This is a genomic window from Kiritimatiellia bacterium (genome assembly GCA_018001225.1).
In the GTDB taxonomy this organism is placed as follows: domain Bacteria; phylum Verrucomicrobiota; class Kiritimatiellia; order CAIQIC01; family JAGNIJ01; genus JAGNIJ01.
On record JAGNIJ010000018.1, the window covers coordinates 1 to 57,671 of the forward strand.

The following is a 57,671-nucleotide window of genomic DNA, read 5'->3' on the forward strand; positions in this document are numbered from 1 at the left end:
GCCCAGGCCGGAACCCCCGCCCCCGCCCCCGGATCGATTGTCCGTGCCGGGCGGCAGACCGCGCGGGCCCTTGGCGACGTTCGCGCTGAACGTGGCGTCGCGAACCGTGGTGACGCCACCCGTGGCATAGATCGCTCCTCCCCATCCCCCCGCGGCGCCGTCGGCGCCGAGGGAGCGGTTGTTTACGAAAACGCAGTTGGAAAACGTGATGTCCCCGCCCGCCTGGTACAAGGCGCCTCCGTTCGAGCCGCTCGCCAGGCCGTTGCTGAACGTCAGCCCGCTGACGCTCGCCGTGACGCCGTTGGCCGTGAAGATCCGGTTTGCGCCGTTTCCACTAATCGTGATCGAGGCTGGCCCGGGCCCCTCGAGGGCTATGCCGTCTGGGATCGTGAGCGGGCCGTTGGTGAGAACAAGGGTGCCTTCCAATCCCTCGTTGAACTGAATCGTGTCGCCCGGAACGGCCAGTTGAAGCCGTCCGCGGAGCGAATCCGGACCCCCGTCGTCCAGGTTCATCACCGTGCCGCGGGGCACTACCGGCTCGTAACAGAGAAAAGTGCTGCCGGCCTTCTGGCTCATGTAGCATGCCCAGACCCAGTTGGAAGACCGAGCCGTGCCGCTCAAGTTCAATTCGTCGATACCCCCCAAATACCACTCGGCCTCCGGCTCGGTGCATCCGATGTAGGCCTTGGCGGTCCCCGCCGTGTCGAGGGCCCCCACGTTGTTCGAAATGCCGATCTGCACGCCGTCGCTGTACAACCGTTTCGCCGTCCCGTCGTATACCCCGGTCACCAGATGCCACCCATCCGTGTAGTTCGCCGCCGAGATGGACACGTCCAATTCGTTGTAAACACCCGCGATATGAAGGCCGAAAGAAACGATGGTCCCAAACTCCTGAAACGCCAGGATGTGCCGCGCCGACAAATCCTCCTTGCGGTAAATGTTCCTGTAGCGCTGCGTCGTCAGGCCGCCGGATTTCACCCATGCGCTGATCGTGATGGTGGAAGACGGTTTCAGCGCCGTGCTGTGATTCTTCGCGATCCGGGAATTGGTCCCGTTGAACCAGCCGACGTTTCCGATGTTGTCCGCCGCAAACACGACATTGGAAACGTTCCCCCCCAACCGGTTGGTGGAAGAATCGGCGCCGCTCCCCATATGCAACACCAGGCGATAATCCGCGTTCCAAACGGCGCCGTTGGTCGTGTAGGCGGGTGCGTTGGTCTCCGCGGGATCTCCCCAGCAGGCCCTGATGTAATCGTTACTGCCCGACAACAGCGGCATCCTGACCCAGATCATCGAATCGCCGTTCGTATTCCACGTCTCGATCTCGTACGCCAGCTCATTGGTCTCTGCGGCGTCGTACACGCGCAGGTCCGCGCCGTTGGTGGTGATGAACTGCGAATACAGGAAGTTCGTCCGGCCCTCGTTGAACACGACCAGCAGCGGGAAGTTGGTCAGGACTGCCGGCTTGTCGTACCCGGCGACACGGATCGCCATGGACTGCTTCACGGCCTGTGCCGGAGGCCCCGCCGTGCCGACGATCAACAGCATCGTGAGGAGGCGCGGCGAAGTGAAACGGAGAGCCCGATGAGGTGTCTTCATGGAACGGAGCCTCCTTGCTCCGCGCATTCCGCGATGAACTGCCGTGCGAAATGGCATGCGGCCTGTGCGGCTTCCTATGGGAGAAGTATGAGGGCCAGCGAAGGAGTGATCAAGAAGGAAAAGGGCGATCCCGAGTCGCGCTACTCCACGACGATGCGCACCCGGTCGCTCTGGCCCAGGGCGTTGCAGCAGACGAGCTGGTGGGCGCCGCGTTCGATCGGCCAGAACAGCCCGCCGCCCTGCCCGTAATAGCGGTTGTCGATGAACCAGTGCAGGTCGCCTGACGCCGTTCCCCCGCCCGCCCGCAGGGCGATCTGCTGGCGGTCGCCCGACCAGTGATCGAGCATCCGGAACACCGTTCCGGCCGCGGGCGAGGTGATCCGCAACGCGTCCGGCGCGTCGCGCGTGCGCCCGGCGGCCGCCATGGCGGGAGCGGCTGCCGACCGGCCGTGCATGGGACATGGCGTGAACAGCGAGGCGCCGGCAATATACCAGTCTTCGACGGCCTGTTCGCACTGCGAACCCGACGGGCAGCCGGAGACCGCGCACACGCTACGCTTCTTCAACCCCTCCGGCCGCGCGAACCAGGGGCCGTCGCCCTGGGGGTACAGGCCCCGGAAGATCTCCCACGCCACGGGCGCGGCGGCCTCGACGCCCACCAGGGCCTCGTCGGACTCGCCGTCCGGATGACCGATCCACACCCCGACGACGTATTCCGGGTTGAAGGCGATGGTCCACGCGTCGCGGCAGGCGGAACTCGTGCCCGTCTTCCAGGCCATCCGCGGCATCCGGACATCCGCCTGGTGGCCGGAGAGTTCCCCCATCCGCTCGTCGCCGCCCAGGATGTCCGCGATGAGCCAGCAGGCTTCGGGGGAGAACAACCGGGCGCCCTTCGGCGCGGCCGGGGGCATGTCGTCCATGACCTTCCACGGCATGAAGTGCCCGCCCCTGGCCAGCGCCGCGTAGGCGTTAACCAGGTCGAGCAGGCGGACCTCGCCCTGGCCCAGGACCAGGCCCAGGCCATAGTGGTCCGTCGCGCGCGACAGGGACCGGAGCCCGGCGCGTCGGAACAGCCCCAGCAGCCGCTCCCCGCCGATCCGTTCCGCCAGGGCCAGCACGGGAAGGTTCAGCGACAGGACCAGGGCCTCGCGCGCGGTCACGTCCCCGCGAAACTCCTTCCCGAAGTTTTGCGGACGGTAGTCCCGGTACAGCGCGGGCTCGTCGCGAAGCACGGTCAGGGGCGTCGCCAGCCCGCGGTCGAACGCCGCGGCGTAGACGAACGGCTTGAGCGTGGACCCCGCGCCCCGCGGCGCGAGCGCGCCGTTGACCTGGCCGCGCCGCGCCGCGTCGAAATAATCCGGCGACCCGACCATCGCCCGGAGGGCCCCGGTCTTCACCTCCAGGATCACCACCGCCCCGCCCATGATGCCTAGAGGGTCTAGGTATCCACGCCGGCGGGTCAACGCGGATTCTGCCAGCGACTGCAGGGCCGGGTCCAGGGTCGTGTGCAGCGTCCGTCCTTCCTGGCCCGGCGGCAATCGGTCCAGCACGAATTGGGCGAAATGCGGAGCGGCGAAGACATACCGGCCCGGCTTGATCTCGCAGGGACGCTCCGCCGCCCGGGCGCGCTGGGCCTCCGTGATCATCCCCAACGCCGCCATGCGGTCCAGCACGTAGGCCTGCCTCTTGCTCGCGCGCGCGGGATGCCGGTCCGGCCGGAACCGCGCGGGGGCCTGCGGCAACCCGGCCAGCAGCGCCGCCTCGGCCAGGCTCAAGTCGTGGGCCGACTTGCTGAAGTAGCGGCGCGCGGCCGATTCGATGCCGACGATGTTCGACCCGAACGGCGCCCGGTTGAGATACTGCTCGAGGATTTCCCGCTTGGTCAGCGCGCGCTCCATTTGCAGCGCCCGGAACGCCTCGATCAGTTTCGTGCGCAGCGTGCGTGGACGGGGCTGCACGAGGCGGATCACCTGCGTGGAAAGCGTCGAGGCCCCCGACACCCGCCGGAAGTGCAGGAGGTTCTGCCCGACCGCCCGGGCCAAGGCCAGCGGGTCGACGCCGGCATGCCGGTAGAAGCGCTGATCCTCCGCCGCAATCACCGCCTTCGCAATCCAGTCGTCCGGCCGCCACCGGTAGCGAGGCACATTGTCCGTGTCGCCCGGCCCCAACTTCAGGCGCAGCGGATTCCCTTCCCGGTCCGCCAGGACGGTGGCGGCGGGAAACTCGCCGAGCGCCGCGCGGGGGAAGGGAAACAAGAAATGCATGAGAAGAGCGCCGCAGACCATCAAGCCAAGCAACACAACCAATGTGACACGGGCGTTCCGCCCGCGCCGCTCATGCCCTTCACGGCCGGCACGGCCGTGCCACGTCCCCGGACCCGTTTTCCTTTGCACTTCCTCTACTCCTCGATCCTAACCCGACTACTTCCGTTCACGCTGCGGATCGCCGGGTCGTACATGCATTCGACCATCGCGGGCGGGACAACATACTCGCCGGGTGTGACGGCCCGCATGGAATAGTAAAAGGCCTGGCGGCCGCCGATCGAACCGGTAAAGAACAGCATCCGGTCATCCCGCGCCTGCCGGCTGGCCACGCCGGTCTCCCGGTCCCGTATCCACGACACGACCTGGGCGGTCGCCAGGGCGGGATTCTCGATCTCGAAGCCGGCCGGCAGCAGGTCCTCGATCACCAGGTTGTCCATCGGCTCCCCCAGCGTGTCGAGGGTCAGCTTGACGATGACCAACTGACCCTGCGGCACGGCTTCAGGATCGATAGGATTGCCGTCGAGGTCCAGCCACTCGCGCCGTATCTGCAATCCATCGTCTCGTTCCGCCGCCGGACGATCCGCCGCCGGCACGCCCTCCAGCCGCACGGTGTAGAAGAATTCGCCCGGCCCGCGGTTGGCCAAAGTTCCGGACACCGGCCATGCGATGTTTTCATTGGCCCAGTCGAACCGATTGGTCGGGCCGACGGATGCGGAGGGCAGGCCGGCGGGTAACCATTCGGCTTTCCAGGGCTTGGGATCGCGCGGCCGCGTCCGGGCGTACTTGCCGAGCGCCATCAGCGCGAAGGCGTTGTCCTGGGTCGTCAGCCAACGGCCGTCCTGCTGCACGTCGTCGAGCCAGCGCGCCAGTTGGGGCACCAGCGGATGTGCGGGATCGCGCTCCAGCCAGGCGGACAGCAGCAGCGCGGCGTCACGCACGTCGCTGTTGAGCGTGCGGCCGCGGTCGCGCGGCAGGCCGGGCGGCGGGAGACCCAGCCGCTCCAGCACGCCGCCCGCCAGGCCGGGCTCTCCGCCATGCATCAGCGCCAGCGCGAGGTTGATCCGCGTGCTGGGCCGCAGCAGCGACGCCTGTTCCTCCAACCGGGACATCCAACTGTCCGACGGGGTTCCGGCCAGGGCGAGGAGCAGGCAGGCGTAGGCGCGCTCTTCCATGTCGGTCTGCCAATCGTCGCTGTCCGGCGACGCGTCGGCCGGCGCGCGCGCGTCCAGCCGCCCGCGGACCCAGGCGAGCGCCGATTCCAGCCGGTCCTCCGGCACCGGGACGCCCGCCTTGCGCGCCTCGACCAGGAAATGCGTGGCGTAGAGGCTGCCCCAGGAATAGATCTTCGTTCCGCCGGGCCACAGGCTGAACCCGCCACTGCCCTGCTGCATCGAGAGCACGCGGTACACACCCGACAGGATGGTCTCGCGGTCGGCCTCCGGCCCGGCCAGGTCGGGCCACAGGCTCTTGCGCATATCCTCCAGGTACAGGAGCGGGAACACCGTCGAGGTCACCTGCTCGATGCACCCGTACGGGTACGCGGTCAGCCAGTCCATCGCCCCCTTCCAGCGGCCTTCCGGCCCCGACAGGCAGAGCAACTCTCCCCAGACCGAGCCCGCGATCCAGTCGTCCGGCGCCTCGATCTTGAATTCCGCGCCGGCCTTCAGTTCCCCGTGCATGAACCGGACTTCCCTCGGCGAGGCGGGCCGCACGGGCAGTTCGATGCTCTCGCGGTAGGCGTCCGCCCCGGATTCGACTTCCACCTGGCAGAGCGCCGCGCCCGGCGATTCACCCGCGCGCAGCGGGACTCGCAGCGACACCGAGCCCTGGGCGGCCAGGTCCTGTGTCCACTCCGACTTCTCCACGGAAAGCGGACCCCCGCAGGTCACGCGGATCTTCGCGGCGCGATGATCGTCGGTTTCGTTGAAGAGCGAAATCGCCGCCTCGCCCGTGTCGCCCGGCGCGAGGAACCGCGGCAGGCTGGTCTGCACGACCAGCGAACGCTTGACCAGCGCCGCGCGCGCGGCCGAACCGGCCTGGTCGCGGGTAAAGGCCACCGCCATGAGCCGGAGCTGCCCCGTAAATTCCGGAATATCGAGCGTCACATCCGCCTCGCCGGCCGCATCGGTCCGGATCCCGGACTTCCACAGGGCCAGGGGCTTGAAGCGGCGGGTCCGGATGGGGTTCAGGCGCTTTCCGAGCCCCTCCTCCCCGTCGCCCGGCGGGCTGACCGCGGCGGCTGCCTCGTCGTCGAGCAGCGGCATGAGGAGGCTGTAGAGGTCGTACAGCGACGTCGCCAACCAGCGCGGGGCCAGGAACCAATCCAGCGGGTCGGGCGTCTTGAAGTCGGTCAGCATGCAGATGCCCTCGTCCACCGCCATCAGCGTCACGTCGGCGTCCGCCACGGGGTCCTGCCCCGCGGAGACCCGTACTTTCACCGGCGCGGGCTGCTGCGGCGGCAGGATCTCGGGCGCTTCAACGGCCACGTTCAGCCGGCGCCCCGCCGGCTTGACCGGCAGGTACGCGATGCCGGCGGCGCGGTGCGCGGTCCAGACCGACTCGGCCACGGCCGGCCGGATCATCGTCACGGCCGCATACACACCCGGCGCATACTCATCGCGCAGCGGGATCTCGACCAACTCCGACGAGTTGGTCATCCGCACGACGCGCCGGTCCAGGATGCGGTCGTTCTCCACGGTCAGCAGGGCCGTCCCGGCGAAGGGCGCCTGGAGCATCACGCGCGCCGAATCGCCGGGCGCGTAGGCGTCGCGATCCGCGGTCAGCTCGACCTGGTCCGGCCGGTCCCCGCCCCAGGCCACGCCGGCCCCGCCCGGCTCCGTGGCGTAGAAGCGCAGGCTCGACGAGGCCCCGCTGGCCGGGTCGGTCACCTGCAGCAGGTACGACCCGGCCCGGTCCGCCTTGAAAGAATGCGCGGCGCGCCCGTCGGCGAGTTGAACCAATTCCTCGCTCACCGGGATGAGCTGCTGCTCCGACTGGTACGTGAAGCGATTCTGCGCGTTGCGTTTCAGCACCGTGCTCCACACCGCCCGGTACAGGTTCACGCGGAGGGCGATGTTGGCGGCCGCCGCCTGTTCATCCGGCCGGACCAGCGCCAGGTCGAGGGATTGGGCGGCGCCGGCCGCCGCCATGCGCGCGGCGTCGGTCTTCAGGCCGATATAAAAAGGATAGGGATCGAACGGGCACGCGGCCGAGGCGGTCACGGCCCGCCCGCCGGACTCCATCACCGTGCCGCTGATCACCGCCTGCAGGCGCGCGGGCGGCCGCCAGCCCGCCGACGGCTCGAGCAGAAACCGGAGTTCCCCTTTTTCGTCCAGCCGGCCCTGCCCGGCCGACGAATAGATGGCTGTGAACTCCTTCTCGCCGTCGCCGAAGACGAAGTCCGCCCAGCCCTTCGGCTTGAAATCAAGAGCTTTCCACACCACGAACCCGCTCACCGGCAGCCCGGCCGCCGGCTTGCCGAACAGGTGGTCGGCGTGAACCGCGAAGCCGCTGTCCACCCCGGCCTGCAGGGGCGCCTCCGGCGGTTTCACGTCCACGCGGACCTGCGGCGGGAAGAAATCTTCCAAGGCAACCGTCGCGCCGCCCAGCGTTTTCAGCGTCCCGGGCAGATCGAGTTCCACGGTGTACTGGCCCGTGGACAGGTAATCCGGCATCTCGACTTTCATTTCGGCGGAGCCCAAGGCATCGAGCATCACGGGCACGTCGCGGAAGACGCGGCCGTCGGGCCGCACGATGCGGAACAGGGCCGGGAACGGCTCGGGGCATTTCAGGGCGCGGTCGCGCACGACCGCCTTGGCCTCGATCGTCTCGCCCGGCCGGAACACGCCCCGCGCGGTGAAGACATAGGCCTCGTATCCCTCGCCAAGGAAGGCCCGCTCCCCCTCGCCGGCGGGCAGGGACATGCCGCCCTGGTCGAGGTTCAAACAGGACACGTCGTTCGACAGCGAGGCGACGACGAGCAGCGGCGACTGTTCCCAGTCCTTGTCGTCGAGGGGGAGGAACGACAGGCCGTCGCCGTCCGTGGTCCCGCTCGCCAGTTCCACGTTGTTCTCGGCGTAGAGGCTGACCCGGACGCCGCTCACCGGCCGCGCCGCCGACAGCGAGTTCACCCACACCAGCATGCCGTCGTCCGCGGACTTCACGGAGAGGCCCAGATCGGTCACCATGACCAGTTGCCGCGAGCCCTGTCCCTTTTCCGGCTCGGCGGTCAGCCAGTACGCGCCGCGCGGCGGGCCGTCGGTCAGCCGCGCCAGGTCCACGGCGGTGCGCGTGATCGCCTCGGGCTTCGAATCAAGGACGTTCGTGGGGTACGCCCAGGCCGGGGCCGTGAGCTTCTCCATCAGCCCGTCGCCGCCCCAGGCCCAGAAATGCTCCATGCGGCCGGCCTCGCGCAGGGCCAGTTGGATGAGGTTCTGCGGCGGCACGGGATAGGCCGCGAGCCGGCACTCGCGGGCATTGACGTGCATCAAGGGGATGCGCAGCGAGCCGGACGGCGACAGGTATCGCCCCTCGGCGGAAAAGCAGAGCGCCGGATCGCGTGAAGGAAAGTTCACCCGGCGCGAGACCGGCTGCGCCAGCGAAAGCCCGCTCTCCGAGCGCAGGCCGGGCTTCAGCGTAACGGTATAGACGCGGCCCGGCTCGAACCCGCCGGTCAGCCGCAGGCCGCTGGACCACCAGCTGTTCAGCGGCTCGACCGAGAACGAGGCCGCCGGCCGGACCTCGATGAACTCCCGCGCGCCCTGCGCGTCGGGCGCCGTGCTGAAGGAGAGAGTCACCGAGGGCGACTCGAACGACGGGCTGGCCGCCTCGACTCCCGTCAGCCGGAAGGAAGAGGAGAGCGGCACCTGGCGCACGACCTTCTTTTCGACGCCCAGCGGCCCGGCCGCGGCCGGCACGCCCGCCTCCAGCGTCACGTCCAGGGCGTCCTGCTCCACCAGTTCCGTCTGCACGAGCACCACGGCCGAGGACGGTGCGGGGGCCGAAATTTCGTACGACAGGTTCGACTGCGAACTCGTGCGAAGCGACAGGAACTTGCCGAGCCGCCGCGTGTCCGTGGGCGCGTTGAACTGGAGCCGGAGCGTGGCCCGGCGGTCGGGCGTAAAGTCCACCTGCGAGACCGAGGTCAGCTCGAGGGCCGGCGTTCGGATGCGCAGCGGGCCGGGATTCCGGAACGTCAGGCCCAGCGAGCCGAAAAAGTCCGCGTCCAGCGCCGCCTCGAATTCCGAACAGAGCGGCCACGGCCCTTCGGGCGTGAAAACCAGGACACGCGGCGACTTCCAGAGATAGTTTCCCGGGACCGCCGGCCGGAGCGAGACGGGGCCCTCCGCCTCCGGCGTCCCGACCGCGTCCGGCTCGACCACGTCGGCGCTGAACGCCCACGAGACCGGCTCGCGACCCTGGAGCGGCTGATCGGGCCGCGCCGAGAACTGTACGCGAAGAATTCGCGCGTTGTTCTGCCGCGCGGCCTGGCTCCAGTTCCACACGGCCCAGCCGTTCAGCGCGAGGAATCCGCAGCCCAGGAGGAACCAGGGCCAGCGCAGCACCCGACCCGGCGCCGCGGCGGGAGCGCGCGGCGCGCCCTCCCCTTCTTCCGCGAACGTCTCGGGCGGATCCATCTCCGCCAGTACGGCTTCCACGTCCGTCTCGGACGGCGTACTCGATCGCGCCGCGAGGGCCTCGTGGATATGGCGGCGCAGCGAGTCCAGGACTTCGCGGCGCACGGCCGCAGGTTTGGCGCGCAGGTTATTCTCGACCTGGTTCAGGTACTCCTCGACGCAACGGGCCAGTTCAGGTTCCAGCTTCATCCGGGCGATCCTCCTTGGCGTCCTCGCGCAACCGGTCGAGGGCGCGGTCCAGCGATTTCCAGTAAGCGTTCATCTCGGCCAGGCGAAGCCGGCCGAGCGCGGTCAGCGAAAAATAGCGGCGGGCGGGCCCCTCCGGCGAAGGGACGTCGCGGGTCTTCACCAGCTTCTCCGAGCGCAGGCGCCCGAGGATCGGGTAGACCGTGCTCTCCGACACGGCGAGTTCCTCGAGGCGCTTGAGCTCCTGCACGATCTCGTAGCCGTAACTCTCCCCGCGGCGCAGCAGCAACAGCACGCAGTAATCCAGCAGCCCCTTCCGCAGTTGTGTGATCCAGCCGTCCATAGCTACTCTGTATTAAGTATTATTTAATACATAGTAGCTCTCTGGTTGTATCGCGCAAGACTTTTTTTCTGTGTTTTCGGGCCGGGGGCGGCCCGCCTCCAAATTTGATGAAAGATATACTGGAGGCGCCGCGCCCACGCGGCGCACGGTATGCGAAGACCCTACATTCCCTGGTTCGCCAGCAGCCGCGCGATCCCCTCCTCCATCGGGGTGAACCGCAGGTTCGGCAGGACGGTGCGGAGGCGGTCGTTGACGAAGACGTTATCCACCTTGTTCTTGCTGCGCGGGCGCGACTTGATTTCCAGCGGCCGACCCAGCCGTTTCGAGATGAGGTCCAGCATCTGCCGGAACGTGACACTCTGGCCCGTGACGAGATTCAGCACGCCGGCAAACGAATTCGCGGCCAGCGCGAGGACGGCCTCGACGAGATCGTCAAGCCACAGGAAATCCCGGAGTTCCTCGCCGTCGCCCCACAACGTGATCGACTCGCCCTTGATCGCGGCCTGCACAAAGCCGGAGGGCCCGTAGGTTTTTCCGGGATCGCCGGGTCCGTACACGGTCGGCGGCCGGAGGATCGCCAGCGAGCCGCGCCCGGCGTCGGTCATCGTCTTCCAGAGCATCCGCTCGGAAACAAACTTCGCCATGCCGTAAAAGGACGTCGGGCAGATAGGCGCGTCCTCGGTGATCGCCGTGTTGTGGATGTCCTCGCCGTAGACCGCCGCCGAACTGAAGAAGATCAGCCGGGCCACCGGCCGCGCCTTGAGGGCGCGGCAGACGGCGAGCGCCATCTGCACGTTCTTGTTGAACGTGTCCAGGTCGTCGCCGAACTGGCGCTTGATGCCGGAGAGGAAAACGACCAACGCCCGCTCGTCGAAGAGGGGTTCCAGTTCGGCATGGGCGCCGGTCGCCGCGAGATCGAACGCCGGGAACGACCGCCCCTCGATCGGCACATCGGGATACGCCCGGCGGAACCGATCCGCCAACCGGGATCCGATGAACCCCGTGTGCCCGAGGAGGACGATTTTCGACCAATTGGTCATGCCTTCATCTGCACGATGCACCGGCCGGGCACGTTCCCGGCGCGGATGTCGGCGATCGCGTCGTTGATCTTCTCGAAGGTGTAATGGTTCGTGATGAGGGGCTTCAGGTCGAGCTTGCCGGCCTGGCACAGCTTGACGTAGTTCGGGATGTCCCGTTCCGGCCGGGTCTGGCCGCCCTCGGAGCCGCGCAGGATCTTATCGTGGTGCAGCGGCAGCGTGTAGATCGTCGCCTTCTCCCGCGGTACGCCGACGAGGATCGTCCGGCCCTGGGCCTGGGTGACCTCGTAGGCCGTCTCGATCACCCGCGCGTTGCCGGTGACCTCGACCACGACATCCGCGCCGTTCTTGCCGACGATCTTCAGGATCTCGGCGGCCGCGTCCTGCTTCTTCGAGTTGATCAGGTGCGTCGCGCCCAGCTTGCCCGCCAGCTCGAGCTTCGAGTCGAACAGGTCGATCGCGATGATCGGGTGCGCGGAGACCATCGCGGCCGCCTGGACGACGTTCAGCCCGACGCCGCCCGCCCCGAACACGACCACCGACTCGCCCACGCGGACGCCGGCGTCGTTATTGATCACGCCGAACGCCGTCGTGACGGCGCAACCCATCAGGGCGCCGGCCTCGGGATCGAAGTCGGCCGGGACCGTCGTGACGCGGTTCTCGGAGACGATGGCCATCTCGTTGAACGTCGTGACCCAGCCCGAGTTCACCGTGCCGACGCGCGACGCGTACTTCGGCGTCGGGGCGTGGATGCCGGAGCCCTTGCGCCAGTGCATGACGACGCGATCGCCGGGCCTGACCGTCGTCACGCCCTCGCCCACCTCGATGACCGTGGCGGTCGCCTCGTGGCCGAGGAGGTGCGGCAGGAATTTATCCACGCCCTTCACAGCGTCGATCTCGTTGATCTGCGCCCCGCAGATGCCGGTGCAGATCACCTTGACCAGCACTTGGCCGAAGCGCAGGGCCGGAATCTCGATTTCCTCGAGGACGAGGGGCTTCTTGCTTTCGACGAGGATGGCGGCGAGGGCTTTCATGCGTTTCCTTTTTTCAACGTCCAACGCTCAACATCCAACTCCCAACGTCCAACCATTGGAAGTTGAGAGTTGAACGTTGTTTGTTGGACGTTGAGTTCTGGGTATCACTCGAAATAAATAAACCCGTAGTCCCCCTGGTAGCCGCAGTGGTCGAACCACCAGCGCCAGCCGTCGGGGGAGAAGAAGGCCTCGCAGGTCAGCTGCCAGTAGAGCAGGTTGGCCTTCTCCTTCTCGTTGCGGTAGGACTCGACGCCGATCCAGGCCTCGCCCTTGCGGACGCGCTCGATCTCCTTGATCGCGGGATACAGGTCCTGCGGCTGGAGGTTGTGCAGGGTCGTGTTGGAGTAGACGAAGTCAAAGTGCTTGTCCGGATACGGCAACTGGCGGCAGTGGCCGACGGTCAGGAACGGCTTGACCTCTTCCTTGGCATTGTCGATGCCGTACTGCGAAATATCCAGGCCGGCGACCTCGACGCCCGGCACCGCGCGCGTGAACTCGTGCAGGAGGAAGCCCTTGCCGCAGCCAACGTCCAAAATCTTGTGGCCCGGCTTGATGCCGTAGTGCTTGGCCAGCTTCTGCGCGAACGGCAGCCAGCGGCCGTCGTACTTGTACCCGCCGAACCCGTACTGCCGCGGGCCGTCCCAGTATTCCTGGCCCCACTTCTTCGCGATGGCCGCGCACTCGCCCTTGTCGAACGCGGTCACGCGGCCGACGTAGTCGCGCTTGCTCGACATGTTGTATTCCTGGAGCCAGTCGATCTGCTTTTTCATGCCTCTCCTTTGGGTTCTGTTTCTGAAATCGGGTTACCGGGCCCCCAGCAACCGGCGCGCCGTCGCGCAGAGCCCGTCCACCGAAATCCCGTACTTGCCCATGATGTCGTTCTGCGAGCCAAGCTCCTCCGTGAAGACATCGGGAAATCCTATCCGCTTGAACGGCTTCGCCACGCCGGCCTCGAGCAGGGTCTCCGCCACGGCGCTGCCCAGGCCCCCGATGATCGTGTGCTCCTCGGCCGTCACCACGGCGCGGGCCCGGCCCGCGAGGGCGACGAGTTGCTCCGCGTCGAGCGGCTTGACCGTGTGCATGTGCAGGACGGCCGCGCCGATCCCCTCGCCTGCCAGTTTCGCGGCCGCTTCGAGGGCAAGCTGCGTCGTGACGCCGGTGGTGACGAGCAGCACGTCCGAGCCGTCCGTCATCCGGATGGCCTTCCCGATCTCGAACGGCAGGTCGGGGCGCGACACGACCTTGTCGCCGCCCTTGGCGAAGCGGATGTACATCGGGCCGGGCCACTTCAGCGTGGCCGGCATCAGTCGGCCCATCTCGTCCGCGTCGCAGGGCGCGACGATGCTCATGTTCGGGATCGCGCGCAGGATCGCGATGTCCTCGTTGGCGAGGTGCGTCGGGCCGAGCGGCGCGTAGACCACGCCGCCCCCGCTGCCCAGCAGGCGCACCGGCAGCTTGTGCAGGCCGACGTCCAGCAGCACCTGCTCGTAACACCGGCGAGTCAGGAACGTGGCGATGGTGTTGATGTACGGCATTTTCCCGCACAGCGCCATGCCCGCGGCCATGCCGACGATGTGCGCCTCGTACACGCCTTCAAGGAAGAAGCGGTCGGGATAATGATCGGAAAAATCCTCAAGGTCGCGCTTGGTGATGTCCGAACCGATGAAGACCACGCGCTCGTCCATCGCGGCCAGCTTCGCCATGCTCTTGAGGCAGACTTTTCTCATTTTCTCGGGAACCCCAGGTCGGCGTAGAGCTGGTCGAACTCGGCGTCGGTGATCTTGGTCTTGTGGTGCCACGAGGGATTACCCTCGATGCACGGCATGCCCTTGCCCTTCACCGTGTGGGCAATGATGGCGGTCGGCTTGCCCGGGTCCAGCGGGAGGCTCTTGAACAGGGCGCGGAGGGCCTGCACGTCGTGGCCGTCCACCTCCGTCGCGGCGAATCCGAACGCGCGCCACTTGTCGGCGAAGGGCTCGAGGGGCTGAATGTCAAGCACCGGGCCGTACGACTGCATCTTGTTATAGTCCACGATCGCGGTCAGGCGGCTCAACTTGTGCTTGCCTGCGCTCATCGCAGCTTCCCAGACGCTGCCCTCGTCGCACTCGCCGTCGCCCAGCAGGGCGAAGACCTTGAAGTCCTTGCGGTCCATTCGCGCGGAAAGCGCCATGCCCACGGCGATGGAAAGCCCGTGGCCGAGCGCGCCCGTGCTCGCCTCGACGCCGGGGATCACACCGTACTCCGGGTGCCCGCCGAGAATGCCGTTGAACTTGCAGAAACGGAACAACTCCTCCTTCGGGAAGAAGCCCTTCTCGGCCAGGTTCAGGTAGAGGGAGAGGCAGCCGTGCCCCTTGCTTAACACGAACCGGTCACGGTCCGGCCACCGGGGATTCGTCGGGTCCACCCGCAGGATGTCGTCGTAGAGGACGCGCACGATCTCCAGCAGCGAGAAGGTCGAGCCGATGTGCCCGCGCCGGGCCTTCTCGAGAATCCCGAGAATGTCCCGCCGCTGCTCGATGGCTTTCCGGTCCAGGGCTGCGCTCATTCTTCTCCCGTGTCAGGCCGAGACACTATAGCCGGATCAGGCCGCAGTTCCATCAAAAAGCGACGGCGCGGCCAGGAAATCCTCGATCTCCGTCAGGCGCCGCCGGGATTTCTCCAACTGCTCCCGGCGCCGGTCCTCCGGCCGCGCGCCCGCGAAACGCCGCCGCGCCTCGGACACCGGCAGGAACTCGTTCAGCATGATGCAGGCCCACTTGAAGCCCAGGATCGGGTAGACCAGCCGCGACCGCGCGGCCAGGACGGGGTCGCCTTCCAAGCCTTTGAAGACCTGTTTCAGGAACGGCTTTTGCTGCCGGGCCGGCAGGGGGACCGCGGGCTGCCACAGGGCGTTGCAGATCATCTGCGCCGGGTCGTCCCACCCGGCATACTCGAAATCGAGGAACCGCAGCCGCCCGCTCGCCTCGCGCAGGGTGTTATGGAAGCCGTGGTCCGCCGGGTTCAGCGTCTGCTCCGCGCGCTCCAGCGGCCGGTCGGCGTCCAGGCCCGCTTTCTGCGCGTCCCGCTCCATGAAGGCCAGGATGCGCTCCCAGGTCCGCGTCATGTCGCCGCGAATGTACGATTCGGCCTCGAGGATCGCCCCGCCCTGCTCCAGCGCGTTCCGGATGCGCTGGAACCGGCCGCCGACGTTTTCCATGTAGCCCCGCAGGGAGAAGCAGGCGTCCGACGCGGGAGCCATGTCCTGCGCGTCCGGCTCCCCGCGCAGCCGCCACATCGCGGCCAGCAGGCCCACCAGTTGCCGGACGTCCGGCGCGGTGACTTCGCCCGGCGCCAGCCGCACCCCGTCCACGTACTCGAAGATCCCGATCTTCCGGGCCGGGTCGGACTGCAGCGGCTCGGGCACATCCCGGACGCCGTGCCGCCAGAGGAAGGTCAGCATGCCGAACTCCGCGCCCAGCCGGTCGCGGGGATCGTTCTTGTGCTGGAAATAGGCCTTGGCCAGGTAGCGGGAATGGCCCAGCACGACCTCCAGGACCAGGTTGTTGGCGCCGCCCGGCAGGCGCGTGATGCGCTCCGGCGCGCGGCCCAGCATCCGCTCGAGGGCGGCCACGGTTTCCTGCGGGATGTCCAGGGTCATGGCGCGATCGCCTCCAGGCAGGCCCGGATCTCCGCCCACGAACCGAACCGCCGGGCGCCCGCGGGCGCCTCGGCGTGGCCGGCCGGGTCGAAATACCACTTCTCCGCGCCGGCCGGAAAACCGGGATCCGCCAGCACCTCGGGCAGGTCGTCCACGAAATGCGTGCAGCGCTCCCCCGCGATGCGGGCCAGCTTTTCCTCTCGCGACGACTCGAAGAACACCGCGTCTCGCGCGAGCCCGATGCCGGCCGGATCGAAAAAGCCCTGGGCCTCCATCCACTCCAGCGAGGCCTTTCGCAGGCTCACGCGGGGCCCCAGCGCCGGGAACTCCAGCTTGTGGCTGACGATGGAGACCCGGATGCCGCGCTCCCGGCACAGCGCCAGCGCCTCGCGCGCGCCGGGGAAAAAGGCCGCCTCCGCCATGCGCGTCCCGTAGACGATCCCCTGTAACTCGGTCCACGGCGTGTTGCCGTCCGGTCTTTTCCAGAGGTGGGCGCGCACGGCCGACTTGGTTCGCGGCAGGCCGGCGGGGACCAGGCCGCGCTCCAGCGCGCAGCGGTAAAACAGCTCGTCGTAGCTGACCAGCGTATTGTCGAAATCCACGCCGAGGTGCACGCGCCGTTTCCTTATACCTGGATTGGTTAGCGATCCTTTTCCGCCGACGGAGCGGCGGAACTACAGATTTCCGTTTCCAGCCTGTAGCTCCGGCGCTCCGCCGCCGGAGTTGCCCGCCCTAACCCAAGGACAACTGGTGCATCCGCTTGATGTTGTGGTACATCGGGTTCGTCATCGGGTCCGGGATCTTCCCGGCGCGGTAGGCCTCCACGAGGCTTCGCACCGCGTCCTCGATGTTGTACTTCGGCTCGAAGCCCAGGACCCGGCGCACGCGGTCCGAGTTGACGTGGTAGGACCGGTTGTCGTCGGTCGGCACGTACTCCAGCGCGATGCCTTCGTCGCCGATGGTGCGCTTGACGATCCGGGCAATGTCCTCCACGGTTTCGTTCCGAAAGCCGACGTTGAACGGCACGCCGTCGATCTTCTCCGCGGGGGCCGCGAGGAACATCTCGTACGCGCGGACCATGTCCAGCACGTGGAGGTTCGGCCGCATCTGCTTGCCGCCGAAGATCCGGATCTTGCGGTTCACGAGGGCGTGGATGGTCAGGATGTTCACCGTCAGGTCCAGGCGCAGGCGCGGCGCGTAGCCGCAGACGGTCGCCGGCCGGACGATCACGCGGGTCAAGCCGCCGCCGAGATCCATCAACAGCTTCTCGCACTCGAGCTTGAACTTGGAGTAGTCCGTCAGCGGGTCGGGCGGATCGTCCTCGCGGACGTCGGGCTGCTCCTTGACGCCGTACACGCTGGACGAACTGGCGTAGATGAACCGCTTCACGCCGCCGGCCTTCGCGGCCTCGACGAGGCCGGGGAAGGCGTCCAGGTTGATGCCCTTACCGAGCTTGGGGTCGAGCTCGAAGCTGGGGTCGTTGGAGATGCAGGCCAGGTGGATGACCGCGTCCACGCCGCGCAGGGCCTCCTTCATGGCGGCCGTATCGCGGATGTCTTTCGCGATGCGCGTCAGGGCCGGGTGGCTGTTGCAGTCGGCGAACACGTTCTCGCCGTACCAGAACGTATCAACGACTTTCACCTTGTGCCCCTGCTTCAGGAGGGCCGGCACGAGGGCGCTGCCCACGTACCCGCCGCCGCCCGTGACCAGGATGGTCGGAAATGTCTGCGCGTTGCTCATGGTCGCTCCCGTCTTTTTTTATGTGTCGGCAGGGAGAAAGTGCCTGTCCGCGGCCGGAAAATCAAGCCGTGTCATCAGGATTCTCCCGCCGCCGGAATGTGCTATACTGGCGGCCGGAGAATCGGGAGACCATGCCCTTACAGGTTTGCGTGCTGGCCAGCGGAAGCTCGGGGAACTGCATCTTCGTGGGATCCGAGCGGACGGGGATCCTCATCGACGCCGGGTTGAGCGGCAAGGAAACGCTCCGCCGGCTCGACTTGCTGCGGATTGCCCCCGACCGCATCCGGGCGGTGTGCGTCAGCCATGAGCACAACGACCACACGGCCGGCCTGCGCGCGCTGCAGCGGCGGCACGGCCTGGACCTGTACGCCAACGCCGGGACGATCGAGGCGCTGCGCCGCAACCCGGACCTGAACGACCTGGCCTGGAAGGTGTTCAGCACGGGCTTCGCGTTCGCGATCGGCGACCTGACCGTCGAGCCGTTTGCGGTGTCCCACGACGCGTACGAGCCCGTGGGCTTCGTCATCGCCGCGGGCCGCGAGCGGGTGGGCATCGCCACCGACATCGGCATCGCCACGGGCCTCGTCCGGGAACGGTTGAAGGGCTGCCGGGTGCTGGTGATCGAATCCAACCACGACGAGCGGATGCTCAAGGAGGCCGAGCGCCCCTGGCACTTGAAACAGCGGATCGCAGGCCGGCAGGGGCACCTGTCCAACGCGTCGGCGGCGCGGCTGGTCTGCGAACTGACCGGCCCCGAACTCGAACATGTGTTCCTCGTTCACTTGAGCGAGGAATGCAACCGCCAGGACCTGGCCCTGAACACGGCCCGGCAGATGCTCGACCAGGCCGGCCATGCCCGCATCCGCGTCAGCCTGACCTTCCCCGACCGGATCAGCGACATCTGGTGCGGATCGTGACCCCCGCGGCGAATCCATACCGCGACGCGCTCCGGGGCCTCGAACTGGCCGATCCCGTGCGAGCCTTTTTCGACTGGTGCCGGGAACGGGAGCGCATCCGCGAAAGGCGCGAGCGCGGAGACCCGCCGCCGTGGAGCGCCGATCCGATCTTCCAGCACGGCCGGTTCCTGAATGTTTTCCGCGAGGACGACCGGGGCTCGCAGGCCGTCATCCGTTTCGTGCGGCGGGCGGGATCGTCTTTGCCGGAACTCCTGCATGCCCTGTTCTTCGCCCGCTGGTGCAACCGGCACTCGACGCTCGACGCGCTGGATCCCCGGCTCCTCCGGCAGCCGGAACGGTTGCGGCAATTTCTCCTGCATGAAGCGGCCCAACCGTGGTTCTCGGAAGCCTATCCCGTGGTCGAAGCGCGCTGGGAAAACCGGACGTACGATCGCCTCGAAGGCTGCATCGAACTGATCCCGCGGGCGCTCGGGTTCCTGGAGTCCTGCGTGCGCGGCGCGGAGGGGCACGTCGTCACGGCCGTGCGGCGGATCAACGGGGAATTCCGCATGAGCAACGACTTCCCCATCTTCATGGCCGTCGCGGATATCGCCTGGTTCGAGCCGTCGCTCATCCGGCCGGACAGCCCGGTCCCGACCGGCATCGGGTCCGCGCCGTTCATGGACATCCTCCAGCGACACCTCGGGCTGCCGGACCACGAAGCGACCATGGCGAAGATGATTGAACTCCAGGCCGAATGCTGGCCCGAGGCGCGCCGGAAATTCACGCCCATCGACGTCGAGTACCTGTGCTGCGAGTGCCGAAAGTACTACAGCTATGTCAACGGCACCAAGCGGTTCGAGGGGCGGAACCTGTTTGTGCCGTCCTGATGCGCCGCGGGGGCGCGGCGCCTCCGACTTCCAGGCTATGGAGACGGGACAGGCAATTCGGCGCGCACGCCGAGGCACAACCCCTGCCCCAGCACCTGCCGCGCAACGTCCTCCCAGATTTCGCGGGCGGCCGCCGCGGTTGGCATCGGATTCAGCCGCTGGCCCTGGGTCAGGTTGTCGGTAATGATGCCCGGCCGGCGGAGGATCGGCCGCGCGAATCCCGCTTCGGCTTCAGCCTGATGCGGGCGGCAGGGAAAGAAACTGTACATCCCCTCGTACGGCCGGTCGAACGTCGCGCCGATGTAGAGCCGGAAGGTCTGCGAAGGCGTCAGGTCCCGCACTTTCATCTCGTAGGCGATGGGCTCGAGGGTCGAGTGGAAGTATTCCGGCGGCACGACGTCCTTCAGCCGCTCGCGGTAGTTGGAGAGGCTCCAATCCACGTAGTCGGCGACGACGAAGACCGTGTCGACCACGAACCGGTCGCGCCCGCGGCCGGAGCCGAAGAGGATGACCGAACCGCGGGCCAGCCGCTGGAGCGCGGTCGGGCCGCGCCGGTTGTTCTGCTTGCAGATGCTGTAGAAGAACCGGTCGCCGAAGATGAAGGGATCGGTATTCATCAGCGGCGGGTCGTGCGGATAGAAGGCGACCGGCGCGGGGGCGAACAGGAAGCGCGGCTCGTCGCGGCCCGCGGGCTCAAACCGCTTCACGAGCCGTGTCGGCGGCTCGTATTCGCCCCAGAATACAAGGTCCGCGGATTCCGGCTGGCCCCCCAGCGACGCCAGGCAACGGCCGGGCTGGAGCAGGAACTTGCGGCGGTGCGGCTCCGTGTTCCAGGAGCGGCCTTCCGCCGAATCCGGCTCGTGCTCCGCGCCGGGGTGGATGAACTGGACCACGAAAAGTCGATCTCCCTGCGCGCGCGCCGCGAAGGGCTGAAGGAGGAGGAGGGCCAGCCATGTCGCCCTATTCACTGGCCCGGAAATCCTCCAGCTTCAGTTGCAGCGTCTCCCGCCCCATCCAGGAATTCATGTCCAGCGTGAAGGCGATGTCCATCGGCCCGTCCGGCAGAGGCTGGCCGGCCAGGTTAAACCCGATCGCCTCGCGCTGGGCGCTGCCGGACACCACCCGCAGCTTCAGGTGCTTGTCCTTCAGGATCCGCGGTTGGCCCAGTACGCGGACACGCGACGCGGCCCAGACCGGGCGCGGGTTGCCGCAGCCAAAGGGACGCAGCGCCTGCAGGTTCTCAAACAGCCGCTCGTCGGCGTCCGCCAGGTCGATCCAGGAGTCGACTCTCTGCACGGGGCGAAGCCGATCGGGCGGCACGGCATCGGCCACGCGCCGGCTGAACGCCTCGCGGAGCGCCGCCAGGTTCTTCTCCTCCAGTTCGAGCCCGGCGGCCATGGCGTGACCGCCGAACCGCGCGAGGTGATCCCGGCAGGCCGCCAGGTTCTCCACCAGGTTGAAGCCCTCGATGCTGCGGCCCGACCCGCGGCCCGTTCCGTCCTCGTTCAGGGTGATCATGAGTACCGGCCGGCCGTAGCGTCCCACTATTCGCGAGGCGACAATGCCGATGACGCCCGGGTGCCAGCCGCGCCGGGCCAGGACCAGTCCGGCGTGCTTCTCCAGATCCAGCGCGGCCACGTCCTGCAGCGCCTCTTCGAGAATATCCGCCTCTATCTTCTGCCGTTCGCGGTTGCCGCGATCCAATTGCCTGGCGAGCGGCTCCGCGGCGCCCGCGTCCTCCGTCAGCAGCAGTTCCAGCGCGGCCTGCGCGTCGCCGAGCCGGCCGGCGGCATTCAGGCGGGGCCCGATGACAAAACCCAGGTGGTATTCGCCGATCGCATCCCGTATTTCCGCGGCCTCGATCAGGGCCCGCAGGCCGGTCCACGGGTTGTTGTTCAACTGGCGCAGCCCGTAGTGCACCAGGATCCGGTTCTCTCCCTGCAGGGGAACCACGTCCGCCACGGTGCCGACCGCCACGAGATCCAGATAGCGAAAGACGAGGCGGGCGTCCGCGCCGGCCCGCGCCGCGAGTGCCCAGGCCAGCTTGAAGGCCACGCCGACGCCCGCCAACTGCCGCGCCTGTTCGTCGGAGCCCAACTTGGGATTCACGACGGCGGCCGCGGGCGCTACGTCACCGGAGGGTTCGTGGTGATCCGTCACCACCACGTCCACGCCGCTCTCTGCGGCGGCGCGCACGGCGTCCACGGAGCCGGTGCCGCAATCGACGGTGATCACGAGCTCGGGATGGTGGGCCTCGAGGCAGCGCCGGAGCGCGTCCACGCCCAGGCCGTACCCCTCCTCCAGGCGCAGCGGCAGGAACGGGACGGCCTCGCCGCCGAGGCCGCGAAGGAACCGGGTCAGCAAGGCGGCCGCCGTCACGCCATCGGCGTCGTAATCGCCGAAGATGACGATCCGCTCGCGGGCCTTGACGGCCCGCAGCACCCGCTCCACGGCCCGGCCCATGTCGGGCAAAACGGTCGGGTCGGCCAGATTATCCAACCGGGGATTGAGGAACCGGCGGGCCTCCGCGGGTTCGGCGAGTCCGCGGGCGGCCAGGACCTCGGCCAGCGGCCGGGGGATGCCCAGAGACGCCGCGAGCGAATCAGCCCGCGGGCCGATCCGCTCGACGGTTTGCCACAGCTTGGGCATGCCGGCCCGATGCCGGATCAACCGGCTTTTTTCTCGTCTTCGCGCGGTTTCTCGCGGTGCCAGAGGAGCGCGACCGGCGTGGCGATGAACACGGACGAGTAGGTGCCCACCGAGATGCCAATGAACAACACCAGGGCGAAGTCGTTGATCGCGCCGCCGCCGAAGAGCAGCAGGGCCGCCACGCTGATCAGCGTGGTGCCCGCCGTCAGCATCGTGCGGCTCAAGGTCTGGTTGATGGCCAGGTTCGCGACATCCTTGTACTTCATGCCGCGGTTGAGCCGCAGTTGTTCGCGGATCCGGTCGAACACCACGATCGTGTCGTTGACCGAGTAGCCGACGATCGTCAGCAGCGCGGCCAGCACCGGCAGGCTCAACTGCCGGCCCAGGATCGAGTAGAGGCCCATGGTGATCAGCACGTCGTGGATCAGCGCGACCAGCGCGCCGATGGCGAAGCCGAACTCAAACCGCCAGGAGATGTAGATGATCATCCCGAGGAAGGACCAGAGCAGGGCCTTGATCCCCTTCTTCTTCAGTTCCAGCCCGATCTGCGGCCCCACGTTATCCTGCTCGAGGACCGAGTACTTGCTGTCCGCGAAAGCCGTCGTGATCGCGGCGGCGGCCTTTTCGCCGTCCTCGAACGCGACCTTGATGTCCAGGTATTCCGCGCCCATCTCGCCGGTTTCCGCCGTGATCAGCCGCTGGTACTGGATGAACGGATCCTTGATCCCCGCGTCCGCCAGGACCTTGCGGAGGGCGTCCTCGGGCTGCTTCTGCTCGAACTGGAACGTGATCGCGGAACCGCCGGTGAAATCCACGCCGAAGTTGTCCTTACCGCGCCGGACCAAGCCGAACCAAGTGGCAAGGATGACGGCCAGCGAAAGGACGACCGCGAAGTACCGCTTGCCGACGAAGTCGATCTTCGTGGACTTGAAGAACTGGAGCATCTTCATGGTCCCGATGTCGAACTTCGCGGCGAGCGTGTTGAAGATCATGCGGGTGACCACGATGGCCGTGTACATGCTGACCACGATGCCGGCGCTCAAGGTGACCGCGTACCCGCGAACCGGGCCGGAGCCCTGCCAGAACAGGATCACGGCGACCAGCAGGGTCGTGATATTCGAGTCCAGGATCGTCCAGAGGGCCTTGTCGTAGCCCGCCGGGATGGCGGCGGCGAAGCGCTTGCCGGCCGCCTGCTCTTCGCGGATGCGCTCGAAGATCAGCACGTTCGCGTCCACGGCCATGCCCGCGGTCAGGGCGAGGCCGGCGATGCCGGGCAGGGTCAGGGTCGGCAGGCTGATCGCCCCGCCCCCGCCGAGGCCGCGGCTCTCCAGGATGCTGAAGAATCCTGCCACCAGCCACATGCCGAAGGGCAGGAGGAGCAGGTCGAGCACCAGGGCCAGGTCGGCGACGACGCCGAGGCCGAGGTAGTAGATCAGCATGAAGCCGACGACGGCCAGCGAGCCGTAGATCGCCGCGCGCTTGCCGCTGTCGACCGATTCCCTGCCCAGCGACGGGTCCACGCGGCGCTCCTCCATCACCTTCACGGGGGCCGGCAGCGCGCCCGCGCGCAGCACGATAGACAAGTCCTGGGCTTCCTTGACGGAGAAAGAGCCCTCGATGACGGCCTCGCCGCCCTGGATGGCGGTTTTGATCCACGGGGCCGAACGCAGCTGGCCGTCGAACACGATCGCTAGGTAGCGCTTGTTGTCCATGCCCGGATTGCGGGCGCCGCCCGGGGCGTAATCGCCGGTCAGGTTGGCGAATTTCCGCGCACCCTTGGAATCAAACTTCAACGTCACAATCGGCTGGTTCAGCGGCGGACGGTAGTCCACGCCGGCGCTGCGGAGGTTCTCGCCGGTCAGTTCGACCAGGCGGCTGACGTAGTAGGGCTGGAACAGCTCCTGGCCCTGGCGGATTTCCTTCATCAGCATGAACTCGTAGTTCGGCTGGGGTTTGAACGCGCGGAGGCGGCTCCGGACGTCGGCCGCCGTGGTGCCCGGCGCGTCCAGGGAGGTGTCGCGCTTGTAATACTCAACGGATCGCCATTGGCCGTTGGGCATCTGCTCGTCGATGGAGACGATCTTGTATCCCTCGGGCGCCAGTTCCTGGTCGAAGAGATCCTCGACCAAGTCGTCGTTCTTCGGGTGCACCATGCGGAACTCGAGGAAGGCGGCGCTCTGGATGTTGCGCACCGCCCGTTCGCGGTCCTCGGGGCCGAGGCCGGGCATCTGGACAACGATGCGGTTGTTGCCGGGCTCGGGATAGATGATCGGCTCCGCGACGCCCATCGCGTCCACGCGGCCGCGGATGACTTCGAGGGCGCGGGCCTGCGCGTCCGAGATGGCGTCCGGCGCCAGGGTGGTCGTGTCCACCTCGAGCACGAAACTCATGCCGCCGCGCAGGTCAAGGCCCAACTTGACCTTATCGCGGAGGGGGGTGACCAGCACCATTGACCAGGCCACGAGCCCGATGAGCACCAACCATTTCCAGAGCGAATGCTTTTCCATGTTTCCGAATCCTCTTTCGCGCCAACGCGTTGCAACTTACGTCATTTCCGGGCGGGACCGTCCTCGGGCACTTCGCCTTTTTCCAGCACCTGCGTGACCGCCCCGCGGACGACCTCGAGCTTCACGCCCTCGTCGACCTTGATCGTGAAGGTCTTCTCCTTGGCGTTCGTGACGATGCCCAGGAGGCCGCCGCAGAACACGACGCGGTCGCCGCTCTTGATCTGCGACAGGAGGGCGCGGCGCTCCTTCTCGCGCCGCTGCTGGGGGCGGATGAGCATGAAGTAGAAGATCACCAGCATCAGGCCCAGCCACCCGATCATGAACACCGGCGACTGCTGCTGCTGTCCCCCGGCCCCGCCGGGCGCCGGCGCCATGGCCAGCCACGTCATCATAAAGTCCATTTTTTTCGCTCCTTACTCGTCGCGACCGGGTTGATCCCGGTCTTTCCCATACTGTTCCACAAATTCCTTCGCGTACTCCGCGAACCCGCCGGCCCGGATGGCCATCCGCATCTCCTGCACGAACGCCTCGTACCGGAACAGGTTGTGTATCGACAGCAGGCGGATCCCCAGGATTTCGCCCACGTTCATCAGGTGCCGCACGTACGCCCGCGAGAAATGACGGCAGGCATAGCAGCCGCAGCCTTCCTCGATGGGCCGGGGATCTCGGGCGTACAGGGCCGCCTTGACGGGATACTTCCCCGCGCGCGTGAACGCCGTGCCGTGCCGCGCCAGCCGCGTCGGCATGACGCAATCGAACATGTCCACGCCCCGGGCGACGGCCTCCACCATGTGCTGGTGCGAGCCGACGCCCATCAGGTAGCGGGGCCGGTCCGCCGGCAGGTGCCGCACGCTATCCTCGATCCCCTGCAGGATCAGCGCGTGCGGCTCCCCCACGCTCACGCCGCCGATCGCGTAGCCGTCGAAGCCCATTTCGATCAGCCCGCGGGCGCACCGCTCGCGGAGGTCCGCATACACGCTGCCCTGCACAATGCCAAAGACCAATTGCCCGGCTGCCCTCGGCTGCCGCGCACATAAGGCCGCCCATGCTAGGGTCCGTTCCACGGCTTGGCAAGCGTATTTCCTGTCGCACGGGTACGGCGCGCATTCGTCGAAAACCATCGCAATATCCGAGCCCAGCCGCCGTTGGATCGCCATGGCCGACTCGGGGCCGAGCACGTGGGTGGCGCCGTCGACGTGGGACTGGAACGTGACCCCGTCGTCCGTGATTTTATTGAGCTTCGCGAGGCTGAAGACCTGGTAGCCGCCGCTGTCGGTCAGGATCGCCCGGTCCCACCCCATGAACCGGTGCAGGCCGCCCAGTTCCTCGATGATATCCACTCCCGGGCGGATATTGAGGTGGTAGGTATTGCCGAGGACGATCTGGAAGCCCAGGTCCTCCATCTCCGCCGGCGTCATGGCCTTGACGGTGGCCTGCGTACCCACGGGCATGAAGACGGGCGTATCCACCGGCCCGTGCGCGGTCCAGAGCCGGCCCAGCCGCGCACCGCAGCCGGGGTCCTGATGCAGAATCTCGAAGGTGCCGGGGGTCATGGAGGTGGACAAAGGGTTCAGGGTTCAGGGTTCAGGACCAGCCACCATTCACTATTCACCATTCACTATTCACTTCCGAAACGGATCCGGCACCGCCGCCAAAAGCGTCCGGGTATACTCATGCGACGGGCTTTCGTAAAGCCGATCCGTCGGGGCGGACTCGACGATCCGGCCCTCGCGCATCACCAAGACCCGGTCGGCGATGCTGCGGACGACGGCCAGATCGTGAGATATAAAGAGGTACGCCAGCCCCAGTTTCTCCTTCAACTCGATCAGCAAACGCAGGATTTGCGCCTGCACGGACACGTCGAGCGCCGAGAGCGCCTCGTCCGCCACCAGGAAACCCGGTTCGACGGCCAGGGCCCGGGCGATGGCCACGCGCTGACGCTGGCCCCCGCTGAACTCATGCGGGTATCGGCCCGCCGAGGAGGCCGGCAACCCGACCAGGTCCAGCAACTCGGCCACCCGCGCGGCCCGGTCGCCCGCCCACCGGTGGACGATCAGCACTTCTTCGATCGCCCGGCCCACCGTGATCCTCGGGTTAAGCGAGCCATACGGGTCCTGAAATAGAATCTGCGCCCGCTTCCGGAATGATTTCAGCGCGGGCCCTTCGAGCCCAGCGACATCGACGCCCTCAAAAATGACGCGGCCGGAATATATGGGTTCCAAGCGGAGCAGGGCCCGGCCCAGCGAACTCTTGCCGCTTCCGCTCTCGCCCACCAGCCCCACCGTCTCGCCGCGCCCGATGGCGAAGCTGACCTCATCGACCGCGCGGACGATCTCCTTTCCGCGCCGGTACTGCACGCGCAGTTCGCTCACCTCGCACAGCGGGACCGGCTTCATGCGTCCCTCCAGAAATGGCAGGCCACCGCGCGTCCCGCGCCGGCCTCCTCGTCCGCGGGCATCCGCTCGCGGCACACGGCCTGCGCGCGCGGACAGCGGGGATGGAACCGGCAGCCCGTGGGCCAGTCCGACGGGTCCGGCACGGAGCCCGCGATGCCCGACACCCGCGCCCGGCTCCCGGTCAGCCTGGGCACGGCGTCCAGCAGCGCCCGCGTGTACGGATGCGCCGGATGATCCAGCACCTCGCGCACCGGGCCGGACTCCACGAGGCGGCCGGCGTACATGACGTAGACCCGCCGGGCGATCCGGGCGACGATGCCCAGGTTGTGCGTGATCAGCAGGACCGCCATGCCCAGTTCCGCCTGGAGCCGCGCGAGCAAGTCCATGAGCTCCGCCTGGATGGTCACGTCCAGCGCGGTCGTCGGCTCGTCGGCCACGAGAAGCTTCGGCCGACAGGCCAACGCCATGGCGATCATCACGCGCTGCTGCATGCCGCCGCTCAACTGGTGGGGATAGGCCTTGATCAGCGCCGCCGGATCGGGCAGCCCGACTTTGCCCAGGAGCGCCACGGCCGCGGCTGGCGCATCCTCGTGGTGCCGATGCAGCCGGATAGCCTCCATCACCTGCGCGCCCACCGTGAACAGGGGATTGAGCGCGTCGGCCGGCTCCTGGAAGACGTAGGCGATCTCGCGCCCGCGCACCCCGCGCAGGCCGGCGGAGGGCTGCTGCAGCAGGTCCTCCCCCGCGTACCGGATCTGGCCGCCCGCGTACCAGCCCGGCGGCTCGGGCACGAGCCGGGCCAGCGACAGCGCCGTGACGGATTTTCCGCAGCCGCTTTCGCCGACCAGCGCGACCGTTTCGCCGGCGCCGACCTGGAACGAGACGCCGTCCACGGCGCGGGCCGGCCGCGCGGCCGGCCCGAAGCAGACGCGCAGGTCGCGCACTTCCAACAATGGTTCTAACGTGGTCATGCCGGTATTTCGACAGGCGGGTAATCTAGGCGCTCGCCCGCGCTTCAACCAGTTTTTTCAGAGCGCGACAGCATCGTTGACACGCTCCTACGGCTCCCGTATGAAGGAGCGACCATTCCATGAATCGTCCCGCCAAAACGGTATTCCTCTCCGGTGCCGGAGGCATGGGGAATCTCGGCGCCGAGGCGATCACGCTCGCCGTCATCCCGTTTTTCCAGGAGCGATGGGGCATGGATTCCCGCTTCATCCTGGCGGCCTGGGACCCGGCGCGCATGCGGGACCTGCTGCGCGGCCTGCCCGGTGACTTCGAGGTGGTCAAGCAAACCGTCCCGTTCGACCGGCCGTCCCTGGTCCGGCGCTCGGACCTGTTCGTGGTCTGCGGCGACGTGGCCCTGACGGAAACGGTGATCCCCATCCTGCCCTGCTACTGGACGTTCAAATCGCTCTGGGCCCGGCTGTTCGGCGCGCGCGTGCTGTTCCTGGGCGTGGACGCCGAGCCCCTGCGCCGTCGCCTGAACCGCTGGGCCCTCCGTCTCGTGCTGGACCGGGTCGTGGACCGCTACCTTGTGCGCAACGAGGAGGCCCGGCGTCACCTCCTGGAGATCACGCGCCGCCCGGATCGCCTCTTGCTCGGGTGCGAGCCGGCCCTGCTGATCGAGGACCGCTACCTGGACCTCTTTCCCGCGCCGCCGATCGATCTCCACGGCGCGAAACTCGCCGTGGGGCTGGGCATCCGCGATTTCTTTTCCGAGCCGCTGCGCCTGGATCCCCTGCGGCTGAAGCTGACCCGGCGCGACACCGCGCCCGGCGAGCTGTCTCCCCGGATGAAGCAGACCGTTTCCCGGCTGGCCCATATTGCCGACCGCCTGGCGGAGAAGCACGACGCCCGCCTCTTCGTAGTGCCGCACCACGCGCTCCACGAGTCCAAGAAGGTCATCCTGTCGGACCGCGAGATGGCCGGACACCTGCGCGCGGCCATGCGGCATCCCGACCGGCTGGAGGTGCTGCCGGAGAACCTGCACCCCTACGCCGCGATGAACTTCTATCGAAGGTGCGACCTCGCGGTCTCCATGCGCCATCACACGAGTTCGTTCGCCTTCCGATTCGGCGTGCCGGCCATCGGGCTCGGCGTCAGCGAAAAGATCAAGGGACATTTCCGCCTCGTAGGCCAGCCCGAGCTGCTGCTCGATCCGGGCGACCCCGACCCGTCCTCCGCGGACCGGGTGGTGGACGACGCGGTGGTCCGGCGAACCGAGTTGTCCCGCGGGCTTCTTCTGCGGCTCCCGGCGCTCCAGAATGAAATGAAGCAGGCGCTCGACGTCGCCATCCGGCATGACTGACGCGGAAAAAATCCTCGTGGCCCTTCGCAGCCTGGCGGCCATGGCAATGGGCGGGGCCTTTTCGGTCATCGCCTACGCGCTGGCCATCCGCCTTTCGGGTGCCAGCCCGGCCCTGCGCCGGCTCTGCGCGGCCATCCTGTCGGCCTTGTGGCTGGCCACGGTTCTCTTCCATTTCCTCATCGGATTCGGGCAATTCCGGCTCGGTACAGCGTTGGCCTCGCTAGCGGTCCTGCTGGCCGCCACGCTCCGCTGGATCACCCCGCCGGACCGGCTCCTGCGGCAATGGCGCGGTGACTGGGCGGCTCTTCACGGGGCGCTGAAGCCAGTGACGGCCACCGGCTGGCGGCGGGCGGGATTCGGGCTGGCGCTGTTCCTCATCCTGCTAGCCCTGATCCGCGCGCTCCTGCTCCCGCCGCTGGGCTGGGACACGATCACCTATCATGGCGTAAAATCCGCGCTGTGGGTTCAGCAGGGAACCGCCGACCTGTTTCCCGCTCCGGGCGGTTGGGGCACGAAGGCCATGCTGCCCGGCGGCAGCGAAATATTTCATGCCTGGGCGCTTCTTCCCTTTCACAGCGACCTGCTCATGGGCTTCGTGGATTTCGCCTGCTGGCTGGCCTTCGGATTTTTCCTCCTCCAGTTCTGCCGCGAAATCGCTGCGCCTCCGGGCGCGGGCCTTCTGGGCACGGTGTACCTGCTGTTCCTGCCGGCCGTCCGCATGCAGGTGGGCAGCGGCTACGGGGAAATGCCCCTGATGTGCGGGGTCATGGGCGGCTTGATCTTCGGCCTGCGCGCGCTGCGCCGGAAGGAGGCCGGCTCGTTGCTTCTGTGCCTCATGGCGTTCGGCGTGGCCGCGGGCATCAAGACCCATATCTGGCCCGCCCTCGCCTGGGTCGGTTTCGTCCTCGCGATTTTCGTATTCACCCGGCGAGGAGAGGATCTTCGTGCGCTGCGCCCGGCGCTCCTGCTCGGGATCCTCTTCGCCGGGCTGGCCCTCCTGCCCTGGCTGGCGCTGAATCTCCGCGCGGGCCACCCGCCCCTCTCACCCTTCCCGGTCCGGATCGGCGGACTGGTCCTCGGCGAGCCCACGCCAACCTACACGATCTACCACCATCGCGAAGACATCGAATACGGCAACCTCGCCATGGAATGGGCTGCCGTGAAGGACCTTTTCCAAGCACCCTTCTCCACGTGGCCGCACATCGGGGTGCTGACCCTGCTCCTGGCTGTGTGGGGGTGCCTTCGACTGGCGCGCTGGAGGACCTTCGGCGCGCTCGCCGCCCTGTGGCTGGCGGGATTCGTCGGGATCAACCTGCTGGTGTTCTGGGGGCCTTCGTTCACCGTCATCCGCCAGTTGTGGGCCCAGGTAGGAGGCCGCTTCCTGCTCCCCGCCTTGTCTCCAGTAGTGCTGATCGGAACCGGCGCGCTCTGGGGCGCGCCTTCTCTTCGGCGCATCGGCGCCTCGGTGATGCTGATCGCAACGCTTCTGCATGCCATGGTCTCCACCTTTTTCGGCTGGGCGGACTTTGCGCCGCGCACGACGGGCAAGACCGCCCTGATCGCGGCTCTTTTCACGGCCGCAGTCATCCTGCTGTTTCATTTTGTCCGGCGGCGCGGGCGGGCGTTCATGATCGTTATCGCGGGACTGGCCGCGGCCTCGGTGGCATTGCAGAAGGAGCGCGACCACCTGCGGTACCAGGCCCTGAAACAGAGCCGGGTCATGCACTGGATGGAGACCCGCTGGGCCGACGGCGCACAGATCCTGGACGATCCGGACACCCCCCGGCACATTGCCATCACCGCGGGTATCGACTACAACGGCGACAACTGGTTCCTCTACTTCTTTCTCGGGCGCCGTTTCCAGAATATGCTGACGTACATCCCCCCCACCCGTTCGGGCCGCATCCTGGATGCCGTCGATTGGGAGGACCTCGCACGGCACAGCCGCGCCGAAGCCTGGCTGGAAAGGATCCGGCGCAGCCGCGTCACCCAGGTGGTCAGCCTTCCCCCGTGGTCGGTGGAACTGGAGTTCATGCAAGGCGAGCCCTGGTTATTTTGGAAGGCCGCTGGAGACGGGAGAACCTGGGGCGTCTACCAGATCCGGAACCGCGACGCTACTCGTAGCGCAGAGCCTCAATAGGATTCAGGCCGGAGGCCTTGCGCGCGGGCCAGAGCCCGAAGACTACGCCGACCAGGGCGGAGAACACGGTCGCCAACAGCACGGTCGGCGCCGTGACGGAAACCGCCCAGCCAGCGAACCGGCTCATCGCCGCGGAAATGCTCCAGCCGGTAAGAATCCCCAGTACGCCCCCGCACACGCTGATGACCACGGCCTCGACTAGGAACTGGACCAGGATGTCCGACCGCCGGGCCCCGATGGCCTTGCGGATGCCGATCTCGCGCGTGCGCTCGGTGACGCTGACCAGCATGATGTTCATGATCCCGATCCCGCCCACGAGCAGCGAGATCGCCCCGATGCCCGCCAGCAGCATGGACAGGGTCCGGCTCGTGTCGAGGATGGTCTTCTGGATATCCGCCATGTTGAAGACCCGGAACGGCTCCTCCTCTTCCGGGCTGATCCGGTGCCGCTGGCGCATCAGCTCGACGGATTTCGCTTCCACGGCGGACAGCACGCCGCCGTCTGTCGACTGGATCTCGATGGTGTCCACGTAGTCGCGGCCGAGCATGCGCCGCATGGCCGTCGTGACGGGGATGACGATCTGGTCGTTCGGATCGAACCGGAACCCCGTGCCGCTCTCGGCCAGCACCCCGATCACCTCGAAAGCCACGCGATTGACGCGGAGCGTCTGGCCCACGGGATTCACTCCGCCGAACAGCTCGCGGGAGACCGTGGCCCCGATCACCGCGACGCGGGCGCGGGTCCGCGCATCCTCGTCTTCCAGGAATCGGCCCGCGGCCACCGTCAGGTTCCGCATCGGGGCATAGGCCGGGACCGTGCCGACGATCTGCGTTCGCCAGTTCTTTCCGCCGAACGTCGCCTGCGCGCCGCCCCCGACGGTCGGCGCTACGGCCTTGACCCCGGCCACGCCATCGCGGATCGCGTCGACGTCCGCCAGGCTCAACCGGGAAGCCGCGCCGACCTCCATGGCTACGCCGCGAGCTTCGATCCGGCCGGGCCGCAGGACAAGCAGGTTCGCGCCCATCGCGCCGATGCGCTCCTCGACGGATTTCTTCGCGCCGGTACCGAGCGCCAGCACGGAAATCACCGCGCCGGTTCCGATCAGGACGCCCAACATGGAGAGAAACGCGCGGGTCTTGTTGGCCGCCAGCGCGCGGAAGGCCTGGCGCACCATGGAGAACCCTTCGACCAACCGTCGCGCCCAGCCTTTCCGGCCCTTGCCGGCGGACGCGCCCGCGAGATCGGTCTTCGACGGCAGGGCGTGATGGACTTTTCCCGCGGCGAGGGCATCGCCGACAATCCGCCCGTCGCGGATGGTGATGACCCGTTCCGCCCGCGCGGCGACCTCGGGATCGTGGGTCACGATGATCACCGTCAGGCCGGAGGCATGCAGGTCGCGAAGGATTCCTAAAATCTCCACCGCGCTGCGGCTGTCGAGGTTGCCCGTCGGCTCGTCGGCCATGAGGATCGGCGGCCGGTTGACCAGCGCGCGGGCAATAGCCACGCGCTGCTGCTGGCCACCCGAGAGCTTGTTAGGCGCATGATCCATCCGGTCGCCCAGTCCGACCCGCTCGAGCAGTTCCTTCGGCGAGGCGGGGCTCGGCTGGTCGCTGTAGATCAGCGGCAATGCGACGTTCTCCCTCGCGGAGACGCGCGGGAGCAAATTGTATTGCTGGAACACGAAGCCGATCGACCGCGCGCGGAAAGCGGCCAGTTCGCGGTCGGAGAGGCTCGACACGTCCTGCCCGTTCAACCGGTACGAGCCCTTGTCCGAAACGTCCAGCAGGCCGAGGATGTGCATCAGCGTGGACTTGCCCGAACCGGACGGGCCCATCAGGGCCACGAACTCGCCCGCGGCCACGGACAGCGACACCCCGCGTAGCGCATGAACATCCACCGAGCCCATGCGGTACGTTTTATGAATATCCCGGACTTCAATCATGGACGTCGTCCAGGCGGGCGCGGCATGAACGGAGTGCTGCCCGACTCTTGCCGTCGCGGCAGATCGAAAGAGGACTTCACCACGCGCTCGCCGCCGTTAAGCCCCTCCAGGATTTGCACGCGGCCGCCGCCGGTCAGGCCGGTCTTCACTTCGCGTTCTTCCGGTGCCGCCCCGGGATGGCGGGGCGCGAGCAGGACCACGCTGCGCCCGTCCCGGCGCACGAGGGCGTCCAGCGGCAGGGTCAGTGCGTCGTCCGCCGCTTCCACCACGAACTTCACGGTCGCGGTCATGCCGCTCTTCATGCGCTCGGGCACGGCCTCGGGTTCGACCTCGACCTCGTAGATGGTGACGTTGTTCACGGTGGTCGCCTCGTAGGCGATATGCCGAACGGCCCCGCGGAACGGTTCGTCCGCGTAGGCATCGAGCGTGAGCGCGGCATCCTGCCCGGCGCGGACAAGCCCGATATCCGTCTCGTCAACCTGCGCCCGCACGATGAGCCGGTCGGAGAGCACGAGGGCCGTATCCGCGGCGGTCAGCGTCTGGCCGGGCTCGGCCTTGCGCGCGATGATCGTGCCGGCCAGCGGCGCGATGAGGGGCGTGGCCTTGTAGACTTCCTCCCACTTGCGCAGCACGGCCTCGCCCTGCGCGCGGGCGGCATCCAGCAGGGCGGCGCGGTCGGTGGAACTCATCCGTGCGATCACTTCGCCCCGCTCCACGGCCTGTCCCTCCGCCACCAGCACTTCCTCCACGCGCCCGCCGATCGGCGGCTTGATCTCGATGCGGTTGCCCGGCTCGACCACGCCCGTGGCCTCGATGGAGACCTCGATCCGTTCGCGGGTGAAATCGACCTGTTCGAAGAACGGGGTCTTCTTGGCCTCCTTCTCGCGGTGGGTCCACCCGTACCATCCCCCGCCCGCCGCGGCGGTCAGGACCAGGAACAGCAGCGTCTTTTTCATCGGCTCACCTCATTTTCCGCCGGGAAATCGCCCCGGCCCGTGACGTAGCGCCACGCGGCCTCGGCCAACAGGGCCTGCTGCTGCGATTGCAGCAGTTGACGCTGATAGGAAATGCGGTCGTTCTCGATCACGTCCCAGTTCTCGAAGGTCAGCAGGCCGGCGCCGTACTGCTCGCGCGCGATCTCCGCGCGCAGGTCGGCCGCGGCGAAGTAGCTTTCCTGCACAGCCACGTTCTCCGCCGCGTTGCAGTACGAGACCCAGGACTCGTTCAGATCGTTGATCAGCCCGTTGAGCGTCTCGCTCTCCTGCGCCTCCGCGCGCGCGAGCTGCGCCCGCGCCGACGCGACCTCGTAACGGGTCCGGCCGCCCGGCCAGAAGGGAAACGACAGCCGCACGCCCGTCGACCAGCGGTCGGTGTCAAAGGCATCCTCGTCCCCGGACCGGCCGGCGGAGGCCGAGAGGCCGATGTCCGGCCGGTAGCCGCTGCGGGCGCTGCGGACGCCGGCTTCGGCGGAACGGATGGAGGCCAGGGACTGCGCGTGGGCCGGCGTGGCTTCCGCCGCCGCCGTCCAATCCACGGCATCCGGCGCGGGACGGCACGCCAGCGAACCGGCGACGGTCAGCGAATCGTCCGCGGCCTCGTCGCCCATGGTGCGTAGCAGGATGCGCCGGGCGGCGTCCACCTCCCGCTGCCCCTGCCGCACCTGGACTTCGGCCTGGTTCAGCGACGCCTCGATCAGCGCCAGCGAGCCCTTGTGCTCTCGACCGCCCTCGTAGCGAAGGCCGACGAGTTCCAGGTTGTCGCGCCGCCGCTGCTCGATCTGGCGCAGGACCGTGACCTGCTCCTGGGCCAGCAGCAGGTTCACAAAGGCCCGCCGCAGGTTGTAGGTCACCTCGGCATCGGCCCGCTCGTAGTCGGCGCGGGCCGAGTCGAGCGCGGCCCAGGCGGAGTCCACGGACGCGGCGTGGCGCCCGCCGCTGTACAGCGTCTGCTCGGCGCTGACCGAGGCGCTCAAGGACGCGTCGCCGCCGGACGCCACGCCGTCCTGCTCGGCATGCTCCGCGCTGCCGCCCAGGGAGAGCTGCGGGCGCATGGCGGACTTCGCCGAGCCCACGTTGAATTCCGCCGCGCGGAACTGTTCCCGCGCCGCCGCGAGCGTGGGATTCAGCGCCGCCGCCCTGCGTACGCAGTGCTCCCAGGTCATCGGTTTCGCGGCCGCGCTCGCCGCGAGGGCCAGCCACGCCAGACAGATCCACCCGTGTTTCACGGCTTGTTCTCCGGGGGCGGCTCGGGAGGCGCCGCGCCCTTGAACGGACGCGGCCGCAGGTCGTCGGCATCCATGGCATCGAGCCGGGCCTGCTGGCTTTCCGTCAGGCCGGGCCGCATTTCAACCAGGGCTTTCTCCCAGCAGGCGTGAAAGGCCTTGCGCCCTTCATCGCGTATCCTGTGAATTTCCGCGGCGGTCCGACGCACAATTTCCCGGACGGCGGGCTGTTGCTCGCCGGTCAATTCCAACCGCTCGTTGAGCTTGCCCATCACCCAGTCCTCGATCCGGGGCGGCCCGGCCCGCAGAATGGTTTGGAAGCGGGCCTGCTCCCAGGCGCGGCCGCCGAAAAAGCCCAAGGCCAGCCCGGAGGCAAACAGCAGCAGCAGGGCGATCCCGAATTTCGTTTTCATCGCGTCACTCTCCGTTCGAAGCCAGCCAGGTAACCCCCGCGCCCGACTCCATGACCTGCCACGCCCATTGCGGCTCGGACGGAGCGCGGGTCAACAGGATGAAGCTCAACACGGCCACGGCCGCGGCGGCCGTCCAGGCCAGCCGCCACGCAAACGCCGAAACGCGCTCCGGAAACGGCGTCAGGCGGGGCGCGCCTTCACGTCGCAGCACGTCCATCACGCCACGCATCCAGTTCTCCGTCGGCCCGGGCACGGGCTGCCGCCGCCACGCCTCGGCCATCGACTGCTCGCGGATATCCAGTTTCATACCGGTGCCTCCCCGCCCATCCGCCATCGTTCCAGAATACCGCGCAGCGCGCGGCGCGCGCGCAGGGCGCGCATCTTGGTTTTGGCCAGCGACCAGCCGAACCCGGCCGCTACGTCCTTCAACGGCACTTCTTCGAAATACACGGCTTCCATCATCGCCCGGTCCTCCGGATCGAGCGCCTCCAGGGCTTGGCGCACCGCTCGGGCGGCTTCCTCGCGACCGGCCTCTTCCCGACCCTGCTCGCAAACGGGTCCGGCCGTGACCCTCTCCAGCCAATCCCGCGCATTTTCATCCCGCGGTTCCGCGCGATGCCGATCCACCCGTTTACGCAAGCGCCAGTAGTCATAGCAGCGCCGCCGCGCAATCCGCAGGAGCCAATGGTCGAACGGCTGGCGCCGGCCGTAGGAAGCGAGAGAGCGGAACGCGCCAAGGAAAACATCTTGCGCCACCGCGGGGACCTCCGCGGCGGGCACGCGCCGCCCGACGTTTTCGAAAACCCGCGCCGCGTGGCGCCGGAGCAGATGCTCGAAGGCCTCCACGTCGCCCCCCACCACCCGTTGGACGATCTCGGCATCCGATTCCATTCCGCAGTTCCCCGTGCGCGCGTCCGCCCGGACGCGTTTCCGGGTTTACTATATACGTCGCCGGCGGAGAACAGAAGGTCACAAGAAAACCCGGCCCGCTCTTCGCTACAGGGATCGCCTTGTCGCCCCCCCCAAAAATCCGCGCGTAAGCCCCCAGACAGGTAGCAGGAGCATGGGCAAGACGCCTGGGATAACGGCGACGGAGGCCCGTCGCCCTCCATGTCGGGTCATCGAGACTCACGAGATGATCCTTGTTGGAGGGCGGTCGGCCGCGACCGCCGTGCAGGATGCCGTGCGCGGACCGATTCGCCGTGCTGCCGAAACGCCTTACGCGCGGATTCTGGACCCCCGTTCGGTCGGGAGGCATTAAGTTGCGGTCCAGTATCGTGCCCCAGAAACACCATCTGACACTAAACGTGTCCCCCACCGGCTTGCCCCCCGCCGGCTTGTCCTTAACGCGTCCCCAGCAACTTGCCCGCGGGGAGCCACAGGTTGTGGAACGGCGCGAAGAGCGCGGCTATCCACCAACTTGTTCACCCGCGAGGCAAGCTCGTGGGGGTCTCGTTTCATGCACGAATATTTCCGGGACACCGCACTCACCCCCGAGGCAAGTTCGCGGGGATCCCGTTCCGTGCACGAGAACTTCCGGGACACCGCACTGGCGTCATGCATGGGACCCCCATGGAAACGGGAGGCCAAGCTCTCTCCCCGCGCTTGACGGGCGGGACGACCGTGTCACGTTCCCGTGTCTTGCGCCAGTTCCCTCTCCAGGCAGGAATGGATTCCCGCGCGGCCTGTTGCGCCGCGACCAGATCGCGCACAGAACACCCCCACGCGGCTATGGGCTCCGCGCTGACATCCGCGCCGCCACCCGGCGACGTTCACGGGTCCGCAACCGCATCGACGCCTGATGCCATCTTGATATTATCCGCACATGCCCGCTGGGCATCTCGCGCGCCAAGCGCGCTCGGATTCGTTCCGCCTCCTTTCCTTTTTCGCGCAGACATCGCACATACCGCACTCGTCCCGCGGATACCGCTCGCCGAAGTAAGCCAGGAGCCGGCGGCGACGGCAGTCGCGCGATTCCGCGTAATCGATCATCTCCATGAGCTTGCGTTGGGCCATCCGGCGTTCGCTGTCCTCCCGGATTTGCCGGATGAAGTAACGGAGGGTCGGAAGATCGCCCGGATCGTAATACAACACGCACCGCGACGGTTTTCCATCCCGGCCGGCGCGGCCCGTTTCCTGGTAGTAGCGTTCGGTGTTTCTGGGAATTTCCCCGTGCAGAACATACCGTACGTCGGGCTTGTCGATGCCCATGCCAAAGGCAATGGTGGCGACCACCACGTCGACCCGGCCGCGGTCGAAGGCTTCCTGGTTTTGCTTTCGCGCTTCCGGTTCGAGTCCCGCGTGATACGGCAAGGCCCGAACGCCCCGGCCGGCCAGCTTCGCGGCCGTTCGGTCCACGTCCGCGCGCCTCATGCGATAGATAATCCCGGGCTGACCGGGCTGTGCCATGACATGCTGAAGGATCTGTTCTTCAATATCCCCCTTGGCCCGCACCTCGTAGTACAGGTTGGGCCGGTCGAACGAAGCCCGTACCCGGTAGGGCGACCGCAGGGCGAGCCGCCGGATGATATCCTCCTGGACGCGTTCGGTCGCCGTGGCGGTGAAAGCCGCTACCGGTACGCGCGGAAGCTGGGCCAGCATCCGGGGCAATTCGAGGTAGTCCGGCCTGAACTCGTGGCCCCACTCCGAGATGCAGTGCGCCTCGTCAATGGCCACGAGGCAGACCGGCACCGCGCGCAGACGATCGAGGAATCCGGGGACGGGAAATCGCTCCGGCGCGACATACAACAAGTCGAGCTGCCCGGCGGCCAGACAATCCAGCACGCTGTTCTTTTCGGAGTCAGGTTGCGAGCTGTTCAGATAGGCCGCGCGGATTCCCCGCCCGCAGGCGGCATCCACCTGGTCCTTCATGAGGGAAATGAGCGGGCTGACGACCAGGCACACGCCGGGCAACAGGCAGGACGGCAGTTGATAGCACAGCGACTTGCCCGCGCCGGTCGGCATGACCACGAAGGCATCGCGCTTCTCGATTAGGGCCTTCACGACGCCCTCCTGATGCTCTCGAAATGCCTCGTATCCGAAAACGGACTTGAGGGCCGCGCGCGCATCCAGCGGCACACGAGTTCCTGTCAAAGCGTTCATAGCCTCCACATCCCATCCTATAGAAAGGAAGGAGGCCGGAGGTATTCCACGGAAAAATTCACCTGCGGCAGAAGGCCGCGGGGGCTTTGCAAATGGCGGAGGGGGAGGGATTCGAACCCCCGGAGCCCTTGCGGAGCTCGTCCGATTTCAAGTCGGATGCCTTAAACCGCTCAGCCACCCCTCCCTACGGAAAAGATGATACGACGGCTGGAAACAGAACTCCAGTCCTACTCCATCCCGGCGCGCGATGAGGATTCGCTGGCCGGCGAAATCCGGAGGACCCGCCACGGGGCCCAGTTCAGCGGGACCTCGTTAAGATAGGTGCGGGCCCCGGTAAGGACACGGTCGGGCGATCCCAGGGCGGCCAGGGGAATCCTAAGTTGAATCACCGGCCCTGTTTTTTTTACAGAGAGGCCGCCGGGAGGCCAAAGCCTGGCTTGGTCCAGGATTTCGACGGAAAAAGCCTTGAGGCAGATATGCAGCTTGGGCATGTGCTCGAACGAACGATCCGGATGATATCCGAAAACATAGACGGATAGGCCCATCCCCTGTTCGAGCGCCCGATTGAGCCGGAGGTCCAGCTTCAACGCGTCCTCTTCCAGGCATACGGTACGGCGCTCGATGCCCACGTAACGATCTTTTTCCTCCGGGTACAGATTCTCGGGAAGGATTTGCGCGGCGTCGCCGGTATCCAGGGGAATAGGTTCGCGTCCCACTGGCACATCCGGGAATTCGCCGTAGAGGTCATTGCGCCGGGCAAACTGTCGAAGCCGTCCGGAACTGAATCCCTCGTCGGTCTGATGCGCCTCGAGCGCTCGGTCCCGGGCGGCCGCCTGGTCATCCGCCGCCGCAACTCCGCGCCAGTTCGCCGCGCGGGCCAGGTCCGGGGGCGCGCAATGCCAGACCTCGGAGCCTTGTGCCGGCCAATCCGTGTAATGAACAAGGTACGGCAGCCGCTCCGGCGCCGGCTCAACGGCCAGGTCCCAGAGCGCCACGCGGGTGAAGAGATAGAAGGCCTGGTGATCGGGATGCTGGTCGGCCGGATGCGAAACCAGAATCCGGGTCGGCCGGAAATCCCGGATCACGTCCTTCAGGTCGGCCAGCAGCACCTCGCCCTTGTATGGCGCCCCGGGGTGGAGCGCCTCGGCATACGGCACTTCGCGAGTCCGGGTGAGCATGCTGCGGAACGGCATCGCCTCCGCCCAGTGCGCGCACCAGATGTTCAACGTGCCGAAGTCCGGATAACCAAGGAAGATCAGATCGTCGGCCTGGAGTCCGAGTTCGGCCGCCGCCGCCTGCGCCTCGCGCATGCGGAGAGGCCCCAGCGTGCTGACCTCGTCGGGTGGAACCGCCAGCCGAGCGCGATAAAGATCGAGCGACCACTGGCTGTGCTCGCCGCAGGTCAGGAACGCCACGCGCACGGGCACGCCGGAATCCGCCAGTTGCCGGATCGTCGCCCCGCAGCCAATCGTCTCGTCCCCGGGATGCGGGGCCAGGACCAGCACCCGCTCATCGGCCCGCCATTCCAGAATCGGGACAGGGATAGAATCGGGCTCCTCCCCAAAGCACCCCAGGGCGGCTAACCACACGAGGCCGCCGACTAACCGCCCCCTGGCTCTCCCGCGTTCTACATGAGGTCTTTGCAACGGCAAACGGCCTCCTCCAATTTCTAGTATGACCGGGACGGACGACTTTTGCAATTTCAGCGTGGACCTCTTTCATGGCGGCGCGCCCAGGCCCACGCGGAACCCGCGCGCGAAGTTGGCTTCATGCGGTTCGGGGGCCTGGCGGACCGCGCAACGGAGGAAGGCCGGACGATCGTCAAACGCACCGCCCCGGAGCAGGCGATGGCCCGTGCCCTTCATGTAGATCCGGGCATGCGCGCCATGGTGATCGTACCCGTCGAAACACCACTCCCAGAGATTGCCCAGCATGTCCGCCAGGCCGAACCCGTTCCGCCCCCGCTCGCCGTACGCGTCCACCGGCGAGATGAATCCATATCCATCACTCCAGGGAAAAGGATTGTTCCAGCGCCACGCGGGATCGCCGGGGACCACGGGTTCATCGCCCGCCGCGTTGAGGCGGCCCGCGCCGCCGGCCACGCTGTTGCCCCACCAGAAACGGGTGTCCCATTGCCCGCCGCGGCAGGCATACTCCCACTCCGCATCGCCCGGCAGACGATACTCGTACCCCTCCGGCAGCCGGCCGGCCGCCGCTTCGCGCGCCGTAAGCCAGTCGCAAAACGCCATGGCGTCGTTCCAACTGACGCAGGATACCGGATGGTCCGGCCGCTGCGGCAGGCCATAGGTGGGATTCCGCCAGTTCGCCCCGGAGACATTCGCCAGTGTCTTGCGCTCCCAGTCGAATCCCCACGCGTAGCCCTGCCGCTCGCCGTCCGTGACATACCCGGTGGCGGCGACAAACGACTGCCACTGCGCCACCGTGACCTCGGTCTGGCCCAGCCAGAAACCCGTCTCGAAATTCGCCAGCGATGGCCCCTCGTTGGCGAACCACTTGCGGTTCCCCTGTCCCTCCGGACCTTCGGTCCATTCCTGCTCGTAAGGCCCCGAGCCCAGCTGGCACAGGCCGGGCGGGATCCACTTCATGACGATCCCCAATCCCTGTATCTCATGATCGCGCCCGGACTCCACAGCCGCCGACGCCTGCGCGACCAGCCAAAGGCCCGCCACGATCCCGCGCGCCCTCACGGCTCGACCTTTCTGCCCAGGCAGACGCGGAATCCCCGCGCCAGGTTCGGGTCATCCGGCCGGGGCGCCGACCGGACCGCGCACCGCAGGTAGCCGGGCCGATCGTCGAAGGCCCCGCCCCGCAGAACGACTCGCTCCATGCGCCCGGTATAGATCTCGGGGTGCGCCCCGTCCGGATCGTAGCCGTCCGCGCACCACTCCCAGACATTGCCCAGCATGTCGGCCAGCCCGAAACCGTTCCGCCCGCGCCCGCCATACGCGTCCACCGGCGCGATGAATTTAAATCCGTCCAGCCAGGGATAGGACAACTCCCACGCACCATGCTCGTCCGCGTCCAGACCGGCCGCATTCATTCGGCCTTCTCCTTCGCGCAGGCTGTCTCCCCACCAGAACGCCGCGCGTTCCCGCCCGCCCCGGCAGGCATACTCCCATTCCGCCTCGCCGGGCAGGCGGTATTCATATCCTTCCGGCAGTCGCCCGGCGGCTGCCTCGCGCGCGGTCAACCACGCGCAGAATGCAACGGCATCGTTCCACGTAACGAAGGTGACCGGATGATCCTCGCGCAGGGGAAACGGGAAGCCTGTCTCACGCCAGTTCCGGCCCGGAAGCAGGGCCATCCGGCCAGCGGCGGCGTCCCACGCCCACGCCGCGCCCTTCCGTTCGGCTTCGGTCGTGTGCCCGGTCGCGTCCACGAAGGACCGCCACTGGCCGACCGTCACCTCCGTGCGGCCGAGCCAGAACCCGTTCTTGAACTGTACCCGGCGCGGGGCGAGGCCCTCGTCAGAGAAAAAGTTTCGCGGTCCCCGGCCTTCCGGCCCCTCGGCCCACGCCCGTTCCTCGGGCGTGCTGCCGATCCAGCCGCGGCCGGGAGGTATCCACTTCAGTTCCAGCGCCAGGTCCGGAACCGACCAGGATTGACCCCGGCGCGGGCCGGACGCCTCACCGCAGCCCGCCAGAAGCAACACGCCGGGGAGAAGCCATCGCCTGTTCAAAAACCGCCGCATACCGCTGGATCATAGCCTCCATTGAGAAAGACGACACGATTTTTTCCCGGCCCGCCGTCCTCATCGCCTCGGCGCGGGCCGGGTCGGCCAGCAGTTCCAACAGGGCATCGGCCAGCCGGTCCGGATCGCCCGGCGGCACCAGCAGCCCCGTCCGGCCGTGTTCCACGACCTCGGGGATACCGTCCACGCGGGTCGCCACCACCGGGCGCCCGCAGGCCATGGCCTCCAGGACGACATTCGGCAGGCCCTCGACGCGCGAACTCAACACGAGCGCGGCGCACTCCCGGTAGAGGGGCACGGGATCCCTCCGCGAGGCGAGCCAGTCCACGGAACCGGGCGGCAAGTCAGCGGCCGCTTCGCGCAATTTCGCGGCCAACGGCCCATCGCCCGCGACACGGAGCCGAACGTCCGGCCTCCGCTGCCGCACGATCCGGAAGGCCGCCAGCAGCGTGGCGTGATCCTTCTTCGGGACCAGCCGTGCGACGTTGAGCAGCATCGGTTCGCGCGACACCGGCCCCGGCGCGAACCGGCCGGTCTCGACGCCATTGTGAATCACAGCCGCTCGCGACTCCGGCACGCCGAGCGACTCGACCAACTCCCGGCGCTGCGACTCGGAATTGCATACGACGCGATCGGCCCACCGCCAGAGCCGGCGCTCGTGCTGGCGCCGCGGCGCGGAGCCGTCGCGGCAGTTGCCGATAATCGTCCGGACGCCGGCCCAGCGGCCGAGGATTCTTCCCCACCGGTTGGGCACGACGGTCCACAGCACGAGCAGGTCCGGCGGATTTTGTTTGAGCGCGCGCCACAGCGCGGCGATCGCCCGCGCGAAAACGACGCGACCGTTCGCCAGCCTGACGCGCGGGACCGGCGCCGGATCGAGGTCCTCACCGGCGGCGAGGGTCCAGAGCTCCACGGCGAAGCGGCCGGCGGGCAGGCCGCGCGCCAGGGCCAGGGCCTGCGTCTGCGTGCCCCCGAATTTCAGGTCCTGGAGCAGAAATACGGTGCGGAGCGGGGCCATGTCAGTATCCCATGAGCCCGCAGCATCGGGTGCAGACGGGCATCAGGCCGTCCTTCGCGAGGCTGCGGCGGAAGGCGCGATAGCGTTCGTCGTTCCACAAATCCGTGAAGGTGCTCTCTTTCGCGTTGCCGACCACGAAGTCGTGATAGTCGCGGCACGGGGAGACGTCGCCGTTGCTGTTGACCTCGAGGGCGTGGTAGATCGACAGGCAGCGGCGGAACCCGAAATCGCTGGCGTGGTCGGCATAATAGCGCCGCAGGTCGTCCGCCGTCTTCAGCCGGGGAATCAGCACGACCGGCGGCGCGCCGCGCCGGCGCGAGCGCCGGAGCACGGCCTGGATCTGCGCGTGCAGATCCTCCGGCCGGTCGGGCTTCCAGCCGCCGATCCAGCCCCGGTGCCGGCGCGGCGCGAACCCGAAGCGGCGCTCGAAATCCCGGTCGTGCGCCGCCGCGCGGGGCTCGTCGATCCACCACGCGAGGTAGTAGACGAACATATCCACGCGCCCGGCGAACGCCTCGTAGAGGTCCGCGAGATGGGGCGCGTTCTCGCGGGAAATGGTCGTGAGGCTGGCGATCAGCGGGAGCCCGCTCCTTCCGCGGGACCGGCGCACCGCCTCGAGCCCGGCCTCGATGGCCTTGAAGTTGTCGGTGCCGGCAGCGGAGGGCCGCAGGCGGTTGTGCAACTCGGCGTTATGCCCGTCGATGGAGACCTGGAGCAGGAACAGCGGCGCGCGGACCAGCCGCGCCGCGGCCTCGGCCACGCGCGTGCCGTTGGTCGCGATGGCCACGGGCATCCGGAGGCGGGTGGCGGAGTCCACCAGGTCCAGCACGCCGTCGTAGAGCATCGGCTCGCCGCCCCACAGGTAGACGATCGGCCGGTGCCCGTGCTCCGCCAGGTCGCGGAACAGCTCGATGTGGCGGGCGGGCGCGACTTCCGCGGCCTTGAGTTTCTTGAGGTCCTGCCCGCGCAGGTAACCTTGTTCGCCCCACTGCCCGCAGGTGGCGCACCGCAGGTTGCAGAGATCGGTCAGGCGCAGGCTGACCTGGCGGATTTTTCCCGCCCGGCCATCCGGATGCGGAGGATAACGCCATGCGAAATAGCGCTTTTCCAGCTGGAGCGAGACCAGCCGCGCCGCGATCCAGGGCCGCCGGAGGACGGGGGCCAGCCCACGCCAGACGGCGCCGCCTCCGATGTCGCTGCTCCGGGTCCCGTCGCAGACCGCCTCGGGTGTCTCGCCCATGGCGCGAAACTCTACAGAAACGGCCGGCCGTGTCCAGAGCGGCCATTGGAGATTCCTCGCTTCGCGCGGAATGACAACCCATCGTTTCTACGGCGGGTATCTCATCCGTAATCCCTTAATCATGCAGGGGCTGTAGGGGCGCCGCTTGCGACGCCCGCGGGCGCCGGCAAGCGGCGCCCCTACATGAGTGTGGCTTTACTCTCATCCTTCGAATTGCTTTGACCGGCCGCACCGCGCGCTTGTGTTGGCGGCGGCCTTGCGGCATCCTGTCCGCATTCAAAGGATTGGACGAACGGGGGCGGGCCATGCCTGAAAAACGAATCGCGCTGTGGTGCACCTTGTGCTGTCTTCTCGCCGCCCGCCCGGGCCCCGCCCAGGAATCCCCGACCGACGCGGAGCCGCGCCGCGTGGTGACCATCGCCGTGGTGCGGGACGGCCCGTGCGCGTATTTCAGCAACCTCTTCGAGCACGTGCGGACCGAGCTCGACGTGCTGGCCGGCGAGGAATGGGATATCCGGTGGAAAGACGATCCCGGCTACGACGCGAACTGGGAGGCCTCGCGCGTGGAGGCCGCGCTCCAAAAGGCGCTGGCCGACGACGGCGTGGACCTGGTGTTCTTGAGCGGCATCCTGGTGACCGAGCACGCCGCGCGCGGCGCCTTCGACCTGGCCCGGCCGGTCATCAGCGGCTTCGTCCAGGACCCGGACGCCGTGGGCATGCCCTACAACGAGGAAGGGTATTCCACGCGCACGAACTTCAACTTCGTCGTCGTGCCGCTCCGGTCGGCGCGCGACATCGAGGAGTTCCGGGAACTCGCCGCGTTCGACCGGCTGACCGTCCTGGTGGACCGCACGCTGCTCGACGGCATCCCGGAGCTGGAACCGGAGATCCAGCGGTTCGCCCGCGAATTCGGGGCGGTCTTCCGGGTGGTCCCGCTGGGCCTCCGCGCGGACGAGGCGCTGAACCAGCTCGGGCCGGACGACCGGGCGGTGTACCTGACGCCCGCCATGCGCATGGAGGAGCCCGAGTGGCAGCGGCTCCTGGACGGCCTGAACGAGCGGGGGATTCTCTCGTTTTCCCTGATGGGCCACGAGGACGTCCGGCGCGGCGCGCTCGCCGGGCTGGCACCCGACATCTCGATCCGCCTGGCGCGGCGGCTGGCGCTGAACATGGAGCAGGTCCTGCGCGGCACGCCGCCGGAGGACCTGCCCGTCCGGATGGACGTGGAGGAAAAGCTGATGATCAACGCGCGCACCGCCGCGAAGATCGGCTTCTACCCGCCGTTCCGCGTCCTGCAGCGCGCGGAGATCCTGTACCGGGACGAGTTCCCGCTGGGCGATACCCTGACGCTGGACACGGCGATGCAACTGGCCGCGGCGAACAACATCGACCTCGCGGTCAAGACGGAGGAAACGGAGGTCGCGCGCGAGGACCGCAACAAGGCGCTGACGACGCTCTTCCCGCAGGCGTCCGCCAACGCCCGGCATTACCGGGTCGATTCCGACCGCGCGGAAGCGTCCGGCGGCCTCCAGCCGGAAGACGCCTCCCTGGGCGGCGTCTCGATCACGCAGTTGGTGTTCAGCGACCCGGCGCTGGCGGCTTACCGTTCCTTGAAGCGGCTGCACCGGGTCAAGGAGTTCGAGCGGGAGGCCCTGCGGCTGGATGTGGCGCTGGAGGCCGGGCGCGCCTTCCTCGACTACCTGTCCGCCCGCGCGGTGTACCGCATCGAAATGGACAACCTCGACCTCACCCGGCGGAACCTCGACCTGGCGCGGGTCCGGCACGGCGCGGGGACCTCGGGGCCGGAGGAAATCTACCGGTGGGAGGCGGAGCTGGCGAAGCGGCAGGGTGCCGTGGCCAACGCCGAGGCGACCATGCTGAAGGCGCTGGCGGCCCTCAACCAGTCCATGGGCGCCCCGATCGACAAGACCTGGGACCCGCGGGAGATCTCCGCCGGCGACGCGGCGTACTACTATCTCGGCCCCGAATTCAACGACCTGATCTCCAACGAGCGAAACTACAACATCCTGATGCGGACCGTGCAGGAGGGCGCCCTGCGGGATTCGCCGGAACTGCAGGCCGTGGACCTGGCGATCGAGGCGCAGCGCATCCAGCTGGCCCAGTTGAGACGGCGGCCGCTCGTTCCCGATATCGGCCTGCAATTCGCCTACGATCACACGTTCGACGAGACGATCGCGGGTCCGACGCTCGCCGCGGGCCCGGCCGCCGATGACGACGAGTGGACCGCCAGCGTGCAGGCCACGTGGCCGTTCTTCTCCGGCGGCGGGGAGGCCGTGGAAGCGGCCCGGGCGCGGGCGGAACTGCGCCGGCTCCAGAACGTCCGCGCGCAGACGGCGCAGCTGATCGAGCAGCGGGCCTACACGGCGATGTATGCGACGTGGGGCTCCTCGCCCAACATCCGGCTGACCCGCCTCGCGGCGGAGGCCGCCGCCAAGAACCTGGCCGTGATCCAGGACAAGTACGCGCGCGGGGCGGTATCGATCCTCGACCTGCTCGACGCGCAGAACCAGGCATTCCTGCAGAACCAGGACGCGGAGCTGGCCGTGTACCAGTTCGTGTCCGACGTCATGGGCGTGCAGCGCGCCATGGCCTCGCTGGGCGCGCTCTCCACGGCGGGGGAGCGCGCGGCATGGATCGAGCATCTCAAGCGGCAGATCGAGGAACCCACGGAGCAGGGAGGCAAGCCATGAGGACACGGTGCTGGGCGGGAGCGGTGGGGGCGGCCGCGCTGGCCGCGCTGGCCGCGCTGGCCGGTTGCTCGAAACAGGAGGCGCCGCCGCCGGCCGTCGTGCGGCCGGTGGTGACGGTGAAGGTCGAGGATTCGGGCGGCACCCGCACGCGTTCGTTCTCCGGCACGGCGCGCGCCGCCGTCGAGACCATCTTGAGCTTCCGCGTCGGCGGCGAGATCGTCGAGTTGCCCGTCAAGATCGGCACGGCCGTGCAGGCGGGCGACCTCGTCGCGCGGCTGGACGCCACCGACTACGAGCTGCAGGCCAAGCAGCTCGAGGCGCAGCGGGCGCAGGCGGAGGCGGAGTGGAAACGCGCGCAGGCGGACTACGACCGCGTGAAGCTCCTCTACGAGTCGCAGAACGCCAGCAAGAGCGACCTCGACCAGGCCCGCGCGGCGTTCGACTCGACCGCCGCCCAGCGCGACGCCGTCGGCAAGAGCCTCCAGCTCTCCCGGCAGCAGCTGGAATACTGCGTCCTGCGCGCGCCCATCGCGGGCGCCATCGCGTCCCGGCCGGTGGACATTCACCAGACGGTGCAGGCGGGACAGGCCATCGCCACCCTGACCGCCGGCGAGCAGATGGAGCTGTTGATCGGCGTGCCCGAGACCCTGATCGCCCGGGTCCACGTGGGCGACGCCGCCCGGATCCAGTTCGAGGCGCTGCCCGGCGAGCCCTTCGACGCCGGCGTCAGCGAGGTCGGGGTCGAGCCCACCGCGTCCTCGACCTATCCCGTGAAGCTCGTCCTCCAGAAGGCCGACGGGCGCATCCGCTCCGGCATGATCGGCGAGGCGCAGCTGACCTTCGCCGCGGAGGAAGGCGGCGGGCTGAACGTCCCGCCCGCCGCCGTGGTGAGCGAGCCGGACGGCCGCCGCTTCGTCTGGGTCCTCGACGAGTCGTCCGGCACGGTGCGCCGGCGCGACGTCCGGATCGGCGCGCTGACGTCGGACGGGCTCCAGATCGTCGAGGGCCTGCAGGCCGGCGAGGATATCGTCATCCGGGGCGTCCACCGCGTCGAGGACGGCATGGCGGTCCGCCGGATGGAGGAAAGCCCGTCGGAGCGCCCATGAACACCGCGACCTGGTGCATCCGGAACAACCGCACGTCCGTCATCGGGTTCATCCTGGTGGCCCTCGCGGGCCTGACCGCCTACCGCACCCTGCCCCGCCTCGAGAGCCCCGACTTCACCATCCGCGTGGCGCTCGTGGTGACGTACTTCCCCGGCGCGTCGCCGCAGAAGGTGGAGAACCTCATCACGGACAAGCTCGAGGCCAAGCTGCAGGAGATGCCCGAGGTCAAGCTCATCGAGTCGCAGAGCATGACCGGGATCTCCATCGTCTCGGTCGAGATGCAGGCCCAGTACATGGACATGCAGCCCATCTGGACCCGGCTGCGCAACAAGGTGGACGACGTGCGGGCCGACCTGCCCGACGGCGTGATCGGGCCGAACGTCAACGACGAATTCGGCGACGTGTTCCCCGTGCTGGTGGCGCTGACGGGCGACGGCTACTCGTACCGCGAGATGAAGGACGCGGCCGACGACCTGCGGAGCGAACTGCTGGCGCTGCCCGACGTCGCGAAGGTCGAGTTGTTCGGCACGCAGGACGAGCGGATCTTCGTCGAATTTTCCAACGCCCGGCTGGCGGAACTGGAGCTGTCGCCGCAGCAGCTGGCCGCCGCGATGAACAGCCAGAACGTCCTCCAGCCCGGCGGCGACGCGCTCGTCGGGCCCGAGCGGGTCACCCTGGAGGCCACGGGCGAATTCAAGACGGTGGACGACATCCGGCAGGTCTCGCTCCGGCGGCCCGGCGCCAGCGAGGCGGTGTACCTGCAGGACGTGGCCACGGTGCGGCGCGGCTTCGTCGACCCGCCCTCCAGCCTCACCCACTACAACGGCGAGTCGTGCCTCGTGCTGGCCGCCAGCATGATCGCCGACGGCAAGGTGACGGACATGGGCCCGCGCGTGTTGGCGAAGGTCCGGGAGTTCGCCAGCCGGCTGCCGATCGGCCTGGACTGCCACCCCTTCTTTTACCAGCACAAGTACGTCGAGCGCTCGATGAGCGACTTCATGAGCAACCTCGTGGAGGCGTTCGGATTCGTCGTGGCCGTGATGCTCGCGTTCGCGGGGCTGCGGATGGGTCTGATCACCGGGGCGCTGGTCCCGATGGCCATGTTCATGTGCATCGGCCTGATGCCGCTGTTCGGCATCCAGTTGCACCAGATTTCCATCGCGGCCCTGATCATCGCGCTGGGCATGCTGGTGGACAACGGCATCGTGACCAGCGAGAACATCCTCGTGCGGCTCGTTCGCGGCCAGGACCGCCTGGAGGCGGCCGGCGGGGCGATGAAGGAGCTCTGGCTGCCGCTCCTGACGTCGTCCCTGACGACGATCTGCGCGTTCCTGCCCATCGCCACGGCGAAGTCAGACGTCGGGGAGTACTGCTTCTCCCTCTTCCAGGTCATCGCGCTGACGCTGTTGAGCTCGTGGCTGCTCTCGATCACCATGGTCCCGCTGCTGTGCTACTACTTCCTCAAGCCGAAGCCGGCCCAGCAGGCCTTCGACTCGCGCCTGTACCGGGTGTACCGGCGGTTCCTGCTGTGGGCCCTCGGGCACCGGCCCGCGTTTCTCGCCGCCATGGTGGGCCTGTTCGCGGCGTCGCTGTGGGGCTTCCGGTTCATCCCGAACATCTTCTTCCCGCCCAACGAGCGCGAGATGCTGCTCATCGACTTCTGGCAGCCGTACGGGACCGACATCCGGACCACGGAGCGCCGGGTCGAGCGGCTGGAGAACTACCTGCTGGCCCAGACCGGACTGGTCCGCGACGTCGCCACGTTCGTCGGCTCGGGCGGGCCGCGCTGGTACCTCGCGCTCAACATCGAACAGGACAACCCGAACTACGCCAACCTGGTCGTCAACACCGTGGATACCCCGGCGGCGCAACGCTTGATGCCGATGGCGCAGGCCTACCTGGACGGCGAGTTTCCGGATTGCCGCGCCACGGTGAAGATGCTGGAGAACGGGCCGCCCGTCGGCGCGCCCATCCAGATCCGCCTGTACGGTAAGGAGATCGACGCGCTGTACGCGGTGCGCGCCCGGATCGAGGAGTCGATCCGGGACGTCCCGGGCGTCGCCAACATCCGCGACGACTGGGGCGAATGGACGAAGAAACTGGAGGTGCAGGTCAACCAGGAGCAGGCCAAGCGCGCCGGCTTCACCAGCGAGGACGTGGCCAACTCGCTGCAGGCGCAGATCTCCGGCATGCCGGTGACCCAGTTCCGCGAGGAGGACGAGATCATCCCCGTGCTGCTCCGGTCCAAGAGCGCGTACCGCGAGGACCTCGGCAACGTGGAAAGCCTCCACGTCTACTCCTACGCGACCGGCGCGAACCTCCCGCTGCTGCAGGTGGCGCGGACCCGCCTCGAGTGGCAGCCCAGCATCATCCGCCGGCGCGACCGGACCCGCATGATGACGATCAAGATGGACGTCGAGGGGCGCTTCGCCTCCGACGTGCTGGCCGAGATCCAGCCGCGGGTGGACGCGCTGCGGGATTCCCCGGACTGGCCGGCCGGCTACGCGGTGGAATACGGCGGCGAGGACGCGGACAGCGCGGAGGCGCAGGCGTCCATCTCGGCGGGCCTGCCCCTGGCCATGGGCTTGCTGGTGCTGATCCTCGTCGCCCAGTTCAACTCCATCCGCCGCCCGCTTATCATCGTCCTGACCATCCCGCCGGTCCTGATCGGCGTGGTGCCGGGGCTGCTGCTGACCGCGGCCCCCTTCGGCTTCATGGCCTTCCTGGGGCTGATCAGCCTGGCGGGCGTCGTGGTGAACAACGCCATCATGCTGATCGACCGGATGGAGATCGAGAAAGGGCTGGGGCAGGGCCTGGAGGACGCCATCGTCGTCTCCGCCCAGCGCCGGCTGCGCCCGATCCTGATGACGGCCATCACGACCATCGTGGGGCTGGCGCCGCTCTCCCTGCAGGGCGGCGAGATGTGGCGGCCGATGGCCAACACCATCATGTTCGGCCTGGCGATCGCCACCGTCTTGAGCCTCGTCCTGTGCCCGGTGCTCTACTCCTATTTCTTCCGCGCGCGGTTCAAGGGGTATGCCTGGACACCGGCGGCTCTGGAGAAGACCAAGGAATAGGCTCGCCGCGACGCCGCGGGATGCTACTCTGCCGGCATGGTCACCGCGCTGGTCTATGAGCGATCCGTGCCGCGCTACCTGCTGGCCCGCTTGCTGGGCCGGCTCTGGCCCCGCCGCTTTTTCCCTGCGCTGGCCCCTTTGCGGCTGGCCGCGTACGAGCCGAAAGCCCCGGCGGGCTGGATCCGGCTCCGTGCCCGGCTCTGCGGAATCTGCGGCTCTGATCTCCAGCTTCTCCGAGGAGACGAATCCTTCCTCATGGAGCCGTACGCGTCCTTCCCGTTCGTGCCCGGCCACGAAATCGCGGCCGAGGTCGTCGAGGCGCCCGCCGGCGCGGAGTGGAAACCCGGGGACCGGGTCGCCGTCGAACCCGTGCTCTGCTGCGAAGTGCGCGGCCTGCCGCCCTGCCCCGCCTGCGCCCGCGGGGAGTACCACCTCTGCGACAACTTCACGCGCGGCAACTTGCCGCCGGGAATCTCATTGGGCTACACGGCCGGGCCCGGCGGGGGGATGGCGGAAGAATTCTTCGCCCACCCGCGCCAGCTCGTGCGGCTGCCGGATGCGCTGGACGATAAAATGGCCGTACTGACCGATTCCCTCGCCTGCGCCCTGCAGGCGGTCCTGCCTCGCTTCCCCGCCGACGACCAATCCGTGATCGTCTACGGGGCGGGCATCCTGGGCCAGCATATCGTCCGCCTGCTGCGGGCCCTGGGCTCTCGGGCGCGCGTGTTCGTGATCGCGCGGCACGAGTTCCAGAAAGCCGCGGCGATCGCCGGCGGGGCGACCGAAGCGCTGCGGGCGCCCTCCCGCCGCGAACTGGCGGAACGGCTCGGCGGCCGATTCCTGCCCACGACGCTGGGCGGCGGCGCGGTCGAAGGGCAAGCGGACCTGTTTTTCGACTGCGTGGGCACCGCCGCCTCGATCCAGGAGGGCTTGCTGCAACTCAAACCGCGCGGGCAACTGGTACTCATCGCCTCCTCGGCCGGGCTGCGCTCGCTGGACGTGTCGCCGATCTGGTTCCGCGAGATTCGAATCACCGGTTCCGCCCTCTGCGGCCTCACCGAGTTTCGCGGCGAAACGCGGCGCACGTACGACCGCGCGACGGAACTTCTGGCAGGCCGGCCGGGCCCCTGGCGTGAACTGGTGACGCATGTGTTCCCCCTGCGAAAGTACGCGGACGCCTTCCGCGCGGCCTTCGACAAGCGACGATTCCACAGTATGAAGGTGGCGTTGGATTCCCGGGCATGAGTTCCGCCCAACCCAGCGGCCGCCGGTTCGATCCCTGGCTGCTCCTGATCCTGGCCGCGGCGGCCTTCCTGCTGTTTTACCGCCTCGATCACCGCCCGTTCTGGCAGGACGAGGCGGAGACCGCGTGCCTCGCCCGCAACGTCCTGCGGTTCGGGCTGCCGCTCGCCTTCGACGGCGTGAACCTGGTCTCGCAAGAGGAGAACCGCGAGTTCGGCCCGGATCATGTCTGGCGCTGGTCGCCCTGGCTGCAGATCCTGATCATGGCCGGCTCATTCCGCCTCGGCGGCGAGACGACGCTGGCCGGGCGCCTGCCCTTCGCCCTGTGCGGCTGGCTCACGCTCTGGCTGCTCTACCGATGGGTACGCCGCGAATCCGGCGACGCGGCCTGGGCGAGGTTGAGCGCGGCGCTGCTGGCGCTCTCGGTCCCCTTCCTGCTTTTCGCCCGGCAGGGCCGGTACACGGGCCCGGCGATGCTGCTCACGATGCTTATCGTCCCGGCCTTCTTCCAGCCCTCCGGGGGCCGTCTCGCCGCCGGCGTGGCGGCGCTCGGGGCGCTGTTCCACCTGAACTACATCGTCTTCGCCGCCCTGCTCGGCGGGCTGATCCCCGTTGTCTGGCTTGAGCGGAAAAAATGGACCGCCCTTCAGTTGGCCCTCTCGGCTGCCGGATTGCTTCTGCTGATCGCGCCCGGGTTCTGGTGGTACCGCATCGGCTCGCGCGCGGGGTTGATGGACTGGGGCGGCATGCCCCTCCGCCTTCTTCGGAATGCGACCGCGCTGCTTCAATTCGTCGTGCCCCTGCCGTTCGTCGCCTTCCTGCTCTATCGATGGAGAAAAGAACCGCTCGCCGGCGAGGCGCTGGCGCGCCGGCTGCTGCTGCTCATCGGCGGCGGTCTCGCGGCGGCCAGCCTCGCGCCCCGCGAGTACTTCCGCTATCTCGTTCCCCTCCTCCCGCTCGGCACCGTCGTCAGCGCCTGGGCCGTGCGGACCGCGTGGGCTTCGCATCGGATCGTCGCGGTCTCGCTGGGCGGCCTGCTGGCCTTCACCAACTGGGTGCACCTTGTGCCGATGCAGTGGCTGGGGATATCCTTCCGCCCATGGCACAACGACGCGAACATGCTGACACATCCCAATTTTCCGCCGAAGCTGTTCCTCGCCGAACTGCGCCGGGGCTATCCGGACGTCAACGCCGCGCTGATCGCATTTCTGGACCGCGAGGCCCGGCCGGGCGACACGGTGCTGGCGACGTACGGCGACCTGCCCCTCCAGTTCTACACGGCCTGCCGCATAGTCGGCGGCCTGCAGGGCCCGCCGCCGATACCCGTCGAGAAGCCCGACTGGGTGATCGTGCGCCGGCGCACTTTCCTGACCCGCGACAACGACCTGCCCGCCGCCCGCCGGCAGGCCGACGCCCTGGACCTGGCGCGGGACTACGACGAGATCGCGTTGCCCGCGCCGGACGAGCCGTTCGGTAACCGGCCGGACCCTTATCACCACCATTTCATCCCGCCGCGTGAACCCTACAAGCCGGCGATCGTCTACCGGAGAAAGGGCCCATGAAACGGGAAGGACTGTTGCTCGGAGCCGGCCTGATCCTGCTGGCCCTGTGCGGGGCGGCGCAAACCCCCGAGATCACCCGCAGGCTCCATCCCGCCGGATTCATTGCCGGCGAGTTGAACCGGCTCGAGCGCGAGCGGGTCCGGGTGCGGGATTCGTTCATGGTCCTCCCGCAGACGGAAGGCCGCGACCGGCGTCTCGAAGAAGACCTGGCCGAACTCGACCGAATGCAGGAACGACTCTATTCCCATGCGCCGTGACGCGCGAGCCGCAAAGGCAGCGGCGTGAGCAGGGAATGCCCGAGCGACCGTAATCCTTACGCGCGGATTCCGGGTTCGCCTGCCCCCTTCACAGGAGCGGTGGAATCGGGTAGATTTCAACCATGTTTGACGTGGGGCCCTACATGGCCGCGCACCGCGCGCGGATCGACAAGGAGCTGGACCGGTACCTGCCGCCGGCCAACACGCGGCCCGCCGTGCTTCACGAGGCCATGCGGTACAGCGTATTCGCGGGCGGCAAACGGCTGCGGCCGATTCTCTGCGTGGCCGCCTGCGAGGCCGTATGCGGCTCCGCCGAGCCCGCGTGGCTCCCCGCGTCGGCCCTCGAGCTGCTCCACACCTACACGCTGATCCACGACGATCTGCCCGCGATGGACAACGACACGCTCCGGCGCGGCAAGCCGACCTGCCACGTGCAATACGGCGAGGCCAACGCCATTCTCGCCGGGGACGCGCTGCTGACGATGGCCTTCGAGTGGATGGCGCGCAGCCTGCCGCCGCCGCCTTACCAGCCGGGACACTACGTGCTCGAACTGGCGGAGGCCGCGGGCAGCATCGGCGTCATCGGCGGGCAGGTCGAGGACCTGGCCGCCGAGGGCCAGCCGGCGACCGCCGCCCTGGTCGAGCACATTCACCAGCGCAAGACCGGCGCGCTGATCCGGGCCTCGCTGCGGATCGGGGCGGCCGCGGGCGGAGCCGGCGAGGAAGAGTTCATGGCCCTGACCCAATACGGAGAAGACCTCGGGCTCGCCTACCAGATCACCGATGACATCCTGGACGCGACCGCCACCACGGAGGCGCTGGGCAAGACCGCCGGCAGCGACCGGCAGCGCAAGAAATGCACGTGGGTCGCGGTGCACGGGCTGGAGAGCGCATGGAACAAGGCCCAGACCCTGGCCGCGCGCGCCGCGGAGGCCCTCAAGCTGCTCCATCGCAAGGCCGAGACCCTCAAGGCGCTCGCCCACTTTCTGGTCAACCGGGATTCCTGATAGCCATCCGGCGATGCACCAAGCCGTGCGTTTATGCGGCATCGCCTCGATAAACACATACAGGGGGCACTGTCATTCGCTCACGAGAGGCGATGCCCATGCCGCTCGATCCCTAGGCCATACTTTGTAAAGTATGGCCTAGGCACCCCATGTCTCGGCACGTGTTGTATCTCCGCATCCGCTTTATGGCAGGATAGTTACGTCATGTTCAGGCATGCTTTTTTGTGAAAACTAGCTGCGCCTGACCCTAGGCCATACTTTGCAAAGTATGGCCTAGGGTGATGTCCCGAAAAGAACCTGGCTCTAATCGTGTCGCGCGGCTGGCCCGGTGGGAGCGGCAGGTTGTGAAGCGCCGCGCAGGGTCCAGCCTTCCAACCTCTTGTTCACCCGCGAGACAGGCTCGCGGGGCCCTCTCCGTGCATGAGGACCTCCGGGACACGAGGCCTGGATGAATTCACCATCACAGACAAGAAGGGCCGCCTGATGGGACTCATACCAAATCCGGGTGAATGCGGGTAGATTTCGGGCTCGCAGGAGCTCGCCCCTCCATGATTCCTGCCACTGGAGGGCGGAGCTCTGCGACGCCGTTCGTACCGCCTCTCACCCGTACCTGGTATCAAGGGCGTGCATGTCGTCCAGGAGCGATCGGGTTCGAAAAGCCCCCAAGCCGGGGCCAGAGCCGGCACGCCTATGCGGAAAGTTCCGCGACGCCCAGGGCCGCCGTCAGAAGATAACGGTCTTGTTGTTGTAGACGAGGACCTTTTTCTGGAGATGCCACAACACCGCCCGGGCCAGCACGATTTTCTCCAGATCCTGGCCCTGCCGCACGAGATCCGCGACCGTCTGCCGGTGCGAGACGCGCACGACGTCCTGCTCGATGATCGGCCCCTCGTCGAGGCGCTCCGTCACGTAGTGGGCCGTGGCGCCAACGATCTTCACGCCGCGCGCGTGCGCCGAGTGGTACGGCTTCGCACCCGGGAACGCCGGGAGGAAGGAGTGATGAATGTTGATGATCCGGTTCGGGAACCGCCGCACGAATTCGCCGGACAGGATCTGCATGTAGCGGGCCAGCACGACAGTGTCCACCCGCTCCGCCTCCAGGAGCCGCAGTTCCTGCTCCTCCAGCGCCGCCCGGCTGTCCTTGTTCACGGGCACGAGGTGGAACGGGATGCCGAAGCGCTCGGCCGCCGGCCGCAGGTCGGAATGGTTGCCGATGACCAGCGGAATGTCCGCGTCCAGTTCGCCGGCCTCGTGGCGCGCGAGCAGGTCGTAGAGGCAATGGGATTGGGTCGAGACGAAGATCGCCACGCGCGGCCGCCGGTCGGAAAAGAACAGCTGCCAGTCCATGCGCCGCGGCGCGGCGAGCCGCGCCAAGGCCTCGCCCAGCCGCTCGCGGGGGATCCGGAACCCCTCCAGTTCCCATTCCACCCGGGCAAAAAAAACGTTCTGCTCGACATCCACATGCTGATCGAGATGCAGTATATTGCCGTTCTCGGCGGCGATGAATCCCGACAGGGCGGCCACGATGCCCCGCTGGTCGGGGCAGGAAATCAGCAGAATGGCGGTGTTCGGATTCATGATATGTTGTTATTTTAGTCCAACGGGTACGACCTGCAAGGAGCAATGCGCATGAGCACGGCGGATATCGGCTTGATCGGGCTGGCGGTAATGGGCGAGAACCTGATCCTGAACATGGAGAGCCGCGGCTTCACCGTCGCCTGCTACAACCGGACCGCCGCCCGGGTCGAGGCCTTCGTGCAGGGCCGCGCCCGGGGGAAAAAGATCGTCGGCTGCGT

The 57,671-nt window shown here is 67.8% G+C and carries 44 protein-coding genes and 1 tRNA gene (1 of these 45 running past the window's edge); 12 read left to right on the forward strand and 33 right to left on the reverse strand.

The window, feature by feature from the left end; all coding sequences use genetic code 11:
• The 12 genes from KA248_07560 to KA248_07615 form a co-directional block, all read right to left on the reverse strand.
• The coding region (locus KA248_07560) for a DUF2341 domain-containing protein (GenBank protein MBP7829759.1) at positions 1-1,599 on the reverse strand (1,599 nt) is incomplete at its 3' end.
• Between the two features lie 140 nt (positions 1,600-1,739).
• A complete protein-coding gene (gene pbpC, locus KA248_07565; protein MBP7829760.1) occupies positions 1,740-3,863 on the reverse strand; it encodes a penicillin-binding protein 1C in 2,124 nt (707 codons plus the stop codon).
• A 134-nt stretch (positions 3,864-3,997) separates the two neighbouring features.
• Positions 3,998-9,688 (reverse strand): hypothetical protein, encoded by a 5,691-nt coding sequence (locus KA248_07570; GenBank protein MBP7829761.1) that lies wholly within the window; start codon positions 9,686-9,688, stop codon positions 3,998-4,000.
• Complete coding sequence (locus KA248_07575) at positions 9,672-10,028, reverse strand: helix-turn-helix transcriptional regulator (GenBank protein MBP7829762.1); 357 nt, start codon at positions 10,026-10,028, stop codon at positions 9,672-9,674. Before KA248_07575 ends, KA248_07570 begins: the two co-directional genes overlap by 17 nt.
• Before the next feature lie 161 nt (positions 10,029-10,189).
• A complete protein-coding gene (locus KA248_07580; GenBank protein ID MBP7829763.1) occupies positions 10,190-11,068 on the reverse strand; it encodes an NAD(P)-dependent oxidoreductase in 879 nt (292 codons plus the stop codon).
• Positions 11,065-12,099 carry a zinc-binding dehydrogenase gene (locus KA248_07585; protein MBP7829764.1) on the reverse strand — a complete coding sequence of 345 codons (1,035 nt, stop codon included), beginning with the start codon at positions 12,097-12,099 and terminating at the stop codon, positions 11,065-11,067. Before KA248_07585 ends, KA248_07580 begins: the two co-directional genes overlap by 4 nt.
• Before the next feature lie 104 nt (positions 12,100-12,203).
• Positions 12,204-12,869 (reverse strand): methyltransferase domain-containing protein, encoded by a 666-nt coding sequence (locus KA248_07590; protein ID MBP7829765.1) that lies wholly within the window; start codon positions 12,867-12,869, stop codon positions 12,204-12,206.
• A gap of 33 nt (positions 12,870-12,902) precedes the next feature.
• Entirely contained in the window at positions 12,903-13,826 is a 924-nt protein-coding gene (locus KA248_07595; GenBank protein MBP7829766.1) for a transketolase, read from the reverse strand.
• Positions 13,823-14,632: a transketolase gene (locus KA248_07600; GenBank protein MBP7829767.1), complete on the reverse strand. Its 810-nt coding sequence runs from the start codon at positions 14,630-14,632 to the stop codon at positions 13,823-13,825. The genes KA248_07595 and KA248_07600 overlap by 4 nt, the downstream gene beginning before the upstream one ends.
• Before the next feature lie 48 nt (positions 14,633-14,680).
• Positions 14,681-15,736, reverse strand: a complete 1,056-nt coding sequence (locus KA248_07605; GenBank protein MBP7829768.1) for a phosphotransferase — start codon at positions 15,734-15,736, stop codon at positions 14,681-14,683.
• Positions 15,733-16,350 (reverse strand): haloacid dehalogenase-like hydrolase, encoded by a 618-nt coding sequence (locus tag KA248_07610; GenBank protein ID MBP7829769.1) that lies wholly within the window; start codon positions 16,348-16,350, stop codon positions 15,733-15,735. The genes KA248_07605 and KA248_07610 overlap by 4 nt, the downstream gene beginning before the upstream one ends.
• A gap of 118 nt (positions 16,351-16,468) precedes the next feature.
• Entirely contained in the window at positions 16,469-17,476 is a 1,008-nt protein-coding gene (locus KA248_07615; GenBank protein ID MBP7829770.1) for an NAD-dependent epimerase/dehydratase, read from the reverse strand.
• Between the two features lie 131 nt (positions 17,477-17,607).
• On the opposite strand from KA248_07615, the gene KA248_07620 reads away from it, so the two are divergent.
• Positions 17,608-18,393: an MBL fold metallo-hydrolase gene (locus tag KA248_07620; GenBank protein ID MBP7829771.1), complete on the forward strand. Its 786-nt coding sequence runs from the start codon at positions 17,608-17,610 to the stop codon at positions 18,391-18,393.
• The gene (locus tag KA248_07625; protein MBP7829772.1) at positions 18,390-19,262 is read left to right on the forward strand and encodes a hypothetical protein; all 873 of its coding nucleotides are present in this window, start codon (positions 18,390-18,392) and stop codon (positions 19,260-19,262) included. The genes KA248_07620 and KA248_07625 overlap by 4 nt, the downstream gene beginning before the upstream one ends.
• Before the next feature lie 35 nt (positions 19,263-19,297).
• Here KA248_07625 and KA248_07630 read toward each other — a convergent pair whose 3' ends face one another.
• From KA248_07630 to KA248_07660, 7 genes are all read right to left on the reverse strand, one after another.
• Entirely contained in the window at positions 19,298-20,230 is a 933-nt protein-coding gene (locus KA248_07630) for a hypothetical protein (GenBank protein MBP7829773.1), read from the reverse strand.
• On the reverse strand, positions 20,223-21,911 hold the full coding sequence (gene recJ / locus KA248_07635; GenBank protein ID MBP7829774.1) for a single-stranded-DNA-specific exonuclease RecJ: 1,689 nt from the start codon (positions 21,909-21,911) through the stop codon (positions 20,223-20,225). The genes KA248_07630 and recJ overlap by 8 nt, the downstream gene beginning before the upstream one ends.
• 17 nt (positions 21,912-21,928) lie before the next feature.
• Positions 21,929-24,418, reverse strand: coding sequence for a protein translocase subunit SecD (secD, locus tag KA248_07640; GenBank protein ID MBP7829775.1), 2,490 nt, complete (start codon positions 24,416-24,418; stop codon positions 21,929-21,931).
• A 41-nt stretch (positions 24,419-24,459) separates the two neighbouring features.
• Positions 24,460-24,819 carry a preprotein translocase subunit YajC gene (yajC, locus tag KA248_07645; protein ID MBP7829776.1) on the reverse strand — a complete coding sequence of 120 codons (360 nt, stop codon included), beginning with the start codon at positions 24,817-24,819 and terminating at the stop codon, positions 24,460-24,462.
• Positions 24,820-24,831: 12 nt separating this feature from the next.
• Entirely contained in the window at positions 24,832-25,971 is a 1,140-nt protein-coding gene (tgt, locus tag KA248_07650; GenBank protein MBP7829777.1) for a tRNA guanosine(34) transglycosylase Tgt, read from the reverse strand.
• A 69-nt stretch (positions 25,972-26,040) separates the two neighbouring features.
• A complete protein-coding gene (locus tag KA248_07655; GenBank protein MBP7829778.1) occupies positions 26,041-26,814 on the reverse strand; it encodes an ABC transporter ATP-binding protein in 774 nt (257 codons plus the stop codon).
• The gene (locus tag KA248_07660) at positions 26,811-27,785 is read right to left on the reverse strand and encodes an ABC transporter ATP-binding protein (protein MBP7829779.1); all 975 of its coding nucleotides are present in this window, start codon (positions 27,783-27,785) and stop codon (positions 26,811-26,813) included. Before KA248_07660 ends, KA248_07655 begins: the two co-directional genes overlap by 4 nt.
• Positions 27,786-27,904: 119 nt before the next feature.
• Between KA248_07660 and KA248_07665 the strand changes: the two genes are divergently transcribed.
• Together KA248_07665 and KA248_07670 are read left to right on the forward strand one after the other, a co-directional pair.
• Complete coding sequence (locus tag KA248_07665; protein ID MBP7829780.1) at positions 27,905-29,125, forward strand: polysaccharide pyruvyl transferase family protein; 1,221 nt, start codon at positions 27,905-27,907, stop codon at positions 29,123-29,125.
• The gene (locus tag KA248_07670) at positions 29,118-31,265 is read left to right on the forward strand and encodes a hypothetical protein (protein MBP7829781.1); all 2,148 of its coding nucleotides are present in this window, start codon (positions 29,118-29,120) and stop codon (positions 31,263-31,265) included. Before KA248_07665 ends, KA248_07670 begins: the two co-directional genes overlap by 8 nt.
• Here KA248_07670 and KA248_07675 read toward each other — a convergent pair.
• The 13 genes from KA248_07675 to KA248_07735 all read right to left on the reverse strand — a co-directional run bounded on the left by KA248_07675 (position 31,240) and on the right by KA248_07735 (position 44,913).
• A complete protein-coding gene (locus tag KA248_07675; protein MBP7829782.1) occupies positions 31,240-33,207 on the reverse strand; it encodes an ABC transporter permease in 1,968 nt (655 codons plus the stop codon). The genes KA248_07670 and KA248_07675 overlap by 26 nt on opposite strands.
• Entirely contained in the window at positions 33,204-34,163 is a 960-nt protein-coding gene (locus KA248_07680) for an efflux RND transporter periplasmic adaptor subunit (protein MBP7829783.1), read from the reverse strand. Before KA248_07680 ends, KA248_07675 begins: the two co-directional genes overlap by 4 nt.
• Positions 34,160-35,431: a TolC family protein gene (locus KA248_07685; GenBank protein ID MBP7829784.1), complete on the reverse strand. Its 1,272-nt coding sequence runs from the start codon at positions 35,429-35,431 to the stop codon at positions 34,160-34,162. Before KA248_07685 ends, KA248_07680 begins: the two co-directional genes overlap by 4 nt.
• Positions 35,428-35,841, reverse strand: coding sequence for a hypothetical protein (locus KA248_07690; GenBank protein MBP7829785.1), 414 nt, complete (start codon positions 35,839-35,841; stop codon positions 35,428-35,430). The genes KA248_07685 and KA248_07690 overlap by 4 nt, the downstream gene beginning before the upstream one ends.
• Before the next feature lie 4 nt (positions 35,842-35,845).
• The gene (locus KA248_07695) at positions 35,846-36,148 is read right to left on the reverse strand and encodes a hypothetical protein (GenBank protein ID MBP7829786.1); all 303 of its coding nucleotides are present in this window, start codon (positions 36,146-36,148) and stop codon (positions 35,846-35,848) included.
• Positions 36,145-36,732 carry an RNA polymerase sigma factor gene (locus KA248_07700; GenBank protein ID MBP7829787.1) on the reverse strand — a complete coding sequence of 196 codons (588 nt, stop codon included), beginning with the start codon at positions 36,730-36,732 and terminating at the stop codon, positions 36,145-36,147. Before KA248_07700 ends, KA248_07695 begins: the two co-directional genes overlap by 4 nt.
• 924 nt (positions 36,733-37,656) lie before the next feature.
• Positions 37,657-38,919 (reverse strand): ATP-dependent DNA helicase RecQ, encoded by a 1,263-nt coding sequence (locus KA248_07705; protein ID MBP7829788.1) that lies wholly within the window; start codon positions 38,917-38,919, stop codon positions 37,657-37,659.
• A gap of 117 nt (positions 38,920-39,036) precedes the next feature.
• Positions 39,037-39,127 (reverse strand) — tRNA-Ser (locus KA248_07710).
• A 43-nt stretch (positions 39,128-39,170) separates the two neighbouring features.
• Positions 39,171-40,532 (reverse strand): PIG-L family deacetylase, encoded by a 1,362-nt coding sequence (locus KA248_07715; protein ID MBP7829789.1) that lies wholly within the window; start codon positions 40,530-40,532, stop codon positions 39,171-39,173.
• A 129-nt stretch (positions 40,533-40,661) separates the two neighbouring features.
• Complete coding sequence (locus KA248_07720; GenBank protein ID MBP7829790.1) at positions 40,662-41,549, reverse strand: SUMF1/EgtB/PvdO family nonheme iron enzyme; 888 nt, start codon at positions 41,547-41,549, stop codon at positions 40,662-40,664.
• A 98-nt stretch (positions 41,550-41,647) separates the two neighbouring features.
• On the reverse strand, positions 41,648-42,643 hold the full coding sequence (locus KA248_07725) for an SUMF1/EgtB/PvdO family nonheme iron enzyme (GenBank protein ID MBP7829791.1): 996 nt from the start codon (positions 42,641-42,643) through the stop codon (positions 41,648-41,650).
• Positions 42,591-43,673, reverse strand: coding sequence for a glycosyltransferase (locus KA248_07730; protein MBP7829792.1), 1,083 nt, complete (start codon positions 43,671-43,673; stop codon positions 42,591-42,593). The genes KA248_07725 and KA248_07730 overlap by 53 nt, the downstream gene beginning before the upstream one ends.
• 1 nt (position 43,674) lies before the next feature.
• On the reverse strand, positions 43,675-44,913 hold the full coding sequence (locus KA248_07735; protein ID MBP7829793.1) for a radical SAM protein: 1,239 nt from the start codon (positions 44,911-44,913) through the stop codon (positions 43,675-43,677).
• 305 nt (positions 44,914-45,218) lie between these two features.
• Between KA248_07735 and KA248_07740 the strand changes: the two genes are divergently transcribed.
• The 7 genes from KA248_07740 (at position 45,219) to KA248_07770 (ending at position 55,875) form a co-directional block, all read left to right on the forward strand.
• Positions 45,219-47,624 carry a TolC family protein gene (locus KA248_07740; protein MBP7829794.1) on the forward strand — a complete coding sequence of 802 codons (2,406 nt, stop codon included), beginning with the start codon at positions 45,219-45,221 and terminating at the stop codon, positions 47,622-47,624.
• The gene (locus KA248_07745) at positions 47,621-48,730 is read left to right on the forward strand and encodes an efflux RND transporter periplasmic adaptor subunit (protein MBP7829795.1); all 1,110 of its coding nucleotides are present in this window, start codon (positions 47,621-47,623) and stop codon (positions 48,728-48,730) included. The genes KA248_07740 and KA248_07745 overlap by 4 nt, the downstream gene beginning before the upstream one ends.
• Positions 48,727-51,807 carry an efflux RND transporter permease subunit gene (locus tag KA248_07750; protein ID MBP7829796.1) on the forward strand — a complete coding sequence of 1,027 codons (3,081 nt, stop codon included), beginning with the start codon at positions 48,727-48,729 and terminating at the stop codon, positions 51,805-51,807. Before KA248_07745 ends, KA248_07750 begins: the two co-directional genes overlap by 4 nt.
• 36 nt (positions 51,808-51,843) lie before the next feature.
• Entirely contained in the window at positions 51,844-53,052 is a 1,209-nt protein-coding gene (locus KA248_07755; GenBank protein MBP7829797.1) for a zinc-binding dehydrogenase, read from the forward strand.
• Positions 53,049-54,611 carry a glycosyltransferase family 39 protein gene (locus KA248_07760; GenBank protein MBP7829798.1) on the forward strand — a complete coding sequence of 521 codons (1,563 nt, stop codon included), beginning with the start codon at positions 53,049-53,051 and terminating at the stop codon, positions 54,609-54,611. The genes KA248_07755 and KA248_07760 overlap by 4 nt, the downstream gene beginning before the upstream one ends.
• Positions 54,608-54,868, forward strand: coding sequence for a hypothetical protein (locus KA248_07765; GenBank protein MBP7829799.1), 261 nt, complete (start codon positions 54,608-54,610; stop codon positions 54,866-54,868). The genes KA248_07760 and KA248_07765 overlap by 4 nt, the downstream gene beginning before the upstream one ends.
• A 143-nt stretch (positions 54,869-55,011) precedes the next feature.
• Positions 55,012-55,875 (forward strand): polyprenyl synthetase family protein, encoded by an 864-nt coding sequence (locus KA248_07770; GenBank protein MBP7829800.1) that lies wholly within the window; start codon positions 55,012-55,014, stop codon positions 55,873-55,875.
• A 723-nt stretch (positions 55,876-56,598) separates the two neighbouring features.
• Here the strand turns inward: KA248_07770 and purU are convergent.
• Positions 56,599-57,453 (reverse strand): formyltetrahydrofolate deformylase, encoded by an 855-nt coding sequence (gene purU, locus KA248_07775; protein ID MBP7829801.1) that lies wholly within the window; start codon positions 57,451-57,453, stop codon positions 56,599-56,601.
• A 51-nt stretch (positions 57,454-57,504) separates the two neighbouring features.
• Between purU and gnd the strand changes: the two genes are divergently transcribed.
• Positions 57,505-57,671: the 5' end (the start) of a decarboxylating NADP(+)-dependent phosphogluconate dehydrogenase gene (gnd, locus tag KA248_07780; GenBank protein MBP7829802.1), read on the forward strand. Its footprint extends 1,285 nt past the window's final position; 167 of the gene's 1,452 nt are visible here — the first part of the coding sequence; its start codon is at positions 57,505-57,507; its stop codon lies off the right edge, out of view.

Bases quoted from the DNA above. Each gene is read 5' to 3' on its own strand.
- yajC (MBP7829776.1), bottom strand. From the start codon at position 24,819: ATGGACTTTATGATGACGTGGCTGGCCATGGCGCCGGCGCCCGGCGGG.
- KA248_07595 (MBP7829766.1), bottom strand. From the start codon at position 13,826: ATGAGAAAAGTCTGCCTCAAGAGCATGGCGAAGCTGGCCGCGATGGAC.
- KA248_07620 (MBP7829771.1), top strand. From the start codon at position 17,608: ATGCCCTTACAGGTTTGCGTGCTGGCCAGCGGAAGCTCGGGGAACTGC.
- KA248_07750 (MBP7829796.1), top strand. From the start codon at position 48,727: ATGAACACCGCGACCTGGTGCATCCGGAACAACCGCACGTCCGTCATC.
- KA248_07580 (MBP7829763.1), bottom strand. From the start codon at position 11,068: ATGACCAATTGGTCGAAAATCGTCCTCCTCGGGCACACGGGGTTCATC.
- KA248_07675 (MBP7829782.1), bottom strand. From the start codon at position 33,207: ATGATTGAAGTCCGGGATATTCATAAAACGTACCGCATGGGCTCGGTG.
- KA248_07745 (MBP7829795.1), top strand. From the start codon at position 47,621: ATGAGGACACGGTGCTGGGCGGGAGCGGTGGGGGCGGCCGCGCTGGCC.
- KA248_07730 (MBP7829792.1), bottom strand. From the start codon at position 43,673: ATGGCCCCGCTCCGCACCGTATTTCTGCTCCAGGACCTGAAATTCGGG.
- KA248_07700 (MBP7829787.1), bottom strand. From the start codon at position 36,732: ATGGAATCGGATGCCGAGATCGTCCAACGGGTGGTGGGGGGCGACGTG.
- KA248_07585 (MBP7829764.1), bottom strand. From the start codon at position 12,099: ATGAAAGCCCTCGCCGCCATCCTCGTCGAAAGCAAGAAGCCCCTCGTC.
- KA248_07760 (MBP7829798.1), top strand. From the start codon at position 53,049: ATGAGTTCCGCCCAACCCAGCGGCCGCCGGTTCGATCCCTGGCTGCTC.
- KA248_07765 (MBP7829799.1), top strand. From the start codon at position 54,608: ATGAAACGGGAAGGACTGTTGCTCGGAGCCGGCCTGATCCTGCTGGCC.
- KA248_07670 (MBP7829781.1), top strand. From the start codon at position 29,118: ATGACTGACGCGGAAAAAATCCTCGTGGCCCTTCGCAGCCTGGCGGCC.
- KA248_07590 (MBP7829765.1), bottom strand. From the start codon at position 12,869: ATGAAAAAGCAGATCGACTGGCTCCAGGAATACAACATGTCGAGCAAG.
- KA248_07735 (MBP7829793.1), bottom strand. From the start codon at position 44,913: ATGGGCGAGACACCCGAGGCGGTCTGCGACGGGACCCGGAGCAGCGAC.
- KA248_07755 (MBP7829797.1), top strand. From the start codon at position 51,844: ATGGTCACCGCGCTGGTCTATGAGCGATCCGTGCCGCGCTACCTGCTG.
- KA248_07695 (MBP7829786.1), bottom strand. From the start codon at position 36,148: ATGAAACTGGATATCCGCGAGCAGTCGATGGCCGAGGCGTGGCGGCGG.
- secD (MBP7829775.1), bottom strand. From the start codon at position 24,418: ATGGAAAAGCATTCGCTCTGGAAATGGTTGGTGCTCATCGGGCTCGTG.
- KA248_07720 (MBP7829790.1), bottom strand. From the start codon at position 41,549: ATGAAGTGGATCCCGCCCGGCCTGTGCCAGCTGGGCTCGGGGCCTTAC.
- KA248_07570 (MBP7829761.1), bottom strand. From the start codon at position 9,688: ATGAAGCTGGAACCTGAACTGGCCCGTTGCGTCGAGGAGTACCTGAAC.
- KA248_07655 (MBP7829778.1), bottom strand. From the start codon at position 26,814: ATGAAGCCGGTCCCGCTGTGCGAGGTGAGCGAACTGCGCGTGCAGTAC.
- KA248_07680 (MBP7829783.1), bottom strand. From the start codon at position 34,163: ATGAAAAAGACGCTGCTGTTCCTGGTCCTGACCGCCGCGGCGGGCGGG.
- KA248_07615 (MBP7829770.1), bottom strand. From the start codon at position 17,476: ATGAGCAACGCGCAGACATTTCCGACCATCCTGGTCACGGGCGGCGGC.
- purU (MBP7829801.1), bottom strand. From the start codon at position 57,453: ATGAATCCGAACACCGCCATTCTGCTGATTTCCTGCCCCGACCAGCGG.
- recJ (MBP7829774.1), bottom strand. From the start codon at position 21,911: ATGCCCAAGCTGTGGCAAACCGTCGAGCGGATCGGCCCGCGGGCTGAT.
- KA248_07740 (MBP7829794.1), top strand. From the start codon at position 45,219: ATGCCTGAAAAACGAATCGCGCTGTGGTGCACCTTGTGCTGTCTTCTC.
- KA248_07770 (MBP7829800.1), top strand. From the start codon at position 55,012: ATGGCCGCGCACCGCGCGCGGATCGACAAGGAGCTGGACCGGTACCTG.
- KA248_07575 (MBP7829762.1), bottom strand. From the start codon at position 10,028: ATGGACGGCTGGATCACACAACTGCGGAAGGGGCTGCTGGATTACTGC.
- KA248_07665 (MBP7829780.1), top strand. From the start codon at position 27,905: ATGAATCGTCCCGCCAAAACGGTATTCCTCTCCGGTGCCGGAGGCATG.
- KA248_07690 (MBP7829785.1), bottom strand. From the start codon at position 35,841: ATGAAAACGAAATTCGGGATCGCCCTGCTGCTGCTGTTTGCCTCCGGG.
- KA248_07660 (MBP7829779.1), bottom strand. From the start codon at position 27,785: ATGACCACGTTAGAACCATTGTTGGAAGTGCGCGACCTGCGCGTCTGC.
- tgt (MBP7829777.1), bottom strand. From the start codon at position 25,971: ATGACCCCCGGCACCTTCGAGATTCTGCATCAGGACCCCGGCTGCGGT.
- KA248_07605 (MBP7829768.1), bottom strand. From the start codon at position 15,736: ATGACCCTGGACATCCCGCAGGAAACCGTGGCCGCCCTCGAGCGGATG.
- pbpC (MBP7829760.1), bottom strand. From the start codon at position 3,863: ATGCATTTCTTGTTTCCCTTCCCCCGCGCGGCGCTCGGCGAGTTTCCC.